This is a genomic window from Candidatus Hydrogenedens sp. (assembly GCA_035361075.1).
Lineage (GTDB): Bacteria > Hydrogenedentota > Hydrogenedentia > Hydrogenedentales > Hydrogenedentaceae > Hydrogenedens.
In genome coordinates, this window is sequence record DAOSBX010000006.1 from 1 (window position 1) to 57,671 (window position 57,671).

The window sequence follows — 57,671 nt, forward strand, 5'->3', positions numbered from 1 at the left end:
TACTGCCCCGGAATTATAAAGTAGCACAAATATTTTTGCCTGTGGGAAATTATTACATAATACAGCGGGGACAGACTTGCAATTGAAAGGATAGATTTCATGTTAACATTTATTTCTTAGGGGAGCAGGGATGCTCCCGATACGTTATACTTTTAGAAAAGAAATAAACCACAGAGGACATGGAGGTACATGGAGGAGCACAGAGAGGAAAGAGTAAAAACAATTCAGTGCTTTTTTGCATCTGGGGTTGTAATTATCCCCTAAAAATTTATTAAATTCTCTGTGAAAACTCTGTGATTAAATATTTATTTTCCTTGTGTAATTGTAAAAGTAAAAGACACGGGCAGGGGTGTCTGTGTTACTTTTTTATTGGGGTAGATGATGGAATTCTTTTATTGATATTATGATAAAATATTTATTCAGTCAATAGGAATGTTAAAGTAGTTTAAAACACAGGTAGGGTTTTTGAGGCAGTTTTTGTAGAAATAGGTTCTTATTGATGTTTTCATTCGTTTTTAATTTATAATTTAATGACGTTATTTTTTTATATTACATTTGTTAAAAGGTTATAATTTTACATAAAGGAGAATTTTATGTTGTCAAAGGATAAGATTGATTATTATTGTAAGAATGTTATTGAGCTATTAAATAAGGCTCAAATAGTTATAACTAAGGATGAAGAGGATAAAATTGAAATTGCTGAATTTGGATTAGGGCGATTTGAGGAAATAGGATTGGCAATTATTACCTATGTTAATAATGAACGGTATTGTGCTAAAGAATTGATTATGTTCCCGTGGATGATATGTCCAGAACATAAACATCCACCTGTTGAAAATGACCCTGGGAAAATGGAAACTTTTCGTTGTCGTTGGGGTAAAGTGTATTTATATACAGAAGGAGAACCAACAAGACATCCTAAAGCAAAAATACCAGAAGATAAACAAGATTATTTTACGGTTTGGCATGAAATAGAGTTACATCCGGGTGAGCAGTACACACTACCACCGAACACATTACATTGGTTCCAAGCAGGAGAAGAAGGAGCAATTATATCCGAATTTTCAAGTACCAGTCGAGATGAATCGGATATATTTACAGACCCATTTATAATAAGAGTTGACAAAGGACAAATCGTTAAATGATTCACAAATTATGCTATTTATTGTATGTCATATAGTTAGGTTGAAAATAGGATTTCAAATTTGTTATAATATGTTCGAATAAATTTTGAAGGATAAACTATAAAAACAATTTATATAAGAAAGATGTTATATGAATAGTGTAAACAATAATTATGAAGCACTTTTTAAGAAAGCCGAAGAATTTCGAAATTCTTTGGGTTATGGAGAAAAAATTCGAGTTCGTGTAGGTTCTGCGACCTGCGAACATGCGGCAGGTTCTCAGGTTGTATATGAGGAATTTCAGAAACACATTGCATCTTCTGGAAGGCCAGATATAATCTTAGAAAAGACGGGTTGCACAGGTAGATGTAGTTGTGAACCGATAGTTGGTGTATTTATACCGGGCAAATTACCTGTAAAATACCAGTTAGTAAAACGGGATACGGTTCATAGAATTTTTATGGATCACATCATCGGCGGGAAAATAGTTCATGAACATTTATTGGACAAGACTCCTGATTCTTGTAAATATCATGTTTTGATGTGTGACGGTTCTGGTTGTGGTGGTGCATTAGAGAGTGGTTTAAGGTTTCAATTTGAAATGAAACTTGCAGAATCTGGATTAAAACCTGATGAGGTATGGCTGACCCATATTGGTTGTTTAGGTTTTTGCACAATAAGAGAGAAAAAGGAACAAACAGTTCAGGTTATGGTTCGACCTGATAATGTTATATATAAGCTCAAAACTATAAAGGATGCAGAGGAAATTATAGAGAATCATTTTAAGGAAGGTAAAGTGGTTCAACATCTGGTTGTAAAAGAAAAGCCAATAAGTCAGAGGTTTTATAATTTATATGGAGATGTAGCATTCTTTAATAAACAAACACGTGTGGCTTTACGAAATGCAGGTGTTGTAAATCCGGAAAACATATATGATTATATTCATTATAAAGGATTCCTTGCATTAAAGGAAGTCTTAGAAAAAGACGATCCTGAATGGGTAGTGAAACAAATAACGGAATCCAAATTGAGGGGGAGAGGTGGAGGTGGTTTCCCCACAGGTATGAAGTGGTCAAGTGCACGTAAAGCAAAAGAGAAAATCCGTTATATTATTTGCAATGCGGATGAAGGTGACCCTGGTGCATTTATGGACCGTAGTATGTTAGAGTCCGACCCATTTAGTATAGTTGAGGGGATGATAATAGGGGGTTTTGCTATAGGGGCACAAAAAGGTTATTTTTATATTCGTGCGGAGTATCCTTTAGCGGTAGAACGAATAAATAACGCTATTGAAGAGTGTAGAAGACATAATTTATTAGGGCAAAACATATTAGGTAGTACTTTTAATTTTGATCTTGAAATCCGTTTAGGTGCAGGAGCCTTTGTATGTGGTGAGGAAACTGCTTTAATTCACTCTATAGAAGGGGAACGTGGCCAACCTCGTGTTAGACCTCCTTATCCGACAGAGAGTGGACTATGGGGCAAACCTACGGTAATTAATAATGTAGAGACCTTTGCTAACGTTCCGCCTATCATTGTTTACGGACCTGAATGGTTTTCACAGATAGGGACAAGTCGAAGTGGAGGGACAAAAGTATTTGCACTTGCTGGAAAAATTCAGAGGACTGGGCTTGTGGAAGTTCCCATGGGCACAACATTACGGAATATAGTATATGGGGTAGGAGGGGGACCTGCGGGAGGTAAAAAAGCCAAAGCCATACAAACTGGAGGACCTGCGGGTGGTTGTATACCTGAAAAATATTTTGATACCCCTGTAGATTTTGATACGTTAGGGAAATTAGGTTCAATCATGGGTAGTGGCGGTATGATTGTATTGGACGAGGATGATTGCATGGTTGATGTGGCAAAATTCTATATGGAATTTTGTCAGGATGAATCTTGTGGCAAATGCACACCTTGTAGAGAGGGAACTAAACGGATATTAGAAATTCTTATCAGAATTACAGAAGGAAAAGGCACAGAGGAAGATTTAGAAAAGTTAGAGCGACTTGCCAAGTTAGTTAAAAAATCATCTCTATGCGGATTGGGTAGAGCAGCACCTAACCCTGTATTGAGTACTTTAACCTATTTTAAGGAAGAATACTTAGCCCATGTCAGAGATAAAAAATGTCCATCTCGGAAGTGTCGTTCACTGATTCATTATGAAATAGATCCAGAGAAATGTGTGGGTTGCACAATGTGTGCTAAGAATTGTCCTGTGCAATGTATTACAGGGGAGCGAAAAGAAGTGCATGTGATTGATATTGCAAAATGTATCAAATGTGGTAGATGCTTTGAAGTTTGTAGATTTAAAGCTGTGAAAAAACTTTAATAAAGATAAATCAAGGATTTGTATATGAATAAACCTAAAATAAAAGAAGTAAAAACGATAAATATAAAGATTGATGATAGAGACGTGTCCGTTCCTGAAGGAACAACCGTCATGGAAGCGGCGGAAAAGATTGGGATTCAGATACCTCGTTTATGCTACCACCCCGATTTAAGTTTACAGGGCTCCTGTCGTGTATGTATTGTTGAGGTTAAGGGTTTTGATTTTTACATGACTTCCTGTAGTACAAAGGTATGGGAAGGAATGGAGATTAAGACGAACAGCCCTGAAATTCGTCGAGCAAGAAGAGATATTGTTGAATTACTATTAGACAACCATCCACAAGATTGCCAGACCTGTGAACGGGATGGGAATTGTGAACTTCAAAATTTGTCTTATTCGTTAGGTGTTCGTGAAAGGTTGTTTTCTGGAGAACGAAAGCGTTTTCCAGAAGATAAAAGAAGTAAATCTGTTGTTCGAGTTCCAGAAAAATGTATTTTATGTGGACGGTGTGTCCGTGTTTGTGCGGAAGTTCAAGGGGTCTATAATTTAAGTCAACATGGAAGAGGTTTTAATACCCAAGTGATGCCTGCACATGGTTCAGCCATGGATGAATCTGTATGTATCCAGTGCGGGCAATGTATAATGGTATGCCCTGTAGCCGCTTTCATAGAACAATCCCATACGGAGAAGGTATGGAATGCGTTGGCAGACCCGAAGAAACATGTTGTCATACAAACAGCGCCTTCCATTCGTGCGGCGATAGGTGAAGGTTTTGGTATGGAGCCTGGAACTCCGGCCACTGGAAAAATGGTAACTGCACTCCGCTTACTTGGTTTTGATGCTATTTTTGATACAAATTTTGGAGCGGATTTAACAATAGTCGAAGAAGCCACTGAGTTTTTGAAGAGAATACAGAAAAAAGAAAGACTTCCTCTTTTAACAAGTTGTTCGCCTGGATGGATAAACTTTTTAGAAAAATTTTATCCTGAGATGATTCCCTTTGCATCAACTTGCAGAAGCCCTATGAGTATGACTTCTGTTCTATTAAAAACATATTATGCGGAGAAGATAAAGAAAGACCCGAAAGATGTTTTTGTTGTAGCGGTGATGCCCTGCGTTGCTAAAAAGTATGAGGCAGACCGAGATGAGCATAAGATGGCTGATGGTACACCATATACAGATGCTGTTTTGACTACTCGGGAACTCATTTGGATGATAAAATGTTACGGAATTGATTTAAAAGATTTACCCGATAGTGAATTTGATAACCCCTTAGGCGAGTCCAGTGGTGCGGCTGATATTTTCGGCACAACTGGAGGTGTTATGGAAGCGGCATTACGAATGGCATGTGAAGTTCTAACTGGATTACCTCCGGAAAAGATGGAATTTACAGATGTTCGTGCTGTAGAAGGCTTAAGAGAAACAGAGGTTACATTTGGCAATTATAAGATTAATGTTGCGGTTTCTAACGGTTTAACAAATGCCAAAACGATTTTAAACAGAATCATATCAGGTGAAAAACAATACCATATTGTAGAGATTATGGCATGTCCGGGGGGATGTATTGGTGGTGGGGGACAACCTTATCCACCTGAAGGTTATCATTTCCTTGACCCTGAACTTTTAGCCAAAAGGGCACAGGCTCTGTATAAGATAGATAGTAATAAGAATATACGAAGTTCAAATCATAATCCATCAATTCAGCAGGTATATAGGGAATTTTTGGGAGCCCCAGGCAGTGAACGGGCTCACCAATTGTTACATACACACTACCACCCCAGATTACCGAGAGGAATACGATAATGTGTGCACATCAAAATATCCAACAAACAACAGATAATTGGAAGGAAGTTGAAGAATTTGCCAAAAAGGCACTTCCAGAACATATTGTTGAATTTATTGAAGAATGTAAAAAAGAAGACAATCCGGAAAGTAAATTAATCAAGATACTCCAATTGGTTCAGGAACATTATGGTTTTCTTGGAAAAACACAAATGGATGCGGTTGCCCAATTATTACAGGTACCCATGGCAAAAGTATCTGGAGTTGCTACCTTTTACCACTTTTTCCGTCTTGTTCCCCGAGGAAAATATCTTATTCGTGTTTGCCTTGGTACAGCCTGTTATGTAAAAGGAGCAGAACGGGTTGTAGATAAATTAAGAGAGGAACTCGGAATACAATTTGGAGAAACTACCAAAGATGGGTTATTCTCTCTTGAAGGAACACGATGCTTGGGATGTTGTGGTTTAGCACCTGTTGTCGAAATTAATGAGGAAATATTTGGACAAGTAACGCCAGACAAAATTCCTGCAATCCTTGAACGTTATTCTGAAAAAGAAACCGAGGCACAATAGAATCGTATGTTTGGTTTAAACGTATGTTCCACATACGAAGAAGTATGCAGAAATGCATTTGAACAGGTAGTTTTATCAGTAGGCAAAAATCCTAAAGCATTAATTTGCGTTGCAACGGGAGAAAGTCCTATTGGGGTTTATCGTTTATTTCCCGAGCACTCTGAATTATTTAGAAACATAAAAATATTAAAGTTGGATGAATGGGGTGGAATAAAACCTAATGACCCGTCTACATGTGAAACATATATAAAAGAGAATATCATCCAACCACTTGGAATAAATGACAAACAACTGTTAGGATTTCGAAGTGATGCGGGAAATCCTGAAGATGAATGTGAACGTATAAAAAGTATAATAAATCAATATAATGGTATTGACGTATGTATTTTAGGGGTTGGAGTAGATGGACATATTGGATTAAACTATCCTGCGGATACAATAATTCCAGAGGCTCACATTGTACCTGCTCATTATCTAACTCATTCTATGCTTAATAAAGCTCAAGAAAAACCTACACACGGTTATACACTTGGGTTCAAGGAAATATTAAATTCAAAAGAAATTATTTTAATAGTAAAGGGGACATCAAAGAAAGAGACGTTAAAATTGTTATTGAAAGGTGAAATTACCACCCATTTTCCAGCATCTTTGCTATTATTATCAAAGAATTTTACAGTATATTGTGATAAGGATGCGTATGGGGAATAGTCTTTAATGGATGGGTCAGACACGTCGGACATATCAGACGTGTCGGACATGTTGGACGTGTCTGACAAAAGGAAGGTTTTGAATTTTATTCGTTAATGTCCCAACGTTTAACATTGGGTAGTTCTAATGCAAGGTTATAGCCATAGGCAAGGGAAGGTGTTTGAAAACCTGATTTATAGTCATTGTTTAATATTTTTTTAGCAATAAGGACACTTGAACTTGCAGTCAGGTCATAGCCATCAGGTGTTTTCATCCCAGCTTTTTTACAAATACCTTTCTCATTTTTAACTTCTCCCCATAAGAGGGCAATATTTTTTGCTCTTTCTTCTGAGGATGGACCTCCTTCGGGAATACGGTTCTTTAGGAAATTTTGTATTGGTTCTGTCCCTATAATGTTTTGTGTTACTTTAATTCCCTGCAACATAAAACTCATCCCTTTAGATATAGCCATATAAACTTCTATATTGGGAATTTGTGTGGAGTAATATGCAGTACTTACATCACCCCATGGGATAGTTACACATAGTTTTGTTTCTTCACCAAAGTTAATTTTTATTTTTTTGTAGGCAGGTGGGACAGATAGAAGTTTGCCATCTTTTCTTATTTGTCCACCTTTTCCCATGCTTTCAATTGCAGTTAACATTGTTCCATGGGATGGACGCCCCGTGGTATAAAATGCAAGAGACAAATGGGTTGCATCGGGTAATAATGATTTAAGATAAGAGGCAAGACAATCGCTGGGGACAACATCATAACCACTGCCTGGTAGGAGCATAATGTTTTTAGCCTTTGCCTCCGAATCTTTGGTTGCAATCCATTCAAATACATCAATTTCTCCCGTAATATCAATATAATGTGTTCCTGCTTCAAGACATGCTAATACCATATTTTTTGCAGTATATTGAAATGGTCCTGCGGAATGAATAACGACATGGATATTGTCTAAATTATTTACAATATCGTTTACATTATCAATAGAAAAAGCACGATATTCTATATTGTATTTTTGAGAAACTTCTTTTAATTTGGTCTCATTTCTTCCTGCAATAATAATGGGTAATTGCTGTTTTATGCATTCATCAAGAATTAACAAACCTGTATATCCATAGGCACCGTATATTAAAATCTTGTTCTTCATAAAAGTATCCTTTCTGTTCTAAACGTTTTGTCTATACTATAATATAAAATACAAACGTTTAGATTCTTTTTAGGAATGGACTATGGAAAAAATAAAACATATTACATTGCTTACTGACTTTGGAAATAAGGACCCTTACGTTGCCGAGATAAAAGGGGTGTTGTTTTCTGCATTACCAAATATATCTATAATTGATTTGTCTCATGAAATTAGTCCACAAAATATAATAGAAGGGGCTTTATTTTTAGAACGAATGTGGGAATATTGGCAAATACCTTCGATCCACATAGCAATAATAGATCCAGGGGTAGGAACGGAGCGAAGGATTTTATTAATTCATGAAAATCAAAAGTTTTTGATATGTCCTGACAATGGTGTGGCAACATTTGTAATAAAGAACAAACATGCAGAGGCTCGTCATGTAACATATTTTGAAACTGCCAATCAACTTATAAGCAATACATTTCATGGTAGGGATATTATGGCACCTCTTGCTATTCAGTTAGCCAGAGGTGGAAATTGTGAGGACTTTGGACACATTGTTGATGATTTTCAGCTTATTCACATTCCTTGTGTTGATATAAAAGATAATTATATCTATGGTGAAGTAATACATATAGACCATTTTGGTAATGCTGTTACGAATATAAAGAGAGAACATTTACAGGGTTGTACTCCTTTATACGCAAGGATAAAAGGTGGTTTAAAAAAGATTCCTTTTTCGTCAAGTTATGGAAAAGTATGTATAGGACAAGCATTATGTTTATTTGGAAGTGGAAATCGCTTAGAAATAGCAGTAAACTGTGGTTCTGCGGAAAAACAACTTAAAGTAAAAATAGGTACTAAGATATTACTTATATTAAATAGAGATTAACTTCTCCATGGCCGTGTTCTGTTAACATTCTCAACGGCTTTCTTCGCAATTTGTACGTCTTGTTCTATCTCGAAATCAAACATACCTGCTAAAATGTGGTCAGCACCATTATTAAAGACATAAGGAAAAGCATCCTCTGGAGGGATGGCACCTGCGGACATAACCTTAAACGCTATCCATGGTACCTCAACATCCTTCATAACCTGGATAGTTTCTTCTGGTTCTTTGCACCAATAGCCAGGAATTTCTGCATAAGGTTCGATTAATTGCTCCTTTTTGGGCCCTGTAGGATAATTATGATGATGAAATGTTTTAATATAAAAATCGGGTTCTATTTTTTCTTTTTCACACACCTTGATAACTTCGAGGTCATGTGCCCCTATTCCAGAAGGTAGTGCGTTTTCTTTTCCCAATTCTACTGCCTTTTTAATTACAGAGATTTTTTTCTCACGAACTAATCTGTCTGCGGTCACACCCCAAAGGTAGAGAGCATCTAACCCAATGTCTATGAGTTGTTTTACCTGTTCTTTATATAAATCAAAATCTGCATCTGGATAAGCGGTTGGGCAGACTATCCATTGTATTTTTCCACCTTTTTTAAATCGATAGTCTTCGAGGACTTTTAATATTTCAGGAACAGTATGAATAACAAGAGTGTTAATACCATGTTTTTCTGCTAATTGCATCGTTTCCATTATTTTTTCAGGAGTATTGTAATGAGCACAAAGATTGTAAACATATTTTAGGTCGCGACTATGTGTAAAATGAGTTAGCAAATTACCACCTAAAAGTAAACGGCTTACTTTTAAGCCACGAATGGTTCCATAAGGCAAAGAAGAGGTGCTGTCATTTTTATCTTCAGATGCATTTGTTAGAGATGACAAAGACATTACAGTTGTTGAAGTTGCTAATGTTGTAGTAAGAAATCTACGTCTATTTAATTTGTATCTATTCATAATGCAACTCCTAATATATAGGTTATTCTCATGTATAATTATTTGATTTATTAATAATAACAAAATCTACAACAATATAGGAATTTCATTTACATGGAAAGGAATTATCGAATAGCAATTATAGGTAGTGGTCCAAGTGGATTTTTCTCTGCGGAACATCTTTTAAGGTTGAATCCTAATTGTGAAGTGGATATGTATGAACGCTATCCAGACCCTTTTGGACTTGTTAGACGAGGTGTTGCTCCAGATAGTCAAAACATTAGAAATGTCTCTAAAGCCTTTGACGAAATTGCAAAGAATCCCAGATTTATTTATTTTGGCAATGTTGATGTTGGGATAGATGTATCCTTAAATGAGTTACGTCCATTTTATGACGCAATAATCCTTGCTTGTGGGATGGAAACCAGTCAACGGCTTGGGATACCTGGAGAAGATTTGTATGGTTCTTATACTGCGAGCTCGATAGTTGGATGGTATAATTGTCATCCTGTATATCAATCTTTAGATATAAAACTTGATAGGGAACGTGTATTTATTATCGGTATGGGCAATGTAGCAATTGATGTGGCACGAATATTAACCAGACCAATAGAAGAACTTAAAGGGACAGATATTTCAGATAATGCATTGGAAACATTGAAAACAAGTAAGATTAAAGAAATATATATTGTTGGACGTAGAGGACCTGCACAAGTAAAATTTAAGGAAAATGAATTATTAACGTTAGGAGAAATAGGAGAAACTGATATATTAATTAATCCTGAAGAATTAATCTTAAACGAAGCCAGCGATGAAGAAGTAAAAGCAAGTCCATCATTACAAAGAATTATGGATATACTTAAAAGATTTTCTGAGACCAAACCAACAAGAAAAAGAAGGATATATTTCCTCTTTCTAAGAACACCTATACGAATTGAAGGGCAGGGGAGAGTTGAAAGAGTTCTATTTGAAAAAAATGTTTTGGAAGGTATGCCCAATAAGCAAAAAGCAACTGGCAGTGGGGAAATAGAGGTTCATGAGTGTGATTATATTATTTCGAGTATTGGTTATAGAGGAAATAAATTTCCAGGAGTCCCTTATGATGAAATGAAAGGAATTATACCTAACATTGCTGGCAGGGTTGTTAAAGAAGGAACAGTTATACATGGCTTATATGTAACAGGATGGATTAAACGAGGTCCAGTAGGATTGATTGGAAATAATAAACCTGACAGTTTGGAAACAGTTAAAAATTTATTGGCAGACCTACCTACACTACCGTTATGTGAGTATCCACAACGGAACAATCTTATCCAATATTTAAAAGATAAAGATATTAAATTTATAACTTATGAGGAATGGAAAAAATTAGACCAATATGAACTTGAACAGGGAGAGAAAGAAGGTAAAGTTCGAAAGCGTCTTTGTGACGTGGAAGAAATGCTAAAATTATTAAATAAAGTAAGATAGATATTTTATATACAACTTTTTTCTAATATTTTTTTGATAACATTAAGTAAATCGTCAGAATTAAATGGCTTATCTATGAAACTGTTGGGAGGAGGGACATCATATTCATTAGCAATTCTCTCTGCAGTCCAGCTATTACCTAACTCATAAGCGTTGACACCTGATAGAAAGACTATAGGAATTTTACACAAGAAAGGATGGGATTTAAATTCGACATATAACTGTATTCCACTTTCGTCTGGAAGCATAACATCAAAAATACATAAATCTGGCATTTCTTTCTCCGCAAGTGCTAACGCCTTATAGGCATATTCAGATGTAAGCACTTTTGCTCCTTCCGCCTCAAATAAAAATTTTAGAGAATTAGAAATATCAGGCTCATCTTCTAATATTAATATTTTTTTGTTTGCTAACACTTTGTCCGCCATTTTTTTACCTTCATTTTAATAAATATTTTATAATTTTATATTATATCTAATTTCTGCTCAAAAAAATAATTTAGAGGAGACTTTTGTATGATGACCAATTTTGAATTGTTCAAAATAAGAATTACTCTGATACAGTGTTTTTTGAAGGAAAATAACTATGAAGGGATTTTAATTTCGCGGGTTGATAATTTTGCAATGGCTACAGGTGGAAAACGGAATTATATATGGAAGTATACAGATATAGGGGCAAATTCACTTTTAGTAACTAAAGAGGGCAATGTTTTTTATGTTGGAAATAATGTCGAAGAATCAAGAATCATGGACGAAGAACTCAGTGAGTACCCATGTGAGAAAATAACTTTTTTATGGTTCGAATCGTCCCCTTCAGAGGCAGTAAAAAGGTATTTTAAGATAACTGATGAGAGTAGATGGGTGTCTGACGATGGAAGTTTAGGAAAAAATGTAAATAATGAACTCAGTGTTTTAAGAGCATTGTTGACAGAAACAGAATTAGAGAAATATAGGAATTTAGGTAGACTTGCTGGTGAAGCAATGGTTGAAACACTTAAAGAAATCCAGCAAGGTAGTAGTGAAACAGAGGTGGCAAGCCGTTTAGTATATGAAGGGCATAAGAGAGGGTGTCTTGTTCCTGTATCTTTAGTTGCAAGTGATGAACGAATAGAAAAATATAGACATCCTTTACCTACGGAGAATGCATTACTATCGGGTATTGGAAATAAGAAGATTAAAAATATAGTTATGGTGGTAGGCTGTTTTATGAAAGAAGGACTTGTAGTATCATTGACAAGATTCAAACAAGTAGGGCAAATAAGTGAAGAAATAAAAGATGCTTATAAAAGAATATGTGGGGTTGATGTTATGATACAGGAGGCAACACAACCAGAAAGGAGTTTAGGGGATGTTTTTATGGTATGTCAAAATGCATATAAGGTAATGGGATTCCCAGATAATGAATGGCATAATCATCATCAAGGGGGAGCAACGGGATATGCAGGTAGAACATGCAAGGGGAAACCTAATGAAACCTTTCCTGTATTAGATAAACATTATCCAGAATTATTAAAATCTTTTTTCGGCAAAGAGTTGCTATTTGGTTCTGCTTTTGCATGGAATCCCTCTGCAAAGGGTGTAAAATCAGAAGATACGTTCATTTTGTGCCCTGATGGCACGCAGGAAATAGTGAGTTCTACACCTGAACTTCCAGAAATTAACCTCTCAGATGTCTTAAAAAGAGATGTAATTATAAAAAAATCTGGAATTATGGTTGTTGACTAAACAAAATGAATCTCGTTAAAAAGAAATCTTTTCCGTTATTTTGGTGTTATATTATGCAGGTGAACTAAAATGAAAATATTAATATTATATGGAACTACAACAGGAAATACTGCATATGTCGCAGAAATTATTGCCTCAGCAATAAAAGGGCATAATATTGATATAAAAAATGTCTGTTCCTTTGATGTGGAAGAATTACAAACATACGATTTTATAATCATGGGGACGCCAACATGGGCTAATGGTGAAATACAGAAAGATTGGAAAAACTTTCTTCCGAAATTAAATGAACAAATGCTGAAAAATAAAATTATTGCATTGTTTGGATTAGGAGATAGTGCTTTATTTCCTGACCAATTTGCGAGTGGTATACGAGAATTATATGACAAAATAATCACTTGTAAGGCTGAAATTATTGGCTTTTGTGATATAGAAGGCTATAAATTTAATGATTCAAAGGCTGTTGTAGATGGGAAATTTTGCGGGCTAATCATTGATCAGGATAATGAGAGTAACATGACGGTTGATAGAGTATACAACTGGACTAAAAATCTTTTCACAGAGATTGACAAGAGAGAAGAGAGGGATTAAAAGTATAAATTAATTATCTCCAAAATATTTTTTGAAGAATTCTGGGTCGTCGATTGAATTTATTTCTTTTTCTATGAAGGTTTTTACATCATCTGCTGAGATGGGCTGTAATTGATTACCTGAAACAAGGTGCTGTTGATTTTTTTGTGTAGTAGGATAAATTTGTTTGCCTTCTTCTTCATGTTCGTAAAATTCATGAGAGGATTGTTCTTTGTCCAAATGTTTTATATCTGGCATAGCAAGTTCAAGAAACATTTCAACGATACTTGCTAAATGTTCTATCCTTTCTTTTCTTGACCCTTTTTCGATGATGTGGCGGTTGATGGGTATTGCTCTATTTCTGAATACAATACTGAATTCATGACATGCAGGGCAAGGAAGTATCATAACTACGTCTGGTGGTAATTTGCCTGAGCCTATTCTCTGTTTGTTGCAATGAGGACAAATAATCATAACAACTCCTCATTTGTTTATTACATGATAACAAACGAGGAGGTAGATTATCAAAAAGGCTGTTTATGTTTAAGGTTCACAAGGGTCACCCCACTTCTTCGCCCAATCAGGATTCAATCGAACTTGAACCATCCAAATATCTAAAATTGTTAATGCAGTCATATTTTCAATAACGGGGATAACTCTGGGGACAATGCAGGGGTCATGTCTGCCATGCACACGTATTTCCCTGTTGTTAAAATGAACATCCATTGTTTTTTGAGACTTTCCAATAGAGGAAGTTGGCTTAACAACAAGTCTTACAATAACAGGTTGTCCTGTACTAATGCCTCCTAAAATACCGCCAGCGTGATTTGTAAGGAATGAACCATTTTCCATAGCATCGTTTGATTCGCTACCTCGGAGCCGTGCTAATTGGAATCCATCGCCGAATTCAATACCTTTAATAGCACCGATACTTATTAGTGCTGATGCTAAACGTGAGTTTAATTTAGCAAAGATAGGGTCACCCAGACCAGGAGGTAGTCCATGAATTTCTAATTGGACAATTCCACCAACAGAATCTGCATCTTTTCGTGCTTTTAATATTTCTTCTTCCATAATCCTTGCGGAGTCAGGGTCAGAACAGCGAACTGGATTTTGTTCAATATTCTCAAAAGAACCTATCTTCTGAATTGGTTGCCCTGCAATTTCAACTGTGTGGGCAATAATTTTTACTCCTTTTCGTTCGAGTAGTTTTTTTGCAATAGCACCACATGCAACTCTACATGCTGTTTCTCTGCCAGAGGACCTTCCACCGCCTCGATGGTCTCGTATTCCATATTTCATGTAAAATGTAAAATCTGCATGTCCAGGACGGAAAACGTCTTTAAGTTCTTCATAATGCTGGGATTTATAATCCTCATTATAAATAATTAACGCAATAGGTGCACCTGTTGTTTTTCCTTCGAAAACACCAGAGAGGATATGAACCTTATCAGACTCTTTTCTTCGGGTAGTAATAGAACTTTGTCCTGGACGTCTTCTATCCAACTCTTTCTGAATATCCTCTTCAGAAATTTCGATACCTGGTTTAATTCCATCAAGAATAGCACCAATGGCTTTACCGTGACTTTCTCCGAACGTTGTCACACGGATAATTTCTCCAAATGTATTTGCAGAACGGGTATGAATTGCGAGTTCTTCACTAATTCGTCGCATTAATAGCTGAGCAATGTCAAAAGGGTCGCCAGATGTTGTATCGATTAATATATCAGCAAAGGGAAGTAGTATTTCCTCCCTAAAAGAGAGTTCATCAAAGTATTGTCTTTTAGGATTCTCGGAATTTAGCCAGGGGGGAATTCCATTTTTGGCTATTCTATCCCAGAGCACTTCTTTATCGGCTGTGAGGTATATTAATAATGCATTATGTCTTAGTTTTCTTCGATTGGGTGGGTGCAACATCATAGAACCACCAGTAATAATAAGGCACCAATCCATACTTGAAATTTTTTGTGCTATTTTTGCTTCCAAATCCCTAAAATAATCCCTACCTTTCTCTATAAAAATCTGCCTGCATGTCTTTTTTTCTTTTGTTATTTCATAATAATAATGTTCGATCATCTCATCTGTTTCAAAACAAGTTAATCCTGTTATTTCTGCAAGCTGTTTACCAATGGTAGTTTTTCCAGCACCTTTAGGCCCAAAAACGACTAATTTCAAAGATATCCTCCTTATTATAAGATTCTTTTATTGATTATTCTTATCTTCTAATATACGTGCATTTCCACCAATTTTTTGTAGGCAATCTAAGAATGTTGGAAATGTGATGTTTACAGATTCATAACCATCAATAATTGTTGTTCCAGGAAGCATTGTGCCAGCGATAGCTAAAGCCATAACAACACGGTGGTCCCCATGCCCATCTACATTTCCTGGGATCATGGAAGATTCTTCAATTTCTAAACCATCGGGTAATTCTTTTATTTTAGCCCCTAATTTGGATAGTTCTTCTCTCATCACAGAGATGCGGTCTGTTTCTTTTAACCGTGCCTGCGGAACGTTGAGGAGCCTTGTTTTCCCCGATGCAAAACATGCAAGAACAGCCATCATTGGTAAAGCGTCAGGGGTCGCATTTAAGTCTATATCGCAACCTTTTAATTGCTTAGCACTCACTTTTATACCACCATCATCTTCAACCGTGACATCAGCCCCCATTTGTTTTAAGTATTGCAATACCGCTTTATCTCCTTGAGTGTCATTAATATCCAGGCCTTGACAAATAACCTCATTATCAGGTAAAGCACCAGCAGATAAGAAAAAAGTTGCAGATGAAAAATCTCCAGGAATTTGTTTGTTAACAGTTTCATATTTTTGGCAACCGGGAATCGTGACATGTTTATATTCATTATCATACTGAAGTTGTATGCCATGTTCTTTAAGCCAATTAACCGTCATATCTACATACGGCTTCTCGTATAAAAGCGGAACATCAATATCGGTGTTATTCTCTGCTAATGGAGTGTTGATAAGCAATGAGGTAAGATATTGGCTTGACACTGCTTTTATAGAGGTATTACCACCTCTAATTTTCCCTTGAATAACAATAGGAGGTAAGTCATTATTTCTTGTGGAAACAACCTTAGCCCCCAAATTGTTTAATGAACCAATAAGAGGTCCAACGGGTCTTCTTCTAATTTGATAATCCCCTGTCATAACAATTAATCCCTGCTCGATAAGGGCAGAACTTCCTAATGCGATACACATAGTCGTCCCAGAATTGCCTACATCAATTACGTTGTCTGGTATTTCCCATTTTCCACCTTTCCCTTCTACAATCCATTGGTCGTTTTCTGTCACAATATGTACACCTAAACAGCGATACGTTTCGACCGCTGACATTGTATCCGCAGAAGCAAGTGGATACTTTATCACACTTTTCCCTTCAGCAAGCGAAGAGATAGCCACTGCTCTTATTGTATGTGATTTTGAAGCGGGTATTTTTACTGAACCTCTTAAATTTGAACCTTCCACAATAAGTTTCATACGACACCTCTATTATCCTTTTCTATTGGAACCATATTATAAAACAACTAAATTTCAGTAGTCATTTCTATTTTTTATATAATTGAGATTAAATATTAAGTTTAAGAATGTAAAGGAATGTATGTATGAATAAATACTCACGTCGGGAGTTTTTAATTTCAACAACGGCAACAAGTATAGGTTTAAATCTTGCTCTTCATAAAACCATGTATGGGGAAGGAGATTCAGAAAAGCCTAATTTTATTATTATTTTAGCAGATGATTTAGGATATGGTGATATTGGTTGTTATGGTCAAGAGCAAATACTTACTCCGAATATTGACCGTTTAGCTAAGGAAGGTATGCTTTTTACAGATGGCTATGCAGGTAGTACTGTTTGTGCTCCATCACGTTGTTGTTTAATGACAGGTTATCATACGGGACACGCAAGAGTTCGAGGAAATGGTGCAGTACCTTTAGCACCTGAGGACGTTACTATTGCGGAGGTATTGAAGTCACAAGGCTATAAAACCACTCTTATTGGAAAATGGGGATTAGGTGAAGCAGAAACTTCAGGCATACCTGTCTTGCAAGGTTTTGATGAATTTTATGGGTATTTAAATCAAGTACATGCTCATAATTACTATCTAGACTTCTTATGGAGAGGAACGGAAAAGGTTAAGATAGAAGGGAATGTGTTATCCGATACTCCAGGTGTATGTGCAAAGTGTGAACAATATAGTCACGACTTATTTACTCAAGAAGCCATTAATTTTATAACAAAGAATAAAGATACATCTTTCTTTTTATACCTGGCATTCACCATTCCTCATGCCAATAACGAATTAGGCAATGTAACGGGGAATGGAATGGAAGTGCCTAATGACGAGCCATATTCAGACCGTCCATGGCCTCAACAACAAAAGAATCATGCTGGTATGATAACTCGACTTGATGATTCTGTTGGTAAAATAATGGCTTTACTCAAAGAATTAGGACTGGACCAGAAGACAGTTGTTCTCTTTTCGAGTGACAATGGACCACACAAGGAAGGTGGGGCGGACCCTGAATTTTTCAAAAGTTCAGGTCCTTTTAAGGGTTATAAAAGGGCATTATATGATGGTGGTATTCGTGTTCCTTTCATTGTCAGATGGAAAGATAAAATTACGGCTGGTTCGAAATGTGATGTTCCTTGTGCTTTTTGGGATGTTCTGCCTACCTTCGCTGAATTAGCAGGGGCTCAAGTTCCAAAAGGGATTGATGGTATATCTCTTGTGCCATTACTGTATGGTCAAGATAATTCTGCTTTTAAGAATAGGCCTCTTTATTGGGAATTTTATGAACAAGGTTTTAAGCAAGCAATGCGAATAGATAATTGGAAATTAGTAAAAAATAGTATGGATTCACCTCCTGAACTTTATGATTTAAATGTAGATAAAGGGGAAACAAATAACCTGGCATCTACAAATCCTGATAAGTGTAATGAATTGCTAAATATTTTAGGCAGTTTAAGGGTTCCGTCTCCAGATTGGAAATCGCCTTTAGACTAATCAGTCCTGAATTCTATTTTGTATTCATCTTTTAATTGTTGGTGAAGTTCGCGGAATTTTTTTATAAGAGATTCTGATGGTTGTTTAGCACAGATAAAATCTACACGCACTGTTCCTGAATCCATATAATTCCACGTATGTGCATCTACACATGCTAATAATGTCAAACCAGCCTCTTGAATAGCATTTACAAATATTTCGACGGGATAAATTTTTTGCCGAACCACCGACCAGCCTTGTCCCTGAACGAGGATGCTCAATGTAGCGATTTTGGTATGTTCATTAAAGTTAGATTCCCATACCGTTTTGAAGTCTTTATAATTTTCTTTCCATTGCCCATCCGTGTAATGTTGTTTAACCATTTGTTCTGTTACGCAATCGAAATAAAGAATACCTTGTGGCAATAGCACATCACTAATCGAGCAAAGAGCACGAAATATATCATCCTCATCCAATAAAAAATTAATAGAATCAAATAGACATGAGGCGATATGAAAAGTTGATATAAATGGCAAGGAACACATATTCGCTGTTAGAAAGGTAAAATTCGGATAATTTTGCCTGCCTGTATATAGCATAGAAGGGGAGATGTCAACTCCTATAGAACACCAACCATATTTAGATAACCGATTCATAAGATTTCCAGTTCCGCAGGCGATATCTAAATGATAGATTTTTTTCTCAACAGTCGGAGTGATAAGTTTCTGGAACTTTAATAGATTTTCTTCCCATCGCTCATACCGAACACGTCTCATGATTTGGTCATAATATGGAGCAAGGATTTTAAATAGGTCGTCGGACATTTACATCTTATACCTTCTTTTGTTGAAGCCAGGTCAAGAAATCTAATGAATGGGGGGAGGGTTCTCTCTTTTTTAAAGTTAATTTAAACCTTTCTTCGGCTACATATAGTAGTGCAGAATCAAAACCCTCTTGCTCAAAAATATCACGTGTTATTGGTGCCTGTTTGTAGCTTCTTAAAGGTTCACAGAAATCGGACAGATATAAAATTTGACCAACAATTCCTAAATTTCTTTTACCTGTTGTGTGCCAGTAAATTGCTTCATATATTTCTTTGTCATTAACATTCAGCTCTCGTTGAGCCATATTAGCGGAAAGCGGACCATGTAATAATACAGGATATTTTTCTTCATATAAAGTAATAGGGACATTCCATTCTTTTGCCTTAGTTAACATATCACTTACTGACCATTCCCTACATAAATCATGTAAAATAGACGCAATAATGACCTTTTTCTGTATATCATCTTTATGAATTGTTTTTGTCACATAATAGGCATAAATAGCGGTCGACACACAATGTTCGACCTTTTCTTGACTGAGATGCTTTTTAATAATATCCAAATACATTGAATAATCTATATGTATAATATTATTTATCTCTGTAAAGTTGGTGTTCATTTATGTATTTCTCTACTTCATTAGGGACTAAATTGTGTATGTCTTTATTTTGTTTAATATATAGACGTATTTGATGAGATGCTATATCTTTTGATTCAAAGGGTAGCCATATTGTTTTGTTTAATATTTTTGGAATTATTTTTACATTTTCATATTTTGGTCGTTTAGCGGCTAAAAATGTGTCAACTGTATTAATTAATTCATCTGCCTTATACCAGTTTGGTATATCAAGTAATGTGTCCATTCCTACAATTAAATATATTTTAGAGCCATTAAACAATTTTTTTAGTGTATCTACCGTTTCAATAGTAAAAGATGGCCCTTTGCGGTCTATTTCAATTCGAGACACTGAGAATTTTGGTTCATGTTTTGTTGCCAAGATTAACATATTATAACGGTCATCTGCTGAAGCATATACATTGCCTTTTTTGTGAGGAGGTAAACCTGCAGGGACAAAAATAATGCGGTCTAACTTAGCATGTTTTAACGCAATGTATGCTAATTCGATATGTACATTATGGACGGGGTCAAATGTTCCGCCATAGAGTCCTATATTATTATTACTACTCACGAATCTGTCCATCACCCCGAATAATAAATTTAAACGTGGTTAATCCTTCCAGAGCCATAGGACCCCGCCAGTGTAGTTTGTTTGTGCTAATGCCTATTTCGGCACCCATACCGAATTCGAAGCCGTCGGTAAAGCGGGTAGAGGCGTTTACATATACGGTAGCACTGTCAACCTCATCTAAAAATTTTTCCGCCATAGAATAGTCATTTGTAACGATAGCATCAGAATGATGAGAACCGTAATGATTAATATGGGCAATTGCTTCCTCTACGGAACTTACAATTCGTATTGAAAGAATTTTGTCGAGATATTCTGTATACCAATCTTCTTCCGTGGCTGGCTTACAATCTATAAGCATTTGAGTTCTCGGACAACCTCTGAGTTCACATCCTCCCTTCAATAAGGCTTCAGCAATAGGGGGGAGCAGAATAGGTGCACAGCTCTCGTGAACTAATAATGTTTCCATAGCGTTGCAGACGCCAGGACGTTGCAATTTAGCATTTATCACTATTTTCATTGCCATTTCTAAATCTGCATCAGCATGTAAATAAGTATGACATACTCCATCTAAATGGGCAACAACAGGTATTCGAGACTCATCATAAATTCGTGCGATTAAACTTTTACCGCCTCGTGGAATAATAACATCGATATATTTGTCTAATTTCAGCATTTCACCTACTGCGGCACGGTCTGTTGTGGAAATCATTTGAACAGCATATTCAGGGATTCCACATTTTGTAGCGGTGTCATTAAATATTTTTATTAAGGCAAGGTTCGAATGGATAGATTCAGACCCTCCACGTAGAATGCATGCATTAGCAGACTTTAAGCATAAAGAAGCGGCATCAATAGTAACATTAGGTCTACTTTCATAAATGATTCCTATGACTCCGATAGGTTGTCGAATACGAGCAATGCGAAGTCCATTTGGATGTATGTATTGATTTTCAATATTGCCTATTGGATCTGGAAGTGACGCAACGACTCTTACACTTTCAGCCATAGATTGAATTCGTTTAGGATTAAGTTCAAGACGATCAATAAAAGCGGATGTTTGTCCCATTTCACGAGCGTTTGTTAAATCTTTTTTATTCTCTTTTATTAACCACTCGCTTTGATTTTCAAGTTCCTCAGCAATTTTGAGAAGAGCTTGATTTTTAACATTTTTGGGGACTGTTTTAATTTTATAAGATGCTTCTTTTGCTCTTTTCCCAATTAATTCGACATCTTCTTTAATACTCATATTTTATCCCTCCATGTATGTATTTTCTGAAAATAATACCATGTTATCCCTATGGATAACCTCCTCTAATGAATAATTATTATTAAGTTTTTTTATTTCGCTTGTCTTTTTACCACATATTTTATCTAATTCATCTTTGCTAATACTCGACAATCCTCTCCCTAATTCTACACCATCGGGTCCGATGATAGATATACAATCCCCTTGTTTAAAATTTCCCTGCGTTGAAGTAATACCAACAGGTAAAAGACTGGAGCCTTTCTTTAAAAGTGCATTTACTGCTCCTTTATCTATAAATACTTTTCCTTTTACAGTTCTTCCGAAGGCAATCCATGATTTTCTCTGGGAAATTTTATTTTTGGGAGGGATAAAAATAGTGAAATGTCCTTTATTTTCCAATACTTGCTGAATAATATCCTTTTTACTTCCATTTGCAATGACAGAGGGAATACCTGCATGCCACGCTATCTTTACTGCTTCTAATTTTGTGGTCATTCCACCGACCGACATTGGACTATCTGTATCCTGTGCCCAGTTAAATATTTCTGCAGTTAGTTGTTTTACTATAGGTATAAATTCTGCATTTTTATCCTTTTTGGGATTTGCAGTGTAAAGACCATCAACATTGGTAAGAAGAATAAGCAATTGGGCATCGACACGAACTGCTATTCTGGCTGATAATGTATCATTATCACCAAAACGTAGTTCTTCAATGGCGGTTGTATCATTTTCATTAATTATTGGAATTATATTTTTATATAAAAAGAGTTTATGAAGAGTATTTAAAATATTAATATAAGAGATTCTATTATCCAAATCACTTCTTGTAATAAGAATTTGTGCAGGAATCAGAGTATTCTTACTATGATATTGAAATAATCTTGTATACCTCTTCATTAGTTCAACCTGCCCTATGGCAGCTAATGCTTGCTTTTCAGAAAGATGCTCGGGTCTTTTACCCAAACCTAATAGAGATAAACCACATCCGACCGCACCTGAACTTACAATTATGAAGTTGAGATTGTTTTGTTCCTTTAATTGACAAATTTGCTTAACAATATGCGACAGTATATTTTTTTGGTTATTTTTATTATTGACTAAATCTGTTCCTATTTTAATTACTATAGTCTTCTTATTCATGTTTTGACTTTTTCCCTTTGTTTAAAGGACGAGATAGCAATGTTTCGTCAGAATATGTTAGGTCGTAATCGCCGATATAGATTATATCGCCATCTTTAGCTCCAAATCTTTTTAATGCACGAAATAATCCCATATGAGATAAAACACGTTGTAAATATTGTACTGCTTCTTCATTATCAAAATCAGTCATTTGGAACACCCTAATAATCCGTTTTCCTTCTATTCGAAATCCACCAGCATCTTTAAATATTTTGAATGGGGCTTCATACACATATCGTGTTTCAATAGGTTCGGGTTCTTCTATCTCTTGGTCTCTTGCCTCCTCCACAATCTTATACATAGCCTCAACCAATTGTTTTGTTCCTTCGCCTGTTACAGCGGATATACCGAAAATAGGAACATTCCACCTCTTTTTCTTAATTATTTTTTTGAATCGCTCCTGATTTTCGGGAATATCCAATTTATTAAAAACGTAGACTTTAGGTTTCTCACTGAATAATGGGCTGTATGCCTCTAACTCGTTTTCTAATATGTCGATTGTTTTCTTTGGGTCAGGGTCGCCTATATCGACAAGGAAAAGTAAAACACGGGTTCGTTCAATATGTTTTAGAAAGTCATGCCCGAGTCCTTTTCCTTCTGATGCTCCTTCAATAATTCCAGGAATATCTGCAACTGTAATAGACCTATATCCAGGAAGTGAGACTACTCCCAGATTTGGGTTAAGAGTGGTAAAAGGATAATCTGCTATTTTTGGTTTTGCAGAGGTAATTCTGGATAACAAGGTTGATTTGCCAGCGTTAGGTAAGCCTACAAAGCCAACATCAGCAATTAATTTCAGTTCCAAAAGGAACTCTTTCTCTTCACCTTTTTCACCTTTTTCGGCAAAACGAGGAGTTTGATAGGTAGAACTTGTAAATCTTGCATTTCCCCTTCCCCCTTTACCACCTTTTACAGCGAGATATGTTTGTTCATGTTTTTTTAGGTCAGCAAGAATTTCTCCCGTCTCCCAGTCTCGAATAATAGTACCGCATGGAACAGGGATTATTAAATCTTTTCCATTTTTGCCATGTCTGTTATTACCACTGCCATGTTCTCCTCGTTCTGCAATCCAATGGGCATGATATTTTAAGTCGATCAATGTATGAAGTTTTGTTGTTGCCTGAAAATAAATACTTCCTCCATTTCCTCCATCCCCACCATCTGGCCCACCCCTTGGAATATATTTCTCTCTACGGAAGCTAATACATCCGTTTCCTCCGCTACCAGCAGTTAAGCGGATACGAACTTCGTCAACAAACAATTTGTTTTTTATATGCTGTGTCATACAATACCAATAAGATAAAAACTGGCACGATAACGTATCGCGCCAGTTTTTTATATAATTAAAAAATGGTTTTTAAATTGTTGCTTGTTGTTGAGATGTTTCCAGAGGAATAACATCTACACATTTTTTCCCTTCAGCGATGTAGCGAAACTTTACAATACCATCAGCCATAGCAAAAATTGTATGGTCTCTTCCTAAACCGACATTTTTCCCTGGCTTTATTCTTGTGCCTCTCTGACGAACAAGGATATTCCCTTTAATAACCTGTTCACCTTCATATCGTTTTACACCTAACATTTTGGGGTTACTATCTCTGCCGTTTCGAGCACTTCCACCACTTTTTTTATGCGCCATTGTTTGTCTCCTATATCATCAAATCATTTTTAGCCTTTTATTTCTTTAACTAACAGTTCCGTAAATAATTGTCTATGTCCGTAGGTACGATGGTAATTCTTTCTTCTTTTATATTTGAACACACGAATTTTCTTTGTTTTGCCATGAGAAAGAACCTGAGCTGTTACAGAAAAGGATCCCAACTTTTCAGGTTCTACGATAATTTGTTCACCTGAAGAAACTAAATGTATTTTGTTAATTTCAATCATATCTCCTTCTTTCGCGTTTATTTTTTCAACGCGAATCTTATCATTTGGCTGAACTCTATACTGTTTTCCGCCACAACTAATAATTGCATACATTTTTTACAATCCCTTTCTTTTTTGATTTAAAATTCAGGCATTATTATATCAAAAGTGATTATGTATTTTCCTCTTTTCGTTGGGGACAATATAAGCAATGAACTACATAATCTTCCGCCATTGCTCTTAATTCAGCAATTGCAGACAAAGATGCAAGATAACTACTTTTGATATTCCTTGGTGATGGTAGGTTGACGGTCGTTGTTTGTAATCTACCAAATGCTCCTTCTGCATAAATTTCATGGATATTTTCTGTAATAGTGGGGTCGGCAACAATTCGTACCTTTGTCTCTTTGGGTCCTATTCCATATAGACTCAAGGCACATGCAACGTTAATGTTGGCTGGGAAATATTGTGCCGCCTCTAATGCATTCCCTTCAAAAACTGTCATAGGCTCTGTAATGTTTGACAAGTCGATATTGTTTTTTATTAAATATGGTGCCCCCATTAATGCTTGTGGTGACTTTCGTGTTGTTAACATTACACGGTGGAGTCCTGCCTCCATAGCACTTCTGATACCATCAAGTCCACATACAGCACCAGAAGGAATTTTAATTCTGACGAAGTTCTTTTTGGCTTCTTCAATAAGTTCTAAATTGTTTAGTAATCCACTTAAACTCATAATTAGACAATCTCTTCTATATTTAATGCAAGCACGAATAACATCTTCAACGGCAGACGAAACAGCAGATTCAATAACAAAATCTGCTAACGAAACCGCTTCCTCTAATCCGCAGATAACTGCATTTAAGTGGAATGTTCTGTTTAATACTTGTGCCTTCGATTCATCTATATCATGAAGAGCAACAATCTCAGCGGGTATAGTTCCTTTTTGCAATGCGATACATATATCCGCTCCAATGTTTCCACAACCAACTATTGCTACCTTGTATTTATCCATAGAAAATAATGAACCTATTATTAAAAGAGGAGAATAAAAATAATGATAAGAACACTTTTTAGATAATATTAATTATATCAAAAAGCAATTGAGACACACAAACCTTTGTAAAGAGAAGTTGTACTAAGAAGTGAAATTACGATGATATATGGTAATTCCAAAGATATGTAAATCTCAAATATATTTTAGGTTTTGGTAAAATATCTTCATATAATCTTAACAAGGAGTAAAGTATGAAAAGTTATACTGAATATTTGCATTTTTGCACCGAAAAACATAGGGAATATATTAACATTACAGATAAGGTAGAAGAGACACTACGAAAAAGTCAAATTCAAGAAGGAATGGTTCTTGTATCGGCTATGCATATAACTGCTGGTGTTTATGTTAATGATGCAGAAGATGGCTTAATACAAGACATTGATGAATGGCTTGAGCAATTGGCTCCGTTTAAAAGAGATTATAGACATCATGCCACTGGAGAAACGAATGGAGATGCACACTTAAAAAGTTTATTAATACATCATGAGGTCATAGTACCAGTAACAAATGGTAAGTTAGACCTCGGTCCTTGGCAACAAATTTACTATGCTGAGTTTGACGGACAAAGACGGAAAAGATTGATAATAAAAGTAATAGGGGAGTAGTTATGACTTTTATTCCTTCAATCATAGAGAAATTTCAATATTATATGCCTGCAGAACTAATATTCGATATTGGAAGTGTTAAAAATATCTCTTCACAAAACATTAAATTAGGAAAAAAACCATTAATAGTAACAGGGAAAAAGAGTTCAAAGATAAATGGTGCATTAGCATCATTACTTACTTATTATTCAAATGCAGTGGTATTTGATAATGTTGAAGAGAATCCTTCCATAGACACATGTGAAAAAGCCCGAGAATATTGCATTGCCAAAAACTGTGATTGGATCATTGCAGTTGGTGGAGGTAGTCCAATAGATGTCGGTAAAGCTGTGGCAGGATTAGCAACCAATGAAGGACCTTGTGAACAATATTTTGGTAGAGATTTGTTTAAACAATCTCCTCTACCAATTTTAGCAATTCCTACAACTGCTGGCACTGGGAGTGAAGTAACACCTTATGCGGTAATAACAAATGAAAAAAATGTGACAAAACAAACGATTGCTGACAAAAGACTCTTTCCCAAAATTGCTTTGTTAGACCCAAGTCTTACCTTAACTTTATCAAGAGACGTTACACTCTCTACCGCACTTGATGCGTTAAGCCAATCATTAGAGGGGATTGTTTCAAAGAAAGCAACCCCAATAAGTGATTGTATCGCAATAGAATCTTGTAAAAAGATAATAGAGTGGCTACCCGTAGCATTAAGAGAACCAGATAATATCACTGCAAGATATTGGCTTTTGTTTGCCTCTTTGTTATCAGGAATTGTTATCGCCCAGACAGGAACTACATTAGTTCACGCACTCGGTTATTACTATACCTTAAACTATAACGTTCCCCATGGAATTGCGAATGCACTGTTCTTAATTCCGATGTTCAAAAGAAACATAATATTTTTCCCTGAAAAATTAAGATTTGTCATAGAATTTTTGGGTGAAGAATATTGTAAAGAACATCCAGAAATATCTATAAAAAAGGCTCTTTTGAGATTCTTCAAAGATATAAATTTTTCATGTAAATCAAGTTCCTGGGGAGTTCCAGATAACCAACTGCAGATCTTTTCAGAACAGTTGTATTCTGACTCATATCGTTTCAGGAATCAACATGGAGCATTTTCTAAAAAGGAAATTTATAATATTTTTAAAGAAACATTTGAACCATAAGAATTAGAATCACATGAAATTAACAAGCAAAATAGTTATTCTCTTACTTGTCTTTTGGCTGTTTTTATTAATGGGTTATATATTTATATATAACAGGGTTATAAAACCGACTTTAACACAATTTGAAAGAAAATTAGCCACGGAAGAATTAGAACGATTTAATAAAACAATAGAAAAAGAACTTTTATATTTAAATCGAACTTGTGCGGACTATGCATGGTGGGATGATACTTACGAATTTGTAATAAATAAAAATGAGACCTATAAAAAAATAAACCTCCTGCCACAAACATTCGAAGAAAACAACATTAATATGATTTTGATACTAAATACTCAAGGAGAGGTCGTCTTTGGAGAGTGGTATAATCTTGAAAAAAAACAATATGAAGAATTGCCTGTAGAATTTTCTATATCAAAATTAGCATTGACTCATCCTTTACTTTCTTTTGATAATACAAAAGCAGGTAAATATGGGATTATCTTTACCAATTATGGAAATGTAGCAGTGTCTGCAAATAAGATATTAAATAGCAAGGTAGAAGGGGAACCCCGGGGAATATTTATAATGGGAAGATTATTGAATGATAAATATTGGGAAAACATTAAAAGTCAAACTATGTTGGAGGTTTCTGTTTATCCATATATAGAAAAAGACAGACTTATTATAGATGCATCAAGTTATATTATTAATGAAAAAAAAACAATTTTTATTCATGAAAGTAAAGATGGCAAATTATTTTTATGGGATATTATTAATGATATAAATGGAAATCCTATTCTTTTAATACAGTTAATACATCTTCAAAACATATTATCTGCAAGTGAAAATATGCGATTTCAAGGGATAATGGGGTTTATCCTTGTAATAGTTGTTGGAATTGTTGCACTTTGGTGGGCAATAAAAAAGCAGATAATTGTACCTATACAGGATTTGACACAAAATATTAGAAATTCAATATACCGAGAATCCATTACATTCTTACCTAATATTGAAAAAAATGATGAAATCGCTCTGCTTATTGTTCATTTTAACCGTATGGCATATAGAATAAATAAACTATTAGAAGAGAAATCAAAATTATTAATAGAAATTGCAGAAAGAGAAGAATATCTAAAATTTATAATTAATGCTATTCCCTGTGTGATTCTTGAAATGGATAACAATGGAATTATCAAAACAGTCAATTCAGCAATAGAAAAAATAATGGAGATAAATTCTAAAGATATAGAGGGAAAAAATATCTGTAATGTCTTTCCATTAAAAAGTATTCTTGATTTTATTGAACGAATAAAAATCAATTCAGAGGAGTTGGGATATTATGAAGTCGAAGATATTTTATATACAATCAATAATGAAAAAAAATATTTACATATTTATTTTCAAAAGAACAAACGAAATGGAAAAGAATTTTACATTGGCGTTATTTGGGATATTACGGTGCTTAGAGAAATACAGGAAAAATATAACGAGCAGAGACAGTTGGCTATATTAGGAGAAGCAAGTGCAAGTTTAGCACATGAACTTCGGAATATGATTTCTGCAATTCAAAGTGGGTTTCGTCTGATGCAAGAAGAAAAAAATATAAAAAATAGGGAAAAAATAGTAAACGAATTATATATTTCAATATTTCGATTGGAGGAAACATTAAAAAAACTATTAGAATTTACAAAAAAATATAAAATAAATAAGATTAGAGTATCTCTTAAAGACGTTATTGAAGAACAATATAAAAAATGTCTAATCTATCAAGAAAAAGATATTGAGCTCAGGGTGGATGGAAATATTTTTGCATGGATTGACATAAATCTCTTTCCAAATGCAGTATGGAACATTTTAAAAAATAGTATAGAATCAATAAAAGAAAAAGGAATAATATCCGTTCAGTTGTATGAACAAGATGGGTTGCAATATATAGAAATAAATGACAATGGTATAGGTATAGATGAAACATATTTAAATAAAGTTGGGACGCCCTTTTTTACTACAAAAGCACAAGGAACCGGTTTAGGTTTAACGATAACAAAGAAAATTATTGAAAGTCATGGCGGTAGAATACAGATACGAAGTAAAAAAGATATTGGTACCTGTGTTTCAATTATACTACCAATAGAAGAAGGATAGAATTATGCCTGGTAGAATACTTGTTGTGGATGATGAAAGATTAATTCGATGGAATATTATTGAAAAACTTAATCACTTAGGTTTTATAACAGAAGAAGCAGGGAATGTTGCGGAAGCTAAACAAATAATACATAAAAAGATGTTAGACCTTGCTATAGTTGATTTGAGGCTTCCGGATGGGGATGGAATGGATATCCTAAAATATATAGGAAACACGCAACCTGGCGTTCCTATTATAATGATCACTGCATATTCAAGTGTATCTAATGCTGTGGAAGCGATGAAAAATGGTGCTTATGATTATATTAGTAAGCCTTTTGAGATTGATGAACTTATACTTAGAATTCAGCGGGCAATAGAACAATCTCATTTAAGGAATTCTATTCAAGCTGGATTACAACAGAATAAAAGAATTTTTAATCTTGACCATATTATCGGTAAAAGCCCAAAGATTTGTGAGATAAAACATATTTTAAAAAAGGTTGCAGAGTCTCCAAGTACAACAATTTTACTTTTAGGAGAAAGTGGTACAGGGAAGGATATTGCTGCACGAGTTATTCATTATGAATCAGAAAGGGCTATATACCCGTTTATGAATATAACTTGCACAGCCTTGCCTGAAACTCTATTAGAGTCAGAACTTTTTGGATATGAACGAGGTGCTTTCACAGGTGCTGACCATACAAAGAAAGGTTTATTTGAATTAGCAAATAATGGAACTGTATTCATGGACGAAATAGGGGATATACCACTATCTATCCAGTCAAAAATCCTACGTATACTTGAAGAAAAAGCCTTTAAAAGAATAGGTGGAACCACAGATATTTATGTGGATGTCCGTGTTATCGTTGCAACGAATAAAAACCTTGAGGAAATGGTGCAAAATGGGACATTTCGTGAAGATTTGTATTACAGGCTCAATGTTGTGCCTATTGTATTGCCACCACTTAGAGAAAGATACGAAGATATTCCATTACTTGCAGAACATTTTTTAGAATTATTCAATAAAGAGTTCAAAAGAAAACGTAAGGGATTTTCTAAAGAAGCAATAAATAAATTACTTTCTTATCATTGGCCTGGAAATGTGCGGGAACTCAGAAATGTAATTGAACGGGCTGTTCTATTGGGAAAGGATGAGATAATTCAAAGTGATGAAATTATTTTAGGAAGAGTCAGTTTTGGAGGAGTTAAAACTACAAGCGATGACATTGCTCAACTACCTCCGTCAGGCTGTTCTCTGGAGGAAGTGGAAAAATCGTTAATACGACAAGCGTTGGAACGAACCAATTGGAATCTTACACGGGCAGGGGCTTTATTGAATATTACCCGTGATCAAGTGCGATACAAAGCGGAAAAGTATGGATTAAGACAGGAAAATGATAAGTAGTTTAAAAATAAAAAAGCGGTAGTTTTTACATTCTACCGCTTTTATTATTTATTTACTTTAACTTACGTTGTACCTACACAATAATTATCTTCACCTATACCAGGACATAAATAATAACCACCAGCATTGAAGAACTGTATTAATCGCAATAATTCTGACAGGTTGATAGTCCAATCTTGTGGGTTATAGTCACTACCATGAGGTCTGCATGATTTATCACCATCAAAACCAGGAACATAACCATCTTCAGATGTTTCAGGTGGTACTACACAGCGATAACCATTAGAGTTAAAGAACTGAATCACTCTGAGCAATTCACCCAAATCAATTTTATTATTTCCATTCTGGTCGGCGGAATGCTGTGCTGGTATTTCACCTTCTGTTGTGCCTTCTGGGACTCCCTCAGCAGTTCCCTCACCTTCAGGAATTCCTTCAGATGAGCCTTCGACAACACCTTCACCTTCTTGTGAACCTTCAGGAACACCTTCAATGGTCCCTTCACCTTCTGGTGTCCCTTCTGGTGAGCCTTCGACAACGCCTTCACCTTCTTGTGAACCTTCAGGCACACCTTCAATGGTTCCTTCACCTTCTGGTGTCCCTTCTGGTGAACCTTCGATAATACCTTCACCTTCTAAAATGCCATCAGGTGAACCCTCTACCACGCCTTCTCCTTCTGGAATAACTTGAACGAAGTTGGCTGTGATGTTTCTGTTTTTGGTCATGTTAATTTCAATTGTTGGTGAGGTTATATCTTTTGTGTCAACATCACCAGACCAACCTTGGAAAGCCCACCCTTGAGAAGGGGTAGCCTTTAATGTTACTCGCTCTTCATGCCAAAACGGATATGTCCCTGGAGATGGGTCTGTTGTTCCAGAACCGCTAACGAATATAGTTAATTTCCATTGATTTGTCATTAATTGCAATTGTCCACGAATTTCCCCATCTGGATAGCTCTGTGAATAAATAATGAAATAATACATTCCCATCGCTATTTCAGCCGCTTTGCTATTTGGTATCACTGAATAAAACGACAAATTAGGAGGATTGCCCACATTAAACACGACAGGACCATTAACCCCTGGAAATCCTTTATTTATCGTCATTCCTGTGGGGTTAACAACGGAATGAGTACCTGATAAAGATATAGTATAATCATCACTATCAGGCACGGGTTGTAAAATACCAAAAACTTGTCCAAATGCCACAGTGGATACTTGAGGAACAACCTGAAAACCAGTCATAGGATTTGCAATAACGAAAAATCCATCTGCTGGGATAGGTCGTAACACGTAAAGATTTGCAACGGCTGATTTTGTAGTTTTCACTAAATCGGTTGCTTCACACCAATATTGACCCGCAGTGTTATATGTTACATCAGGAATACTTAGAATATTGGATGATGAGCCGATAGGAACACTATCCTTATACCATTGATATGTAATTGTACCCATGCCACCTGCAGTTTTAACTTCAAATAACAAATCTCCGCCTGCAAAGAGATAGGTATCTGTTGGGTTTTGAGTAAAGGTTAAAGCATCCACAACTGTAAGGGTCGCTATATTTGATGTGATAGTTTCGAAGTTATCCTGAACTTCACAGAAATAATTGCCTGCTGTGTCTGTTTGAACATTGGAGAGAACTAATTGTGGAGAGTTCACACCTAAGTTGATATTGATACCACCTGCTAATCTCTTGTACCATCGGTATTCAACATTTCCTAAACCACCATCAATCACTACAGAGAATGTATGTGTTGTTCCCTTATAAACAGTTGCAGATTGAGGATGTTGAATAAACGACATCCAATTAGCAACTTGTAAAACAGCAGGAGCACTTGTTGCACCTGCGTTTTGGTCAGAAACAAAACAGGTATAGATCCCAGAATCAGAGGGTTGTAAGTTCTCTAAAACTAAGACAGAATCAGTATATGGGATATCTACACCATTTTTTCTCCATTGGTATCTATATGGTGGATAGCCACCTGATATCGCCACTTCAAAGGTATGACTCTCACCTGTATGTTTTAAGGCTCCCTGAGGCTGAATATCAAAATTAAATGGCGGGAAAACTTGTAATGTTGCTTGTTCTGAAGTAAGCATTTCGCGTGCATCGGTTACAATACACCAATAATTTCCTGCGTCGGTTTCTTGTAATGGATACAATGAAAATGTAGGAGAATCAGGTCCGACGAATTCTCCATCACGTACCCATTGATAGTGTACCCCGCCTAACCCTCCGGATACTCCTATTGTAAATGTAAAATCATAACCGAGGATACCATTGCCTGACTCGGGTTGTTGAATAATTTGCATGTGTTCCGCAACTTCCAGGAAGGCTGGGGTTGATGTAATGTTATATACATCATCATAAATTACACATGTGTAATAACCCATATTTTCCAATTGAGCATTTTCTATTGTTAATGTATCCTCTTCCGCACCTTCAATGACTTCGCCATTAAATTTCCATAAATAATGAAGAGTCCCATTGGGTTCTCCTGCAATCACAGGAACAAAAGTAAATGATTCACCAATATAGACACCACCTCCCTGCAATGGTTGCTCAAAACGGATACGATTTAATATGGTTATTTCTACTTCGTTTGAAGCAACTTGCTCTGAACCACTGGTAACAACACAGCGATATGAACCACCATCCGATAACTGAATAGGGTTAAATGATATTGTTTTTTGTGTTTTACCTGATAAATCTACCCAATTTGCACCGTCCCACTTTTGCCATTGGTAAGTAGGAAGGTTATTACCTCCACGAACATCAATGGACATGGTGTGACTGTCTTCTCCGGGAACAAGGTTTTGTGCACCAACAGGTTGTTCTGTAATCTCCAAAGGTGTGTATTGCACTTCTAATTTTGCAGGAGCTGAGCGTCGTGTCCAGAGACTATCACATATTGTTACCGTAAAGTAACGTGGTTTAGTTGTAGGTAGGGGATAAGCAATCGTTAAGTCTTCTGAATAAACAGGACTTCCAATAGGCGAAAAGTCATCTATTTTTATTTCTTCCCATTTATATATTTGAGGGATGCCATTATTTTCTCCACCTACCTGGTCAATAGAGAAAGTAACTGGTGTTCCGGAAGTAACTGTTTGTGATTCAGGTTGAGCAGTTATTTGTAAAGGTGGATTTTGAATAGATTCGTTGACCATCCATGCCTGACGATTTCCACCAGCTAAAGTGTAAGAGTTGTAGTTGTTTCTTTCATCATGGTTTAAATTGCCTGTGGATGCTAATAATTCAGGATGGCAACGGAATTTTGAACAATTAAAATTACCAACGAATTCTTCAACTGTTCGGTCAATTTCTGAACCATAAATTTTAATAGTAATCTGAGTTCCGTTTGCGTCAACAGTTACTTCTATATCATCTGTTTTTAATTCACCCAAAATACTCGGCAAAACATCACGTAATACTGTATAAATAATGACTCGAAAAACACTCTTTAAATGGTCTATTCCCGTGGCTTCACCCACAGTCATATATCCTGCAATTAAATTTACCATAGCATTTTTAAATAGTGGACTTTGCTCTTCCAATAACTGCCAGAGAGTCGGAACACCTTCAAAATCATCTACAAATTGACTCACACATAACGTTGTTATACCTAATTTTACACAAACATCTTTATCTCCTGTTGTTATGGTAGTACTACCCGTTAATCCATAAGCTTTCACCTGTACGTTCCGAATAGTAATTTGTAATGATTCTACTACTGCTTTGTTGTAATTAAAATCGTTTCGTATTGTTTGCATTTCGTTAGCATTAAGATTTCCTAATACACGGGACATATCTCCATTTAAGACAGCACCTAACATATCAAAATGGTCATTATCGTTTATACCGTTACAATCGTTATCTGCATTGGAAAAATAAGGACTTGTCTGACACTGAACCTGTCTCCATGCTCCGGGTTGTGGTTGCCCATATTCATCAATGTAATCATACCAGGTAGGCAAAAAATCTGCCAGAGCACTGTCTAATGTATTAAATATAAAATCTATATCATATTGGTCTTGAAAACATTGTGGGTATGCCTTTATATGAAGGCTCACTACAAAAATCATAAGTGCAATAAATATCATATTAAAAGGAACATATCTTTTTTTCATGTTTACTCTCCTATCTATTCTATTTTTATTTTTGTATTTTCTAAAGCAACATAACCGTTTCAATTGCGATTTTTCTCAAGCCATAAGCCTGATTGCTATATAACTAACTTCTAAATTAATTCTATCATAAAAAAGTAACTTAGTGAAACAAAAAAACAACTTTTTTAATTATCTGTTTTATAGATTTTAGACTTCTTAAAAATTGAGAAAACTTATATTAGAAAAAAATATAGAGAACTGTATTTTCTTACTAAAAAAATACAAGCCCCAAATTTTCAAATTTAAATGTTTTTGTATTGATTTTTGTTATTGTAAACCAAAATGTAATGTTTAAATCTTTTTTGATTTGTTACCACATTTTTCCTATCAATCCATCTGTCTTATTTATCCTATTTTATTTAGAGGCACACTCATTTTATTTATCAAAAGGTTTTTGTTCAAGAGTTCAATCAGGAAAAAAGACCATGATAAGTGTAGGAAAAAAGAAAGGGAATAATAAAAATGGGAATTTGCTGAAATAAGTTAGATCAAGACTGTAAGGCATGAAACTTTTATACTTTGTTATATGCTGTAGCTCAGAATTCAATAAAGTAGACCAGCTCCTCATCAATTTTTTCAAGGTCTAATAAAACTTTTTCTCTTCTTGGCGAACCATTTGCATTTCTAAAATTTCTTTGAAATGAACCACATTTAACCAATGTATCATCCGTTATTTTGATGAAAGAAATTTGATGTAACTCAAAAGAAACCTTTCGTAATCTTGACCATGCACCTCTTTTCATTCTTTCAATTGAATATTCCGATAATCCACCTTTCAATGCTTCGTGCCACTTTTGAAATGTTCTATTTTCATCATTGTAAAGAACTTTTCCAACAGCAAGAATTAAACCAACTGCACCATAATCTTTTATTCCGTTTGCAATTGCTTCGCTATCGTTAACAATAATTTGGTGGATGCTTGTATTCATAGCATGTGCTTTGAAATCCCAAGGTATATCTTTAAAACCATCAAATCTTACATTTCCATATTTTGGTCCAGGTATTTGTTTCATAAAATCTGATAAATATTTTTCACACAGAAATTGAAAATAAAATCCAATCCATTCCATTTGCTTCCAGTGTGTATAGCCTGCATTTTTCATCTCCAAAATTGATTTTTTACCATCCCATATCTTAGGAATCATACTTAATTTTTCCCCAATTTGTTCAGCGGTTTTTAAAAAAGTCATTTCCTCTTCTCCGTATCAAATAGCATTAATAATGTTTGGTTTTTAATTCCTTCGTTTATCTCTTTAATCCTATATATATTTTCATCTAATCTCTTTTTAGCAAATTTGTAATATTCTTTTACGATTTCAAATCCAATATACTGCCTTTTCATCATTTTACTGACAATTGCCACCTGTCCAGAGCCCAAGAAGGGGTCTAAAACAATATCTCCTGCTTCGCTTGAATACATTAGTATCTTCTTAATTAATTCTGCTGGTAATTTTGTAGGAGTTTTTTGGTCACCAGTCCAATATTCCCTTTTGATTATCCAGACATCTTCTTTATCCATATAATGTAAACTGCTACCATCATTGTCATTTTCTTCTTTTCCATATCTAGAATAAGGAAAAAATTTCCTCTTTTCATCATTTTTACAGACATAGAGGCAATGATAATGAGAAGTTACAAATTTTCTTTTCGTTACCACACCGAATTGATATTTCCAAATAATATGATTAACTGTAATAAAACCAATTTCATCAAGTACTATCAAAATATCCTTTAGATTATTCCATCCTGAAAAAACATACATACTACCAGAATCTTTAAGAACCCTGTAAACTTCCCGCATCCATTTATGTGTGAAATCATAGTATTCTTCTTTTGGTATTTCATTATATCCTTCTAAAACCCGAGATTGTGTTCTGTGATAATTATTTCTTTTTGCCTTAAAATCGATAGCAAAGGGAGGATCTGTAATAACAAGGTCTATTGTATTGTCCGAAATGTATTTCATTCCTTCAATACAATCCATATTATATATTTTATTGAACTCTAAATTTTCCATTTTTTTACTTCCTTATTATAAGCGATGGCGTATAACTTATTTCTATACGAATTATTTGTATAATATCGCCTTTTTATTACATATCATACAATTTATGATTATAACTATCAAAAGAATTATTAATGGTCATTACTTCTTACTTATACTTTATTAATTTTTATTAATTATGCAAGAATATTTGGAAGAAACAAAACGGGAATTAAAATTAAGGAATTACAGTCTCAAAACTATAAAGTCCTATTTCGGTTGCTTAAGAGAATATTTTGATTTTAAAAATTATAATTTAGAAAAAATAGATGAAGAGAAAATAAAACAATTTTTATTGGATAAACAAGACAAAAATTATTCCCCGCAAACGGTCAATCTTTATTTAAATGTAATAAAATTTTTCTACCGTGAAATATTGAAAACTCCTCATTCATTAAGACACAGTTTTGCGATGCATTTATTAGAGATATATGCAGGAACTTTTAGGTCATCGGAGTATTAGAACAACTTAAGTTTATACTCAAGTAAAAAATCCAAAATAAGTATCTCTTAAAAAAACTAAAACATAAAGTATAAAAAAGCCAAAATTACATTAATGATTTGTAGAAAGAGATGAGAAGACTTTTTAATAATCTACTAACAATTAATTTAATAAAAAAATGGTGGACCTGAGGGGGATCGAACCCCTGACCTCCGCATTGCGAACGCGGCGCTCTCCCAACTGAGCTACAAGCCCACACGGAATATAATTTTAGCATAGAATAATAGAAAAAATAAAGTTTTATGATATTTTGCGTTGTAGCAAATCAAGGAATTCTTTTCGTGTAATATCATCGTTATGGAAACTTCCTAAGACGGAAGATGTAGTCATAACAGAATTTTGCTTTTCAACCCCTCGCATCATACAACAGAGATGTTTGCATTCCATTACAACACCTACACCTTCTGCTTGTGTGTAGTCCATAACAGCCCTTGCTATTTGGGCAGTTAATCGTTCTTGAATTTGAAGTCTGCGAGCATAAAGATCAACGATACGTGCTATTTTACTTAATCCAATAACCTTTGTTCTCGCAATATAACCTACATGGCAACGTCCAAAGAAAGGAAGCATATGATGTTCACATAGGCTATATACCTCTATGTCTCGCGATATAATCATGTTATTACTTTCTGCTTGAAAAATAGCATTATTAATAATGCTTTGTAAATCTTTACGATACCCTGAGGTAAGAAATTCGTATGCTTTGGCAACACGATAAGGAGTTTTCTTTAATCCTTCTCTGTCCGGATTCTCACCAATTTCAATTAGGATTTCACGGATAAGTTCAGCAACTCTGTCAATATTCATTCAAGAATTCCTTCCATAGTTTAATTGTAAAATGACAATCTATTCTTAAACGTTCTATTTCATATCTGTAATATATATTAATTAAAGGCTTGTTTTCAGGGTATATTACAAGACTGGGGTTCAAATATAGCAAACCAGCAAATAGAAAATTTCTATCATAAATATCCGGATCCGGAATTGTAATCTCACAGTTATTAATAATTTCATCTTTGAAAAGTAGTATATCCAAATCAATCGTACGAGGGCTATATTTGTTTTCAGTCCTTATCCTTTTCATTTCAGACTCAATTTTTCGAAGAACACAAAATTTAAATTCTATCGGTGTATATATCTCATCTTTTAACATGGCTTCAATCACACAATTTGCAAATAATGGCTGTTCCTTTACACTCCCTAAAGGAGGTGTTATAAATATAGGTGATATGTTTTTTATTGTTATATACTCTTGTAATAACTGAAATGACTTAGGAATGTTATATTCTGGGTTTATATTTGAGCCGACACCAATATAAACAAAATTGTTATTCATATTATTTTCTTATTTATTTTTTCATCCTTGTGATTTCTACAGCGACACTTCTTGCAAATCTTAAAACACCAGGTTTATCTATCGTAACGGTAACCCCTTTAACCTTCTCATGAGACAGACAAATTTTTGCAACTTCTTCCGCTAATTTTTCGATGAGAAAGAAAGACGAGTTCTCAACAAATTTTAATATTTCTTTCTTTACCATTTTATAGTCCAATGTATCATTAATATCATCACTTTTTCCTGCCATTTCTATATTCGTAAATAAGGTAATATTTATCAGGATATCTTGTTTCTCTCTTCGTTCCTCTGGCTGAATCCCTATGATACAACGAACTTGAAGGTCACGAATATGAATTTTATCATATAATTCCATCATTTATACTCCCTAATAAAAATCTTCCACCATCTACAAAAACTACTTGCCCTGTAATAAAATCCGATTTTAATAAAAATAATACTGCCTCCTCAATATCTAATAAATTTCCATACATTTTGAGAGGATTTGTCTTACTTAAACGAGCAAGATATTCTTCTGTTTCTCCTGGAGGCGGTAAAATTAACCCCGGAGCAATGGCATTTACCCGAATATTGGGAGCCAATTCCATGGCTAACATACGTGTCAGGGTACGTAATAGTTGTTTGCCTAAGTAATATGATATATGTTTGTCATCGTAATCCCATAGACGTGAATCCAAAAAATTGATTATAACCCCTTTCTTATGTTGCTTTTTCATACGGCGAGATAATTGAAGTGGTGCCCATGAATGAATGTTTATAGATGAGATGAGATCGTGGTATGAAAATGAATCAAACAATTTAACGGGAAAAATACTCGCATTATTGATAAGAATATCAATTTCACCGAAAATATTTATTGTTTGTTCATAGAGAGAGTTTGCGGATTGGGGATTTATTAGGTCGGCTTTAAGTATAGCAGTTTTTATGGAATAACTTTTTAGTTCTTTTGCAAGACTTATCACTTCTTCTTCTGAGGTATTGTAATGAAGTAGAAGATTTACGCCTTCTTTTGCCAATCGCAATGCAATTGCTCGACCTATTCGCAATGCACTCCCCGTAATTAGTGCATTCATACCATTTAAAGAATCAAGCATAGTTATCCTATCAAATACGAATTCTTTTACTATTTGATTTCAATTTCAACAAAATACTTTTGTATCCCTCGTAAAATTTGAAACGAAAATTTATTCAATTTATTTTCTTTTAATTTTGCTAATTTTATTTTAAATGTATTTAAATTATCTATAGGCTCATTCTCAACAGCAATAATAACATCCCCTTGCTCTAATTTAGCAAGGCTTGCCCAACCACCAGAAATGACTTGTTCAATATAAATACCTTTTATGTCATCACTCAAATTCATATCTACATAGTCATAAAAACACAAATCTCTTACTGTAAATTCCAACCAATCATCTTGATATTTTTCTAACATGCCTCTCGGAATTGGTTCACTTACTAATTGAACTGGAATTATTTTACGGTCTCCTTTTCGTATAACAGATAGGTTTACTATTTGTCCTATTGAAAAGTTTCTTATCTTTTCTTTCCATTCTTCATATTCTTCTACTCGTGTCGCATGCAATTTTTCATTTTCTATTTCCTTAACAATATCCCCAACATTTAAATCTTTTACTTCTTTTATCTTGGGATAGAATACACGAGTAATGATAAATCCTCCTTCCTCAATGCCCATTTTCTCCGCTATATCACGTGTTAAAACCTGTGTTTCTACCCCAATCCATGGTTTACTTGCTTCACGAATAGGTTCAACAGATTGGGTTTTTCCAATTTTTACCATTGAGTAAATTCTGTTTCCTTTGCGTTCTACAATAGTAAGTAGTTTCTCCTTTTTTTCTCCTAAAAACTGTTGTGTTACCCTTTCCATTTCATCTAAACAGGTAATATGCATGTCCTCTACTTGTAAAACAATATCTCCCGTTTGTAATGGAGGTTTTGCCTGTGCAACTGCACCGCCCATCCGAATGGAGGTGATTATAATTCCTTTTTGATTCTCCCTGTTCCTTTTTAATGCAAGAAACCAATTCATATTCTTAGCAGTACAACCCCACTCAGGAAATTCCTTTTCAGGGGTGATAGGAAAGTCGTAAGGGATAGGTTCAACAACTATGTCAAGTTTTTCAGAATTCCTTATTATTTGAATTGGTATTTTTTCATTACACGGAAGGGAACAAATTATATTATTAACCAATGGTATCTGTTCCATATATCGAACATCAACGGTGATATCTCTAATCTGTTCTATAATATCACCTACTTTTACTCCAGCATTATCTGCTGGGGAGTTTGGATATACATAACGTACTAAAGCACCTTTTTGATTTATTTTTTCTTGTGTAACAGGCTGGATTTCAACACCAAGCCAAGCCCTTTCTACCTTGCCATTTTTTACAATATCTTCTACCACTTTTTTTACCAAGTTTGAAGGAATTGCACCACCTAAAGCGTATTTAATTTCATTAATTCCGATAATTTCCCCTCGTAGATTAATCAAAGGACCTCCAGAACTACCTGGACTAATTTCTGCATTGTGTCCAAGCCAACAGACTAAACTCCCAACATTTTCATTTTCTTCAGAAAAGAATTCAAAGCTATCTAATTTATAAGGTAGTATCATCTGTTTATTACTTACAATACCAGCAGTTACTGATGGGCTTAAAGCCATAGGGGAGCCCATAGCCAAGACATAGTCACCAACTTTTACCTGTTCCGAATCCCCAAAAGATGCATAAGAGAATTGATTTGGCTCATTAGTAACTATTTTTAATACAGATATATCAGTTAAAGCATCGGTGCCAATGAGTTTCATTGGATAATTTTTCAAATTAGAAAATGTACAGTCCGCAATAAATGCCTTTCCAGCAACGTGGTGATTCGTCACAACATATCCATCTTCACTTATTACAATTCCACTACCAAATTTTTCTTGCTTTAATTCTCTACCTTCCGAATAATATTTTTCTACTACATGAATTCGAACCAAAGCAGGTTGTAATTTTTCAACGACTGTGATAATAGTGTTTTGAATATCTTTTGGTATTTGTTCTGTGGTGGATAGTAAATTATTTTCACAATAACTACAAACTGTCAGCATCACAACTAATAGTAAGGTTGTGTAAAAAATCCTATAAAAAAAGTTCATCACAGGTTTATCCTTAATTAAGAAAGAGAAACACAATTTCTGTTTCATTTATAATTGATTAATTCAAATCGTTTTTAACACTTTGTTTATTCATATTCTTGTATATTTTATACCATATAAGTAAATTTTGAAAAATGTATAAATAAGGTTATCACGTAAGATGGATATGTTTAATCTTTTATTTTGCATCATATCAGGGATGTTTGGTGCGGTTTTTGGTAGTTTTTGTAATGTTTGTATATACCGATTTCCGAGAGGTGAATCTATTATCCATCCTGCATCCCATTGCCCTCAATGTCAACATAAAATAGATTGGTATGATAATATCCCTGTTTTAAGTTGGCTATTTTTAAGAGGTAGATGTCGTCACTGTCATACAAAAATAAGTTTACAATATCCACTTGTTGAATTAGTTACGGGTATCCTTTTTATTATTATCTTCTTAAAATTTAGATTTACACTATCTACAATTGTGTATTCATTATTTACTGCAGGACTAGTTGTAGTTATAGTTCAGGATTTAAAAACATGGACTATTCCAGACGAAATAACATTATCTGGAATTTTAATTGGTGTAGGTGTATCACTTTTAGGTATGTTTTTCCCTGAACAAGGGTTAAGAATCCAACATCCGATGGATGCGTTAGATGGAATTGCTTTAGGGGCATTACTTATTTGCCTTTTAGACCTCATTGTGATACTAATATTAAAAAAACCAGGGATGGGTTTTGGAGATGTAAAATTATTGAGTATGTTAGGTGCTTTCTTAGGCTGGCGAGGTGTTTTAGGTAGCCTTATGATTGGGTCATTAATAGGAAGCGTGATAGGCTTTTTTATTATTGCTTACTATAGACTATTTTCAAAAGAAGAGACTTCAGACATTAAAGATGATAACCAAGATAATGTCTCTGATTTCTACCCTGTTGACCCAGTTTCAGCTATTGTCCTAGGTGTTTCAGCAATCTACTTAGAAATCCGCACACTCCTATTTCTAAACTCATATACATCTACCGAAATACCATATGAAGTCATAACAGGTCTCGTATATCTCATAACGGCATTTCTATTATTAGCACTTTTTGTAGCTATAGTGTCACTATGGGTTTGGCAAAAACAAAAAGGCAAAATAAAAATTGATGAAGAACTCCCTGACGAGGAGATACAAATTTCATTAAAGGCTCACTATATTCCTTTTGGACCCTATCTCTCGTTAGGTGGGTTTATTTTCCTATTGTTTGGACCTGAATTAATTGAAAAATATATTCAAATTCTTTCTATATAAAGACATAAAAATGATCAGAGAAAGAAATAAATCAGAGTTAATAACATATATAAAATTTAATGAGGCTTATTTTCCACGACCTTGGGGGAATTACAATTTGCCTAACATATTTAATAAGCCTGTTCCTCCAAATGAAAAAATAGGTGAAATCTGGCTTATTTCAGATAGGAATGAATTTCAAAGTAAGGTTATCAAAGGGCGTTTTATAGGAAAAACAATCCATGAATTAGTTACAACATATCCTCAATATTTGTTTGGAAATAGAAAAGGTGAAGGGTATCCCTCTCGGTTTCCTTTATTATTAAAAATTATTAATGCCAATGAAATACTTTCAGTTCAAGTTCACCCTTCTGACCAAAAAGCCAAAGAATTAAATGAACATGATTGCGGAAAGACAGAAATGTGGTACATCATGGAAGCAAAACCAAATAGTTTCATATATTTAGGACTTAGAAAAAATGTAAAAAAAGAGCATTTATTAAAAGAAATCCAACATGGGGGAGATGTGGATAGGTTATTGAGAAAAATATATGTAAAACAGGGTGACCATTATCTAATCCCTGCCGGAACCATCCACGCTATAGGACCAGGTATTATCCTAGCTGAGATACAACAAAATAGTAACCTTACCTATCGATTATATGATTGGAACCGCCTTGATTTAGAAGGAAAACCAAGAGAACTGCACCTCGAAAAAGCTTTTTATTCAATTGAAACATGTCAAACATCCATTGCGGTACCAAAAATTGACTTAAAACATAGCTTCGGAAGAGAAAAATTTCTATGTTCTACTCCTTATTTTTCCGCAAAATATTGGGAAATAAAAAGTGAAACTAAAATATGGAACAATAATTATTCATTCCATATTATTTTTAGTTTGGATACTACAAAACTAAGTGTGGAAACTGAAGAGAAGGAGACTCTACAAATGGAGAGAGGAGAATGTGTGCTAATTCCATCAGTCTCAAGTGATAGGGTAACTATAGACTATGGCACGTTCTTAGATTATTATGTGCCATAATGGAACATTCCGTTCCGTTATCTACAAAATAGACCTCTTATTATCAGAATTATGGATATAAATAATAAAGAAATAAATATTATTCATGAATGCCTGAAAGGGAATACCGAGGCTTTTCGGGAACTTATTATGATTTATCAACAAGCAGTATATGCAACAGCATTTTATTACACCAAAGACAGTGATACTGCAAAAGAAATAACACAGGAAACCTTTATAAATGCTTTCAAAAACTTACCTTATCTTAGAGACTATACAAAGTTTGGCAGTTGGTTGAAAGAGATAGCGACAAGAACATCAATAAGGTATCTTCAGAAGACTAAAGAAATTCCTATGGTTGAGATAGAAAATGAAAAGATTGTGCCTATCGAGCATAAAGATACTAAAAGTTCTTCAATAACTATCGACGAATTTAAGAATGCTGTCGAACAGCTTCCCGAGAGATATAGACTCCCTGTTGTTCTAAAGTTTTTAGAGGGAATGAGTTATGAAGAGATTGGTCGTTTTACAGGAGAATCTCCTGGAGAAATAAAAGGAATCCTTCAAAGAGCAGTAAAACAACTTCAGAATATAATGGAAAATTATGGCGGAGAAATGAATCAATGGCAAGATGTTCTCAAATAGAGTCTGAGATGCAAGCATACTTGGATGGTGAACTGAGTAGAGCTAAAGAACTAATAGTTGAAGAGCATTTATCCAATTGTAGTCAATGCAAAGATAAGTTTGAGAAATTTCGCAAAACCAATGCCATTATTTATGAAACATTAGCCCCTTATAAATTAACGAATTCCTTAGATGAATCTATTATGAAAAAATTACCTGAAGTAGAGACAGGTTATAACGAAATTCATCAAATAACAATGCGTATCAAACATCAAGAAGAAACCCCCTATTCTTTTTCAAATCTATTTCCGTATTTTGCAATAGCTGCCATGACTATATTAGGCATTTTTATATTTGTAAGCTGGCCAGCGAAAGAATATTCTAACCAGAAAAAGATAGGGGTGGCACTAAATATAACGGGGACAAGTTTTATAATTAACAATAGTGTTAATAACAAAATGAAAGAAGAAGTACCGATTGCTTTTTCGGAAGGCAATTACATAGAAACCCAAGATAATTCTAAAGTTTACATATTGTTAAAAGGGAATTCAATTGTAAAATTATCAAACAACACGAGAATCCGAATTTTAGATGAAAGGACTATTAATCTTGAAAAAGGATTAGTATGGTTTGATATTGGTAAAGATAAAAAGACATTCAGAGTTAACACATCGCAAGGGTTTATAACGGTATTTGGGACACAATTTCAAGTAGAAGCAGATTTTAATAGGGTTATAACTACGGTATCCAGAGGTGAAGTTACTGTAGAAACTGGAAATCAGTTTGCAGTTCTAAAAGAGAATCAACAGATAGAACTTAAAAACCAAACCATTAATACAAAAGTTAAAACCTGTGATTCCCAAAAAATAATGGCTTGGGCAGAACAAATAAAACCGAGAACCCAAGCATTTGATAACGCATCAGCAATATTGGCACCAACACAACCCATTGAAATATCAAAGCCTGCTTCTCAAATCTTTGTTGTTCCTATCCAACACAAAGAGGTAACTACTCTTGTATTGGTATGGGATAAAAATAAAATTACAGAAAACTCAAACTATACAATTTATGCTTCAGACGATGAACTGAAACCACTATTTCGCTACAAATTAACTAATGATATGATAAATAACTACAATGGAGAAATTAATATACCCATTCCAAATGAGGTATCCATAAAACAGGTTAACATACTTCATATTGAAATCATTTCAGATGATATAGATGAATTAATATCAATGCCATTTAATAAAATTTATGCAAAGAGTTAATATGAAAATAAGCAAAAGTATAATAAATAATGTACTTGAATTAGCCCACCCAGTCGGGAGGCATGGTGGAGCAAAAAGAAATGTCAGATTTCTGCCTCACATCACTCCTTCCCCAGAAATACCTGCAGCCAAAAATCTTGCTATCATTCATGCCTCCCGCTTGATGATACAACGATCCTTATATAAAGTGGGCTCGATGTTAAAACGGCGAATCAACTGTCTCCTCTCTCCACTCCTTCCTCAAGAGTAAACGCCAAACATCTTATAACATCGAGCCCCTGATTTTTTTATTTCTTTTATTCGTTATAATAAGAGGAATTAAAAATCGATGAACTTAAAACATAAATGAATACAAAAACAATAACAAATATTTTACTCATAATTTCTTTCTGTGTTGTTTCCAATATGTCAGGACAAGATTGGATTGAAACGTATTGGGAACATCTTGAAATATATAGAGATGATTGGGGAATTCCGCATATTTTTGCTGAAAATCCACGTGTCCTTGCCTTCGGTTTTGGATACACGCAGGCTCAAGACCATTGGGAAAGCATGCTATTGTCATATCGATTAGCAAACGGAAAACTTTCGGAAGTTTTAGGAGAGAGCGAGGAATTATCTGACCGATTCTCTATTCAGGTAGGTCATCGACACTTTGGCTCCCTCGCATATTCAAATTGTGACTCGTTAACAAGGGATATTTGTGAAGGATTTGCAGAAGGAGTTAATACATGGATTTTAGAGAATCGAGACAAACTTCCAGATTGGATTGACGGCGTCCAACCTCAGGATATATTTGCATTATGGCATGCTTTTATAATTTCTATGGCACCTTTGGATATGCCATCATTTCAGAAACGTCCCCCAGCCATGAAGTCAGGTTTTGCATTTACAGTTTCAAGAGAAAAAAGCCGTGAAGATACTCCTTTATTTGCCTTCAGCAGTCACCAATTTTATCCAGGTCCTTTCCGATGGTATGAGGCACATCTTATATGTGGGGAATATAACGTTTATGGATGCACAATATATGGCTTACCAATCCTTTTACAAGGACATACATTGAAACATGCATGGGCTATAACTCCAAATGTACCAGATATTTCAGATGTCTTCATCGAATCTATTCATGGTAATGTATTACAAAATCCTAAATCAGTCTATTTACAAGGCAATCAGCAAAATAAAGAGGCTCTTTTGTTATTGGAATATATGTCCAGAAGCGAGGAGTATTATGTTAAAACACCCAATGGTATGGATCAAAGATTTGTGCCTGTACAAATAGGTCAAAAAGGACCTTTATTATTGGGGAGTGGCAATGAGTTTTTTTCATGGAAAATAGGAGGGTATGAGGATATAGGTATGTTTTTCCAATTATGGGAAATGGGAAGGGCTAACTCATTAGAAAAGTTTAAACAAGCCATTTATCTCCATCAGATTCCTATGTTCCACATTCTATATGCTGATAGCTCGAACAATTTGTTCTACTTTTACTCTGCAAAATCGGGAACACGTGAAATTCCACCTGGACTCCCTGAAAAGGATGTTGTAGAAATACAAAACTTAAATTGGACTGTCCCCATCTCTTCACGTTATTATCAATACGGCTGGAGATACTTAATTCCTCCAGATGTTCTCCCTTCTTTCCAAAATCCTACTTCGGGTTATTTACAAGTTTGTGGAGGACCACCAACATCCGTAACCGATGATATTAAATTGCCATCCAATGACTCTCTGAATAAGTTAATTCATGACACAGAAAATGTTATAAGTAGAAGAGTTAAAAGTGTCCTACGAACAGATAAACGCTCATTAAGAGAATTCCAATCCTTAATTTTGGATACTTTATCTTCTCTTGCTATTGAGACCCTTCCCAGAATTATAGACATCGGTAAATCAAACCAACAAAGGCTGAATTCATATCACCCTGATTTACCATCTGCTGTAGAAATATTGAGTGGTTGGGATTATCGAATAAATACAGATTCTTCTGCACCTGTCCTCTTTTATCTTTGGAATCACTTTTTTGCAAGACAACCTGGAATTGTTCCAAGCATTGAAATAGAACCCTACTTTTCACTTATGAACAAAAGAAAAGAAATAGAGGAAAATTGTTTAGAGGCATTAGCAGATGCTGTCCGTTATTTAAGGAATAATAGAGATACACTTAACATAAATTGGGGGGACATCCACAGGATTCAAAAAGGTGCAAATGAATACCCTGTGGCTGGAAGTGAAACTATGGGGGCTACTTTTTTACTTTCTGAACTCCCACCAGAAAATGAACGATGGGGCAAAGTTGAATATGGTATTGGTTTTGCATCTGTTATAAAACTTGGGACTGTCATTGAATCATATTCAATAATGCCGTTTGGGAATTCCGAGTCTATAGAATCACCTCATTATCAAGACCAGTGGAACCTATTTAATCAACGGCAAATGAAAAAGACACGATTTTACCCTGAAGATATATATCGTTTTGCTGAAGTTGGATTAGGAAGAAAGTTGGTGTTTATCCCAAAGGGTGCAGTTGGAGAAATTCGATGCGTAAGCAGTTCCAAAGTTTCAATAACCATACAGTCAAAATTAGAGCCCCCGGCACCTTTACCTGAAAACTATGTTCCATTTTCAGTATTTATAACTCCAGAGTATTTACCCAAAGAAGCAAATGTCCAATTTTTGATAAGGCTCTTTATCCCTAATGACATTTGTAGCCCTGAAAATCTTAACAACTTATCTCTTTATGCACTCACACTAACAAATGAATGGAAAAAAATTGAAAATCAAAATGTCAATGCCGAAGCGGGTTTCTTAGAAGGGATATTTAATGGTAAACAAACAATAGCGATACTTGGAGCAGAAGAATTCTATAGTGATTTGATTACAAATAAAGAAGTAAATAACTTAGATTCTGTAGACACACCTTTATCCATAAATAAAGGGATATTTTCTACAGGACTACCTGGTGAGATTCCCAAAATAACTCAACAAAGAAAAGTAATAATACCTTCATCAAAGCAATTCCAATCTCAAGAAATACTTCCAAAAGCGATGGACATCCCTCCAATAGAAGCAAATGATATACAAAAAGAAATGGATAAAACCCAAGATAAAAATACTGCTCAAACTTACGAATCTATACCTTCAGAGAACACCAATAAAAAACGGAGAAAAATATCAGAAAAAATACAAACTCAAAAACCCATTGTAAAGAAAAACTTTACAATAAGGAAAAACTAATTTTTGATTGTGTCTATATTAAACCACTAAATTAAAGTGATGTCCCTAACCATTCTTCAACTATTTTTTTATAAGATGATATCTCACCATCAGACTCTCTGTATTTTGTAACATTATTCCTCTCTGCAACTTCAAAAAATCTTTTTGCTCGGGATATCATTGTTGGGTCTGAATTTTTAGTCTTAAAATCCATATCCCGTTTCCGTGCACGTTCCATAATCGCATAGTCAACGCTTAATCGTGCTACCTTTACTCGCTCAAGGACTTCGGGTTTCTCGCTGACAGCTTTTTCTGCCTTGTCAAATAATACTTCTGCTTGTTGTAATAACTCATTACTTAAATGTTTTCCATTGGGACCGACCCAGATATTCATATGTGTTCCACGATTATGTATTGGTTTATGTATCAATTGGAGGTATTCCATAATATACGGTGAAGCATCTTCATAAAAGGCATCCACAAATTCACTAATAGCTACCTTTTCATCATAGGAAGGGTCCCATAAAAGTTTTGCATTTAAGTATGCACTCAATTCATTAAATTCACCATGCAAAGTTGTATATGTATCCTGCTCAAAAATACCTGTAACATTATGGTTTACAAAAAATCGGATATTAGGTCCTCGAACTTCAAGGTTTGGGAATGGGACAAGATAATGACTGAAAGATGTTACATAATCCCACACCCATAGGCGATTACAAATTTTGGACCAACCTTCTACATCCTTTACAAAATCGCGATTTTGTTTTGACACACAGCTATCAAGAGGGTGAGCAAAACAACATTCGATACTGCACAAACGGATTACAACATTTGGTTCTGGACGCATATTTTTAGGAGGCTTTCTCGACCACTGATATGCTAATGTGTCTATAATTTTATCAGGGAACTCATCACGGACAGCACGTGCAACACTGTTTACGAGATATAACAAAGGTCCCATTTGTGATTCTTCTGCATTTGCCATTGCTGAACATTTATCGCACTGGCAAAAGTTATACCAGTCGTTTTGAGAAACCGAAAAAACTTTGGCTTCTGGATGTTCTCTCATCCATCTTTTAACTTCTTCTGTAACTAAACGAATGACTTCCTCATTTGTGCAACAAAGCTGTGTCCGCTCTTTAACTCGTTTCCCTTCTACCATAGAATAATATTCAGGATGCGAATCGAAGTATTTATCGGGGGGTAGAAGTGAATCAAACGTATGCACAAACCCATAATAAGTAATTTTCCCTCCATGTTTTTCTTCAAGCCGACATGTATTCCCGTTAGCACGATTTCGTGCACACCAATCCCCATCAATAAATCCGTCCATCGTGAATGGCTCACGATATTCTAAAGGTGGTATATAAATCTCATTTAACAAGGGTAAAGCTATCGTTTGCATCTTCGGGATTCGACTTACATTTGTAGCAAACCAACGACAACCAAGATGGTCTTCAAGTAAACCATAAACACCATATAATGTCCCACGAGGTTCACCACCAGCAATGATAATTTTATCCTCCATCACAATAATGTTGTATCCTTCCTCACCTAAATCATCCCAACTGATATTAATATTCAAATCATTTAATCGTTTATTTTTCCCAAGTATAATCTCCTTTCCTTTCATAGGCTCCGCATCAGTTATAATGGGAAGTTCAGCACCATTCATCTCTTTAATAAATCGTTGCAACTCTTCACTTGCATATTTTACGGATGGAATACAATTTTCGGGAATTACAATAACACATTGTGGTTCACCATTATGAGCAATCATAAAAAATTTTTCCATTACTGACGGTGCTTTCTTAGCACATCCAAAACCAAACAAAAGAAAGGAAACTCCAAGAATTATCAATATCTGCTTTAGTATTTGCATAACAATTTCTCCTTCATTTGTAAAGTGTAATTTTAATTACTCGAAATACTATTATATATTAGATTAATATAACCTATTTATAAGTTCTAATGTCAAAGTTATGAGTAATTACCGATATAAAATTAAACTAATTTTTGCCTTTGTATTTGTCTTCCATATCTTTACCCTTTCTGCATTAGGAATAGACCTTTTTAAAAGGGATAAAAAAGAACCAATAAAATTAGATATCCCCACTACATCAATACCAGTTTTATGGGCAAAGCCGTTAAAGAAAACAATAAAAATACTTGCAATTGCACCTCGATATACTTTTCTTGACTTTATGGAACTTGAGAAACGATTAGATTGTAGCATAAATCTCATTGCGACAGAGGACGCTTTACACCTTGGCTGTGACCCTCTTTGGGGTCAATGGTGCCTTGAAGATGAGAGGAATGAATCTTTGAGTAATAAGATTCAACGTGAATTAGAAAAAAAATGGGATTTGTTAATCATCAGTGGAATTGATTTAAACATATTGCCTAAAAACATTTATGAAATTATTATTCAAAAAGTTGCGGAAGGAAAATCCTTTCTCTTCATACCATTAACAGGTATTTCATCTACTCCACATCCAATATTTAACCTAATAGATATGTTAGATACTAATATGGACCCTGTTGCAAAATGGACTCAGTTATTTTCAGGGCAGGATGAAGAACTGACTAATATTGCAAAAATGATGTCCATAAAATGCGTTAATTATGAAAAAGGACGAATTACCTGTTTAGATAACTATATAATGAATGTAAATAACCATGTTCTCTTGCCTGATAAAGCCGTAATAGACAAACCAAATCACCTCGAAAACGCATGGGCAGGACTTATTTCTTTATTACTCTGGACTTGTAAGATTGAACAAAAAACAGAAATATTAAGCATCTCAGATGCTAAGCCAGCAGGACCAATTGAAGAAGAAATTCCTCCTGACCTATCTATGATGCTCATCCGTAATACGAATCAATCACTATTAGGACCTGGAACATACCCATTCTATATCGAAATAAACAAAGCAGAAAAAGGTAAATTTGACCACGTAAAAATCCAAATTCGCAGAGAAAATGATAATTACTACTTTCAACAATACGACTTCAAGTACATCATGAAAAAGAAGGGACACACATTCACCCAAATAGAGATACCTATTGGAGACGGAACATTTTTTATTGATGCATGGTTAATGAATAAAACAACGGTTATTAATTTTTTTACAAAAAAGTTTAAATTTACTTCCTGGCCTGAAATCGTAAGTATAGAAGCCGATAAAAAAGTGGTATATCCAAACGATAGTGTAAACTTAAAGGTTAAAATGTCTACTCACTTTTTAGAGAATAGGGAAGGAAGCATCGTTGTCCAAGCGATTGAAAATGGAATGAACCCATTAATCACCGAAGGTACTTTAATATCTGAACAGGTTCAATATATTACAGGGGAAGAAAAAGAAATTGTTATACCGATACGCTTCGCAGATGTAAAATGCAATTATATTAAATTATCCGTTTGGGGACTACCTTTTAAAGTAAGTTCATTAGGAAATAGTTATTCTTCTTTTTTCTCAAATAAATATATTTATCTACCTGTTCAAAAAAAGTTGCTCCCAAAAGAATGGAAAAATTTCATTGCAATAGAAAAAATTAACGAGTATAACCAGAGTCTCTACGGGAAAATATTTGAATACAATCTAAATTGTGGAGTATACCTTCCATGGAATCAATTTAAGGAGCCATACTCAAAATATTTAACACAACCATTTATCGTTCAGGTAGCAGAGGAATCTACCATAAAAGCAGGCTCTAAAAACCAACGTGAACCATGTATAAATGATGAAACCTATTTAGAAAAGTCTAAATCGGAAATAACTCACATATCAGAATCAGTCCTAATTCCTACACCCAAAGCCTTTTCATTAGGTCTGAATAATTGTTTAGTCCAATCAGAAGAAGCGGTTTGTTTTTGCGATAAATGTATCGATAAATATCTAAATCTATCTGAAAACATTGCCAATAATACAGAAAGAATAAGTTCCATTACAGGAAAAAATCACGATGAAATTAGAGAATATATACTGAATCAAGAATACCCATCTATTATCCTGACCAACTACCAAAAATTTATGTCTGAAAGTTTTTTGAATTATGAAAATGAATTAAAGAATCGATTAAAACTACTTTTCCCGAATGTCCCTATTGGTTTCCGCATATTCCCAGGTAAAGAATCTATAAGAGGAATTGATTTGTATACCACTATGTACTCTATGGATTGGCTTGCATTTAATCCCGACCCTTTCCTGTTTACATTTATCTCTTCACAAAGAGAACATAGAAAAAACTTCTGGACAACCATTGATTTTTCCGACCCAAGTCAAGCACCTGAAAAATTAACATGGGATTACTGGAATTCGTTATTAAACCAGGCTAATGGCGTATGGTTTATCTCTACATTTGAGACTATTCATAATTCATCACCAATAAAGTTATTAAATGAAAAAGGAGAAATTAATTATAAATTAGCCAGTTTATATAACGCTGTTATAAAAACAAAACAAGGATTAGGAGACTTCATACTTCAACTCAGTCCTGATATTGAGGATGAGATAGGAATATATTACTCAACTGAAAACTTATTTTTTACAAATTATGCACCAGAATTTGATTACAAGAAATCAGCAACAAATTTTATACGAATCTTAAACGGGGCAGGCTTTAATCCAATTGTAGTTACAAAAGACTCCTTATTGTCCTCGAAAAATGTAAAGGTTTTAATCCTACCATGCTTTCTTAACTTAACGGACTCTGACATAATAGTATTATCAGAATTTGCAAAAAAAGGAACTCTTATTGCAGATATAATTCCAGTTTCTAAGGATAACAACAACGATAAATGTAAGGAAATTATAAACAATGACTTCGTCTTATTAGGTGAAAGCCTCGCAAAAGATATAAAAGAAGAGCCAAAAGAAAAAATTGAAAAGATTATTGCCCTTATTACCGAAACTATTCAGGAAAAGGGAATAAAAAGTAGGTTCCTACCTGATAATAAATGGTTTGATGGTAAGTTTTTCTCTTTCGACAATTACAGAGTAATTGCGTGGTTACCTAACATAACTCCAATTGTCTTGTCCGAAGAATCTTCCATGAAGCAAGAGTTAATAAAAGATATGGAGATATTTGATGTTCTAAAGGAAGAAAAAACCAAAAAGATAAAAATAAATTCCAATATGAAAGAACCCCTTCTTTTAGTTAGCAATCCATATAAAATTGAAAATATAAATGTTCTTTTCCCAAAAATAATTAAAACTGGAAATAGAATCCCCATAAAATTACAAGTAAATGCTAAGACAAAAGAAGCAAACTACTTAAAACACTGGATATTTATTGAACTTAAAACAAATATTCATAAAGGTAAAACAGTATATAGTTCTCTTATTCAAACAGACCAGAAAGGAATAGGGGAGACCTACATACCAATCCCATTAAATCAACCCAATGGATGGTATTATATTTCCGCATGGGAAATAACATCAGGGATAAAAGAAGAACAACTCATTAAAATAGAAAAATAACCCATGGAATTACAACACACGAACTATTATTTGCAAAGGAATCATTTCATGGAATAGAATTACTCCCAACGTCAACATTTAGGAAGGAGGTGAAAAAGGTCAAAGTGAGTCTGGCTAATGTTAAGGGAAGTGCGGTGAAAATCCGTCGCAGACGCGCTGCTGTAACCGGGGACGAAAGTCACAAAAAGCCACTGCATTTGCGGGAAGGCGTGACAAGTAGACAGAGCCGGAAGCCAGAAGACCTACATTAGCAGGAATAATTTACTGTAACAACTCGCGGAAAGGTTGTTGCGGGAATGGCATTCTCCTTCTGTGAAAGCCAACCTGCCTACTTTTCCCACCTTAAATGAAACATAACAAAAACAATTTAACAGAAGGAGTAAAGTTTATGTGTATTAAGTGTTATGTATTGGTATTTGTTTCTTTTTATATGTTTGTATTTACGCTGGACGGGGTTTCAGAAAGAATCATACCCCTTGAAAATTTACCTCAACCCGCTTCTGGCTCTTATTTTGTAACATCAGCCCCACTAACTGATGGAACATTCCTAATTTGGAATGGCAATGAAATCTTTAAGCAAACGACACCTGCAAATGACAATTTCAGTTTAATCACCTCAGGTTATATTGGAGACCCAGGTTTTATAGCCATCTCACCAGATGGGAAAAAGGCAATTTTAGGACAAGGGTATTTAGGTAATCTCTACTTACTTGATTTAGACAATCCACAGGATTTCACACCAAGTTCAATTGTCGGCAATATTAGCCACTATTATGGTATTTTCCTTACAGAGGATTTGCTCCTACTTGATATAACAAAACCAGACTTTTCAGGAAGTGAAATACATGTTTTATCCGTGTTTACTAAAAATGTTGTTGACACAAAATTGATAGTCTCCAAACCACAACATCCTAATAAAGAAATGGTTATTGATAAGCCACCGTATGCATATTCTGCAACTCTTGCCATCGATAACGACTGGGTCTATATTATGGATGCTAATACCCGCGAATTAAGAAAATTCAACATACAGAACATTGTCAACGCTTATGAAGGTAATTACACACTTGACTGGGAAACAGACGGAACATTAATTGGAAATACAGGAATGTATTTCACAGGTGGTGTATCGGGTGTAACAAATGATGGATATTTAATAATAGGTGGTTCAGCAGGTTTCATGCTACCTGGAGGGATTCAGGAGGTAAATCCTACAACAGGGGAGATAATTAAGATTTGGGATCCTGCAAATAATCAGGGCTATTACTCTGCATTCTACAATTCATTCTCAGATACAATCCTAACAATTGTCAACAACAATGGATATTTAGTACTCAGAAACGAACAGGAGGAATGTCCTGACTGTATTCCCAAGAGAAAATCGTTCTACCGTACAGGGGAAGATATATGCCTTGACATTTTTGGTGAAAATCTACCACCAAATACGACATTTACATGGACTAAAGAAGGGGAGAGTCTGGACACAAATCCACGAGTATACGGTATTCACTGTCGGCATCTATTAATATACAATGCCCAAGTCGAAGATAGTGGAACTTACATCTGTTCCTACAACAGTGAGAAGAAAATCTTCAAAATCAAGGTTAACGTAACCGACCAACAATTATCTATTAAGAACAATTACTTATTGTTTCCCATTTTTATCTTCCTTGTTCTTACAGCAGTATCAAAAATAATCAGGGTGATAAACTAACATACATACAATCAAAAATTAAAGGAAGGAGAAAGTTTTCTTTCTTCTTCCTTATTTTTTTTATTCATAATGTAAAACATTATGAATTTTTGATAAAATTATATATATTTTTTTAATCCAATCCCCTTAATCATGGAGACAATGCAGTGAAAAGTTATGAAATACGAAAAAGTTTTTTAGATTTTTTCAGAGATAGAGGACATGTTATTGAAAAAAGTGACTCACTCATTCCTAAAAATGACCCAACGTTGCTCTTTACAAGTGCTGGAATGGTTCAATTCAAGCCTTATTACACTGGGGAAGTACCTGTTCCATATCGTAGAGCCTCCACCGTTCAAAAATGCTTAAGAGCGGGTGGAAAAGCAAATGATTTAGAAGAAGTGGGGAAAACTTCTCGTCACTTAACCTTTTTTGAAATGCTTGGCAACTTTTCTTTTGGTGATTATTTTAAGCGTGAAGCAATCCATTGGGCATGGGAATATTCAACACAAATCATGAAGATAAAACCCGAACAAATCTGGGTATCTGTATATGTAGAGGATGACGAGGCATTTAATATCTGGAATAAAGAGATTGGCGTTCCAGAAAAAAGAATCGTAAGAATGGGAGCAAAAGATAATTTTTGGGGACCTGCTGGTGATTCAGGGGCATGTGGTCCTTGTTCTGAACTTCTTTTTGATAAGGGCGAAGAAGTTGACCCTAATGCGACCCCAGAAAATGACCCACATGAGCGGTTCCTTGAGTTTTGGAATTTGGTTTTTCCTCAATATGACCAGCAACCCGATGGAACAAGGTTACCATTAAAGAATAGAGGAATTGATACAGGTATGGGACTGGAGCGAATGTGTCTACTGCTTCAAAATAAACCTACAGTTTTCGATACCGACGTACTTTTCCCAATTATCGAGGCAACACAACAAATTGCAGATTCTACATATAAAGGCAACCCCGTTCCTTTTCGGGTTATTGCAG

General features: G+C 34.8%; 47 protein-coding genes, 1 tRNA gene, 1 pseudogene and 1 riboswitch (1 of these 50 running past the window's edge). Of the genes and pseudogenes, 23 read left to right on the forward strand and 26 right to left on the reverse strand.

The features are described from left to right. Nucleotides 1–593 precede the first annotated feature (593 nt). The 5 genes from PLJ10_02905 (at nucleotide 594) to PLJ10_02925 (ending at nucleotide 6,518) form a co-directional block, all read left to right on the forward strand. Nucleotides 594–1,145 (forward strand): D-lyxose/D-mannose family sugar isomerase, encoded by a 552-nt coding sequence (locus tag PLJ10_02905; protein ID HOK08590.1) that lies wholly within the window; start codon nucleotides 594–596, stop codon nucleotides 1,143–1,145. 520 nt (nucleotides 1,146–1,665) lie between these two features. Continuing rightward, complete coding sequence (locus PLJ10_02910) at nucleotides 1,666–3,456, forward strand: NADH-ubiquinone oxidoreductase-F iron-sulfur binding region domain-containing protein (GenBank protein HOK08591.1); 1,791 nt, start codon at nucleotides 1,666–1,668, stop codon at nucleotides 3,454–3,456. Between the two features lie 24 nt (nucleotides 3,457–3,480). Beyond that, nucleotides 3,481–5,259 (forward strand): NADH-dependent [FeFe] hydrogenase, group A6, encoded by a 1,779-nt coding sequence (locus tag PLJ10_02915; GenBank protein HOK08592.1) that lies wholly within the window; start codon nucleotides 3,481–3,483, stop codon nucleotides 5,257–5,259. Next, on the forward strand, nucleotides 5,259–5,810 hold the full coding sequence (nuoE, locus tag PLJ10_02920) for an NADH-quinone oxidoreductase subunit NuoE (protein HOK08593.1): 552 nt from the start codon (nucleotides 5,259–5,261) through the stop codon (nucleotides 5,808–5,810). Before PLJ10_02915 ends, nuoE begins: the two co-directional genes overlap by 1 nt. 6 nt (nucleotides 5,811–5,816) lie before the next feature. After that, nucleotides 5,817–6,518 (forward strand): 6-phosphogluconolactonase, encoded by a 702-nt coding sequence (locus PLJ10_02925; GenBank protein ID HOK08594.1) that lies wholly within the window; start codon nucleotides 5,817–5,819, stop codon nucleotides 6,516–6,518. Nucleotides 6,519–6,603: 85 nt separating this feature from the next. Here PLJ10_02925 and PLJ10_02930 read toward each other — a convergent pair whose 3' ends face one another. Beyond that, nucleotides 6,604–7,656, reverse strand: coding sequence for a saccharopine dehydrogenase NADP-binding domain-containing protein (locus PLJ10_02930; GenBank protein HOK08595.1), 1,053 nt, complete (start codon nucleotides 7,654–7,656; stop codon nucleotides 6,604–6,606). 82 nt (nucleotides 7,657–7,738) lie between these two features. Here PLJ10_02930 and PLJ10_02935 point away from each other — a divergent pair, with 82 nt between their 5' ends. Next, complete coding sequence (locus PLJ10_02935; GenBank protein ID HOK08596.1) at nucleotides 7,739–8,530, forward strand: SAM-dependent chlorinase/fluorinase; 792 nt, start codon at nucleotides 7,739–7,741, stop codon at nucleotides 8,528–8,530. On the opposite strand, the gene PLJ10_02940 is transcribed toward PLJ10_02935, so the two are convergent. Next, nucleotides 8,527–9,486: a hypothetical protein gene (locus PLJ10_02940; GenBank protein ID HOK08597.1), complete on the reverse strand. Its 960-nt coding sequence runs from the start codon at nucleotides 9,484–9,486 to the stop codon at nucleotides 8,527–8,529. The genes PLJ10_02935 and PLJ10_02940 overlap by 4 nt on opposite strands. 93 nt (nucleotides 9,487–9,579) lie before the next feature. Here PLJ10_02940 and PLJ10_02945 point away from each other — a divergent pair, with 93 nt between their 5' ends. After that, nucleotides 9,580–10,935, forward strand: coding sequence for an FAD-dependent oxidoreductase (locus PLJ10_02945; protein ID HOK08598.1), 1,356 nt, complete (start codon nucleotides 9,580–9,582; stop codon nucleotides 10,933–10,935). Nucleotides 10,936–10,940: 5 nt separating this feature from the next. Here PLJ10_02945 and PLJ10_02950 read toward each other — a convergent pair whose 3' ends face one another. Then, a complete protein-coding gene (locus PLJ10_02950) occupies nucleotides 10,941–11,363 on the reverse strand; it encodes a response regulator (protein HOK08599.1) in 423 nt (140 codons plus the stop codon). Nucleotides 11,364–11,450: 87 nt separating this feature from the next. Between PLJ10_02950 and PLJ10_02955 the strand changes: the two genes are divergently transcribed. Together PLJ10_02955 and PLJ10_02960 are read left to right on the forward strand one after the other, a co-directional pair. Continuing rightward, nucleotides 11,451–12,659 carry a hypothetical protein gene (locus PLJ10_02955; GenBank protein HOK08600.1) on the forward strand — a complete coding sequence of 403 codons (1,209 nt, stop codon included), beginning with the start codon at nucleotides 11,451–11,453 and terminating at the stop codon, nucleotides 12,657–12,659. A 69-nt stretch (nucleotides 12,660–12,728) separates the two neighbouring features. After that, nucleotides 12,729–13,250 carry a flavodoxin gene (locus tag PLJ10_02960; protein ID HOK08601.1) on the forward strand — a complete coding sequence of 174 codons (522 nt, stop codon included), beginning with the start codon at nucleotides 12,729–12,731 and terminating at the stop codon, nucleotides 13,248–13,250. Between the two features lie 9 nt (nucleotides 13,251–13,259). Here PLJ10_02960 and PLJ10_02965 read toward each other — a convergent pair whose 3' ends face one another. The 4 genes and pseudogenes from PLJ10_02965 to aroA form a co-directional block, all read right to left on the reverse strand. Continuing rightward, on the reverse strand, nucleotides 13,260–13,703 hold the full coding sequence (locus tag PLJ10_02965; protein ID HOK08602.1) for a hypothetical protein: 444 nt from the start codon (nucleotides 13,701–13,703) through the stop codon (nucleotides 13,260–13,262). Nucleotides 13,704–13,772: 69 nt separating this feature from the next. Next, on the reverse strand, nucleotides 13,773–14,903 hold the full coding sequence (aroC, locus tag PLJ10_02970; protein HOK08603.1) for a chorismate synthase: 1,131 nt from the start codon (nucleotides 14,901–14,903) through the stop codon (nucleotides 13,773–13,775). A gap of 6 nt (nucleotides 14,904–14,909) precedes the next feature. Further along, a pseudogene (locus PLJ10_02975) lies at nucleotides 14,910–15,404 on the reverse strand (shikimate kinase). Nucleotides 15,405–15,431: 27 nt separating this feature from the next. After that, the gene (gene aroA / locus PLJ10_02980; GenBank protein ID HOK08604.1) at nucleotides 15,432–16,727 is read right to left on the reverse strand and encodes a 3-phosphoshikimate 1-carboxyvinyltransferase; all 1,296 of its coding nucleotides are present in this window, start codon (nucleotides 16,725–16,727) and stop codon (nucleotides 15,432–15,434) included. Between the two features lie 125 nt (nucleotides 16,728–16,852). Between aroA and PLJ10_02985 the strand changes: the two genes are divergently transcribed. Then, nucleotides 16,853–18,256: an arylsulfatase gene (locus tag PLJ10_02985; GenBank protein HOK08605.1), complete on the forward strand. Its 1,404-nt coding sequence runs from the start codon at nucleotides 16,853–16,855 to the stop codon at nucleotides 18,254–18,256. On the opposite strand, the gene PLJ10_02990 is transcribed toward PLJ10_02985, so the two are convergent. The 9 genes from PLJ10_02990 to PLJ10_03030 all read right to left on the reverse strand — a co-directional run bounded on the left by PLJ10_02990 (nucleotide 18,253) and on the right by PLJ10_03030 (nucleotide 25,555). Beyond that, entirely contained in the window at nucleotides 18,253–19,059 is an 807-nt protein-coding gene (locus PLJ10_02990; GenBank protein HOK08606.1) for a methyltransferase domain-containing protein, read from the reverse strand. The genes PLJ10_02985 and PLJ10_02990 overlap by 4 nt on opposite strands. 7 nt (nucleotides 19,060–19,066) lie before the next feature. Then, nucleotides 19,067–19,678, reverse strand: a complete 612-nt coding sequence (gene yqeK, locus PLJ10_02995) for a bis(5'-nucleosyl)-tetraphosphatase (symmetrical) YqeK (protein ID HOK08607.1) — start codon at nucleotides 19,676–19,678, stop codon at nucleotides 19,067–19,069. Beyond that, nucleotides 19,650–20,249 (reverse strand): nicotinate-nucleotide adenylyltransferase, encoded by a 600-nt coding sequence (gene nadD / locus PLJ10_03000; protein HOK08608.1) that lies wholly within the window; start codon nucleotides 20,247–20,249, stop codon nucleotides 19,650–19,652. Before nadD ends, yqeK begins: the two co-directional genes overlap by 29 nt. Beyond that, nucleotides 20,242–21,495: a glutamate-5-semialdehyde dehydrogenase gene (locus tag PLJ10_03005; GenBank protein ID HOK08609.1), complete on the reverse strand. Its 1,254-nt coding sequence runs from the start codon at nucleotides 21,493–21,495 to the stop codon at nucleotides 20,242–20,244. Before PLJ10_03005 ends, nadD begins: the two co-directional genes overlap by 8 nt. Nucleotides 21,496–21,498: 3 nt before the next feature. Then, nucleotides 21,499–22,635 carry a glutamate 5-kinase gene (proB, locus tag PLJ10_03010; GenBank protein HOK08610.1) on the reverse strand — a complete coding sequence of 379 codons (1,137 nt, stop codon included), beginning with the start codon at nucleotides 22,633–22,635 and terminating at the stop codon, nucleotides 21,499–21,501. Continuing rightward, entirely contained in the window at nucleotides 22,628–23,959 is a 1,332-nt protein-coding gene (gene obgE / locus PLJ10_03015; protein HOK08611.1) for a GTPase ObgE, read from the reverse strand. Before obgE ends, proB begins: the two co-directional genes overlap by 8 nt. Nucleotides 23,960–24,031: 72 nt before the next feature. Further along, nucleotides 24,032–24,313 (reverse strand): 50S ribosomal protein L27, encoded by a 282-nt coding sequence (gene rpmA, locus PLJ10_03020; GenBank protein ID HOK08612.1) that lies wholly within the window; start codon nucleotides 24,311–24,313, stop codon nucleotides 24,032–24,034. A 29-nt stretch (nucleotides 24,314–24,342) separates the two neighbouring features. After that, on the reverse strand, nucleotides 24,343–24,654 hold the full coding sequence (gene rplU, locus PLJ10_03025) for a 50S ribosomal protein L21 (GenBank protein ID HOK08613.1): 312 nt from the start codon (nucleotides 24,652–24,654) through the stop codon (nucleotides 24,343–24,345). A gap of 58 nt (nucleotides 24,655–24,712) precedes the next feature. Further along, nucleotides 24,713–25,555, reverse strand: a complete 843-nt coding sequence (locus PLJ10_03030; protein HOK08614.1) for an aspartate dehydrogenase — start codon at nucleotides 25,553–25,555, stop codon at nucleotides 24,713–24,715. 233 nt (nucleotides 25,556–25,788) lie between these two features. Here PLJ10_03030 and PLJ10_03035 point away from each other — a divergent pair, with 233 nt between their 5' ends. From PLJ10_03035 to PLJ10_03050, 4 genes are read left to right on the forward strand one after another with little or no spacing between them, the layout of a single operon-like run. Further along, entirely contained in the window at nucleotides 25,789–26,202 is a 414-nt protein-coding gene (locus PLJ10_03035) for a secondary thiamine-phosphate synthase enzyme YjbQ (GenBank protein ID HOK08615.1), read from the forward strand. 2 nt (nucleotides 26,203–26,204) lie between these two features. Beyond that, complete coding sequence (locus PLJ10_03040) at nucleotides 26,205–27,365, forward strand: iron-containing alcohol dehydrogenase (protein ID HOK08616.1); 1,161 nt, start codon at nucleotides 26,205–26,207, stop codon at nucleotides 27,363–27,365. A gap of 13 nt (nucleotides 27,366–27,378) precedes the next feature. Continuing rightward, nucleotides 27,379–29,487: a CHASE4 domain-containing protein gene (locus tag PLJ10_03045; protein HOK08617.1), complete on the forward strand. Its 2,109-nt coding sequence runs from the start codon at nucleotides 27,379–27,381 to the stop codon at nucleotides 29,485–29,487. A 4-nt stretch (nucleotides 29,488–29,491) separates the two neighbouring features. Then, a complete protein-coding gene (locus tag PLJ10_03050) occupies nucleotides 29,492–30,874 on the forward strand; it encodes a sigma-54 dependent transcriptional regulator (GenBank protein HOK08618.1) in 1,383 nt (460 codons plus the stop codon). Nucleotides 30,875–30,936: 62 nt separating this feature from the next. Here PLJ10_03050 and PLJ10_03055 read toward each other — a convergent pair whose 3' ends face one another. The 9 genes from PLJ10_03055 to PLJ10_03095 all read right to left on the reverse strand — a co-directional run bounded on the left by PLJ10_03055 (nucleotide 30,937) and on the right by PLJ10_03095 (nucleotide 42,106). Then, complete coding sequence (locus PLJ10_03055) at nucleotides 30,937–35,001, reverse strand: immunoglobulin domain-containing protein (protein HOK08619.1); 4,065 nt, start codon at nucleotides 34,999–35,001, stop codon at nucleotides 30,937–30,939. A 575-nt stretch (nucleotides 35,002–35,576) separates the two neighbouring features. Further along, a complete protein-coding gene (locus tag PLJ10_03060) occupies nucleotides 35,577–36,230 on the reverse strand; it encodes a hypothetical protein (GenBank protein ID HOK08620.1) in 654 nt (217 codons plus the stop codon). Further along, nucleotides 36,227–37,057, reverse strand: coding sequence for a site-specific DNA-methyltransferase (locus PLJ10_03065; GenBank protein HOK08621.1), 831 nt, complete (start codon nucleotides 37,055–37,057; stop codon nucleotides 36,227–36,229). The genes PLJ10_03060 and PLJ10_03065 overlap by 4 nt, the downstream gene beginning before the upstream one ends. A 648-nt stretch (nucleotides 37,058–37,705) precedes the next feature. After that, nucleotides 37,706–37,781: transfer RNA gene (locus tag PLJ10_03070), tRNA-Ala, on the reverse strand. 45 nt (nucleotides 37,782–37,826) lie between these two features. After that, entirely contained in the window at nucleotides 37,827–38,393 is a 567-nt protein-coding gene (gene folE / locus PLJ10_03075; protein ID HOK08622.1) for a GTP cyclohydrolase I FolE, read from the reverse strand. Further along, a complete protein-coding gene (folK, locus tag PLJ10_03080; GenBank protein HOK08623.1) occupies nucleotides 38,383–38,922 on the reverse strand; it encodes a 2-amino-4-hydroxy-6-hydroxymethyldihydropteridine diphosphokinase in 540 nt (179 codons plus the stop codon). The genes folE and folK overlap by 11 nt, the downstream gene beginning before the upstream one ends. Nucleotides 38,923–38,935: 13 nt before the next feature. Then, on the reverse strand, nucleotides 38,936–39,298 hold the full coding sequence (folB, locus tag PLJ10_03085; protein HOK08624.1) for a dihydroneopterin aldolase: 363 nt from the start codon (nucleotides 39,296–39,298) through the stop codon (nucleotides 38,936–38,938). After that, nucleotides 39,285–40,037 carry an SDR family oxidoreductase gene (locus tag PLJ10_03090; GenBank protein HOK08625.1) on the reverse strand — a complete coding sequence of 251 codons (753 nt, stop codon included), beginning with the start codon at nucleotides 40,035–40,037 and terminating at the stop codon, nucleotides 39,285–39,287. Before PLJ10_03090 ends, folB begins: the two co-directional genes overlap by 14 nt. A 29-nt stretch (nucleotides 40,038–40,066) precedes the next feature. Beyond that, complete coding sequence (locus PLJ10_03095) at nucleotides 40,067–42,106, reverse strand: PDZ domain-containing protein (GenBank protein HOK08626.1); 2,040 nt, start codon at nucleotides 42,104–42,106, stop codon at nucleotides 40,067–40,069. A gap of 160 nt (nucleotides 42,107–42,266) precedes the next feature. Here PLJ10_03095 and PLJ10_03100 point away from each other — a divergent pair, with 160 nt between their 5' ends. From PLJ10_03100 to PLJ10_03125, 6 genes are all read left to right on the forward strand, one after another. Then, the gene (locus PLJ10_03100; GenBank protein HOK08627.1) at nucleotides 42,267–43,388 is read left to right on the forward strand and encodes a prepilin peptidase; all 1,122 of its coding nucleotides are present in this window, start codon (nucleotides 42,267–42,269) and stop codon (nucleotides 43,386–43,388) included. Nucleotides 43,389–43,485: 97 nt separating this feature from the next. Then, complete coding sequence (locus PLJ10_03105) at nucleotides 43,486–44,409, forward strand: class I mannose-6-phosphate isomerase (protein HOK08628.1); 924 nt, start codon at nucleotides 43,486–43,488, stop codon at nucleotides 44,407–44,409. Between the two features lie 51 nt (nucleotides 44,410–44,460). After that, nucleotides 44,461–45,033 carry an RNA polymerase sigma factor gene (locus tag PLJ10_03110; GenBank protein ID HOK08629.1) on the forward strand — a complete coding sequence of 191 codons (573 nt, stop codon included), beginning with the start codon at nucleotides 44,461–44,463 and terminating at the stop codon, nucleotides 45,031–45,033. Further along, entirely contained in the window at nucleotides 45,012–46,283 is a 1,272-nt protein-coding gene (locus tag PLJ10_03115) for a FecR domain-containing protein (GenBank protein HOK08630.1), read from the forward strand. The genes PLJ10_03110 and PLJ10_03115 overlap by 22 nt, the downstream gene beginning before the upstream one ends. Nucleotide 46,284: 1 nt before the next feature. Then, nucleotides 46,285–46,533, forward strand: coding sequence for a hypothetical protein (locus PLJ10_03120; protein HOK08631.1), 249 nt, complete (start codon nucleotides 46,285–46,287; stop codon nucleotides 46,531–46,533). 155 nt (nucleotides 46,534–46,688) lie between these two features. After that, entirely contained in the window at nucleotides 46,689–49,520 is a 2,832-nt protein-coding gene (locus PLJ10_03125; protein HOK08632.1) for a penicillin acylase family protein, read from the forward strand. A 31-nt stretch (nucleotides 49,521–49,551) separates the two neighbouring features. On the opposite strand, the gene PLJ10_03130 is transcribed toward PLJ10_03125, so the two are convergent. Further along, entirely contained in the window at nucleotides 49,552–51,384 is a 1,833-nt protein-coding gene (locus PLJ10_03130) for a DUF4838 domain-containing protein (GenBank protein ID HOK08633.1), read from the reverse strand. Between the two features lie 100 nt (nucleotides 51,385–51,484). Here PLJ10_03130 and PLJ10_03135 point away from each other — a divergent pair, with 100 nt between their 5' ends. The 3 genes from PLJ10_03135 to alaS all read left to right on the forward strand — a co-directional run. Beyond that, nucleotides 51,485–54,985: a hypothetical protein gene (locus PLJ10_03135; GenBank protein HOK08634.1), complete on the forward strand. Its 3,501-nt coding sequence runs from the start codon at nucleotides 51,485–51,487 to the stop codon at nucleotides 54,983–54,985. Between the two features lie 100 nt (nucleotides 54,986–55,085). Next, nucleotides 55,086–55,250: riboswitch (cobalamin riboswitch) on the forward strand. 123 nt (nucleotides 55,251–55,373) lie between these two features. After that, on the forward strand, nucleotides 55,374–56,699 hold the full coding sequence (locus PLJ10_03140) for a hypothetical protein (protein HOK08635.1): 1,326 nt from the start codon (nucleotides 55,374–55,376) through the stop codon (nucleotides 56,697–56,699). Between the two features lie 146 nt (nucleotides 56,700–56,845). Beyond that, on the forward strand, nucleotides 56,846–57,671 hold the start of the coding sequence (alaS, locus tag PLJ10_03145; protein HOK08636.1) for an alanine--tRNA ligase. Its footprint extends 1,823 nt past the window's final position; 826 of the gene's 2,649 nt are visible here — the first part of the coding sequence; its start codon is at nucleotides 56,846–56,848; the stop codon falls past the right edge of the window.

Bases quoted from the DNA above. Each gene is read 5' to 3' on its own strand.
- PLJ10_02905 (HOK08590.1), top strand. From the start codon at position 594: ATGTTGTCAAAGGATAAGATTGATTATTATTGTAAGAATGTTATTGAG.
- PLJ10_02910 (HOK08591.1), top strand. From the start codon at position 1,666: ATGTGTGACGGTTCTGGTTGTGGTGGTGCATTAGAGAGTGGTTTAAGG.
- PLJ10_02915 (HOK08592.1), top strand. From the start codon at position 3,481: ATGAATAAACCTAAAATAAAAGAAGTAAAAACGATAAATATAAAGATT.
- nuoE (HOK08593.1), top strand. From the start codon at position 5,259: ATGTGTGCACATCAAAATATCCAACAAACAACAGATAATTGGAAGGAA.
- PLJ10_02925 (HOK08594.1), top strand. From the start codon at position 5,817: ATGTTTGGTTTAAACGTATGTTCCACATACGAAGAAGTATGCAGAAAT.
- PLJ10_02930 (HOK08595.1), bottom strand. From the start codon at position 7,656: ATGAAGAACAAGATTTTAATATACGGTGCCTATGGATATACAGGTTTG.
- PLJ10_02935 (HOK08596.1), top strand. From the start codon at position 7,739: ATGGAAAAAATAAAACATATTACATTGCTTACTGACTTTGGAAATAAG.
- PLJ10_02940 (HOK08597.1), bottom strand. From the start codon at position 9,486: ATGAATAGATACAAATTAAATAGACGTAGATTTCTTACTACAACATTA.
- PLJ10_02945 (HOK08598.1), top strand. From the start codon at position 9,580: ATGGAAAGGAATTATCGAATAGCAATTATAGGTAGTGGTCCAAGTGGA.
- PLJ10_02950 (HOK08599.1), bottom strand. From the start codon at position 11,363: ATGGCGGACAAAGTGTTAGCAAACAAAAAAATATTAATATTAGAAGAT.
- PLJ10_02955 (HOK08600.1), top strand. From the start codon at position 11,451: ATGATGACCAATTTTGAATTGTTCAAAATAAGAATTACTCTGATACAG.
- PLJ10_02960 (HOK08601.1), top strand. From the start codon at position 12,729: ATGAAAATATTAATATTATATGGAACTACAACAGGAAATACTGCATAT.
- PLJ10_02965 (HOK08602.1), bottom strand. From the start codon at position 13,703: ATGATTATTTGTCCTCATTGCAACAAACAGAGAATAGGCTCAGGCAAA.
- aroC (HOK08603.1), bottom strand. From the start codon at position 14,903: ATGCGACGAATTAGTGAAGAACTCGCAATTCATACCCGTTCTGCAAAT.
- aroA (HOK08604.1), bottom strand. From the start codon at position 16,727: ATGAAACTTATTGTGGAAGGTTCAAATTTAAGAGGTTCAGTAAAAATA.
- PLJ10_02985 (HOK08605.1), top strand. From the start codon at position 16,853: ATGAATAAATACTCACGTCGGGAGTTTTTAATTTCAACAACGGCAACA.
- PLJ10_02990 (HOK08606.1), bottom strand. From the start codon at position 19,059: ATGTCCGACGACCTATTTAAAATCCTTGCTCCATATTATGACCAAATC.
- yqeK (HOK08607.1), bottom strand. From the start codon at position 19,678: ATGAACACCAACTTTACAGAGATAAATAATATTATACATATAGATTAT.
- PLJ10_03005 (HOK08609.1), bottom strand. From the start codon at position 21,495: ATGAGTATTAAAGAAGATGTCGAATTAATTGGGAAAAGAGCAAAAGAA.
- proB (HOK08610.1), bottom strand. From the start codon at position 22,635: ATGAATAAGAAGACTATAGTAATTAAAATAGGAACAGATTTAGTCAAT.
- obgE (HOK08611.1), bottom strand. From the start codon at position 23,959: ATGACACAGCATATAAAAAACAAATTGTTTGTTGACGAAGTTCGTATC.
- rpmA (HOK08612.1), bottom strand. From the start codon at position 24,313: ATGGCGCATAAAAAAAGTGGTGGAAGTGCTCGAAACGGCAGAGATAGT.
- rplU (HOK08613.1), bottom strand. From the start codon at position 24,654: ATGTATGCAATTATTAGTTGTGGCGGAAAACAGTATAGAGTTCAGCCA.
- PLJ10_03030 (HOK08614.1), bottom strand. From the start codon at position 25,555: ATGGATAAATACAAGGTAGCAATAGTTGGTTGTGGAAACATTGGAGCG.
- PLJ10_03035 (HOK08615.1), top strand. From the start codon at position 25,789: ATGAAAAGTTATACTGAATATTTGCATTTTTGCACCGAAAAACATAGG.
- PLJ10_03040 (HOK08616.1), top strand. From the start codon at position 26,205: ATGACTTTTATTCCTTCAATCATAGAGAAATTTCAATATTATATGCCT.
- PLJ10_03045 (HOK08617.1), top strand. From the start codon at position 27,379: ATGAAATTAACAAGCAAAATAGTTATTCTCTTACTTGTCTTTTGGCTG.
- PLJ10_03050 (HOK08618.1), top strand. From the start codon at position 29,492: ATGCCTGGTAGAATACTTGTTGTGGATGATGAAAGATTAATTCGATGG.
- PLJ10_03055 (HOK08619.1), bottom strand. From the start codon at position 35,001: ATGAAAAAAAGATATGTTCCTTTTAATATGATATTTATTGCACTTATG.
- PLJ10_03060 (HOK08620.1), bottom strand. From the start codon at position 36,230: ATGACTTTTTTAAAAACCGCTGAACAAATTGGGGAAAAATTAAGTATG.
- PLJ10_03065 (HOK08621.1), bottom strand. From the start codon at position 37,057: ATGGAAAATTTAGAGTTCAATAAAATATATAATATGGATTGTATTGAA.
- folE (HOK08622.1), bottom strand. From the start codon at position 38,393: ATGAATATTGACAGAGTTGCTGAACTTATCCGTGAAATCCTAATTGAA.
- folK (HOK08623.1), bottom strand. From the start codon at position 38,922: ATGAATAACAATTTTGTTTATATTGGTGTCGGCTCAAATATAAACCCA.
- folB (HOK08624.1), bottom strand. From the start codon at position 39,298: ATGGAATTATATGATAAAATTCATATTCGTGACCTTCAAGTTCGTTGT.
- PLJ10_03090 (HOK08625.1), bottom strand. From the start codon at position 40,037: ATGCTTGATTCTTTAAATGGTATGAATGCACTAATTACGGGGAGTGCA.
- PLJ10_03095 (HOK08626.1), bottom strand. From the start codon at position 42,106: ATGAACTTTTTTTATAGGATTTTTTACACAACCTTACTATTAGTTGTG.
- PLJ10_03100 (HOK08627.1), top strand. From the start codon at position 42,267: ATGGATATGTTTAATCTTTTATTTTGCATCATATCAGGGATGTTTGGT.
- PLJ10_03110 (HOK08629.1), top strand. From the start codon at position 44,461: ATGGATATAAATAATAAAGAAATAAATATTATTCATGAATGCCTGAAA.
- PLJ10_03115 (HOK08630.1), top strand. From the start codon at position 45,012: ATGGCAAGATGTTCTCAAATAGAGTCTGAGATGCAAGCATACTTGGAT.
- PLJ10_03120 (HOK08631.1), top strand. From the start codon at position 46,285: ATGAAAATAAGCAAAAGTATAATAAATAATGTACTTGAATTAGCCCAC.
- PLJ10_03125 (HOK08632.1), top strand. From the start codon at position 46,689: ATGTCAGGACAAGATTGGATTGAAACGTATTGGGAACATCTTGAAATA.
- PLJ10_03130 (HOK08633.1), bottom strand. From the start codon at position 51,384: ATGCAAATACTAAAGCAGATATTGATAATTCTTGGAGTTTCCTTTCTT.
- PLJ10_03135 (HOK08634.1), top strand. From the start codon at position 51,485: ATGAGTAATTACCGATATAAAATTAAACTAATTTTTGCCTTTGTATTT.
- PLJ10_03140 (HOK08635.1), top strand. From the start codon at position 55,374: ATGTGTATTAAGTGTTATGTATTGGTATTTGTTTCTTTTTATATGTTT.